Raw genomic sequence first — 56041 nt, 5'->3', positions numbered from 1 at the left:
GGTCGACAATCCGAAAGAAGTAGGCGCGGATCGCATCATCAACACCCTTGCGGCGCACCACTTCTACCAACGTCCCTGCGTAGTGGTCGATTTCGGCTCCTCGACGTGCGTCGACGTGGTCTCGGCCAAGGGCGAGTTTCTCGGCGGCTCCATCGCGCCCGGCGTCGAAGTGTCGGCGGACGCGCAGGCAGCCCACTCCGCGGCACTGCGCAAGGTGGAATTGGTCAAGCCTCGATCGGTGATCGGCAAGAACACCGTCGAATGTTTGCAATCCGGCGCCGTATTCGGGTTCGCAGGCCTTGTCGACGGCCTCGTGCGTCGCGTCCTCGTGGAGATGGCGCCGTTCGCAGGTTCCGACATCGCCGTGATCGCGACCGGCGACAGCGCCCCGTTGATCATCGAAGAGTCCGACACCATCGAGCACCACGAACCCGATCTGACGCTCGAGGGTTTGCGTCTGGTCTTCGAACGCAACCAAAAACGAATCCGGCGAACCTGAGTTTTGCTGCTATGCTCTCTTCCGTGTCTATCCGCATGAGCGCCCAGGAGTGTTGTCGAGGCTGACTGCTGCCTTGACCATCGACACTTCCTGGAGATTCCCTCATGCTCTCCGCAAATTCCACTGCGACACCTCTGTCTTCAGCGCGCGCTCGCCGCGACCAGCGTCTCGCCGACAGGCCGATAGCGTCCGCTCTGCCGACGCGACTTCGTTCCGCTGACCTGCTGAGACTCACCGATCAGGGTGCGGAGGACGTGCTGGCAGGAAAGTACGACCACCTGCTGCCCGAGGGCGGCACCTGGCCCACCGAGAATCGTTGGGCAGTCCGTCTGAGCTCCGACGACGACGTGGACGTCTGGCTCATCAGCTGGGTGCCCGACCAGTCCACCGAGCTGCACGACCACGCCGGCTCGCTGGGTGCGTTGACGGTGCTCAGCGGGGCGTTGTCCGAGTTCCGGTGGACCGGCAGCGAATTGCGGCAACGCACCCTGGAAGCCGGGGATCAGGCATCGTTTCCCATCGGCTGGGTCCACGACGTGATGCGCGCACCCGGACCGTACGGCGCGGTAGGGCCCGACTCGAAACCTGCTCCGTCGGATCCGACGCTCAGCGTGCACGCCTACTCGCCGCCCCTCACAGCGATGTCGTACTACGAAGTCACCGACCACAACACCATTCGCCGCACCCGCAGCCAGCTCACCGATCAGCCCGAAGGGGATCTGAAATGACGACCATCGACCAGATGCTGGAAGCTGCTCGCGCGCAACTGGACCGGATCTACGCATTCCAGCTGCCCGAGGCCGTCGCGCGCGGCGCGATAATCGTCGATATCCGTCCGCAGGCTCAGCGCGCGATCGAGGGAACCCTGCCCGGTGCCATAGCGATCGAACGCAATGTCCTCGAATGGCGTTGCGATCCAAGTAGTTCGGCGCGTATCGCGCTGGCCGTCGATCACGACGTCGAGTGGATCGTCATGTGCTCCGAGGGCTACACGTCCAGCTTGGCGGCCGCGGCGTTGCAGCAGCTGGGCATTCACCGCGCGACCGATCTGGTGGGCGGGTACAAGGCGATTCGGGCGGCCGGGCTGCTCGGCGTCGCAGCGAGCGCTCGGCATTTCAGTCGCGATGCGGAGGCCGTCGCCGCGCACTGATCTGCGTCACGACTAGGCTTCACGGTCGTGGATGAACCTCTCGAGCCCGCCGACGACACTCCTGAGCAGATCAGGATTCGTCGCGACAAGCGCGACCGCCTGCTCACCGAGGGCCGAGACCCGTATCCGGTGTCCGTGCCACGCACACACAGTCTCGGTGAGATCAGAGCGGCGTATCCCGAGCTGGCGCCGGATTCCAGTACCGGCGTGATCGTCGGTGTTGTCGGCCGAGTTATCTTCTTGCGCAACACCGGCAAGCTCTGCTTTGCCACGTTGCAGGAGGGCGACGGCACCCAGTTGCAGGCGATGATCAGCCTGGCCGGAGTCGGCGAAGATGCGCTTGCGCAATGGAAGTCGGATGTAGACCTCGGTGACTTCGTTTTCGTCCACGGCGAAGTGATCAGCTCGCGACGCGGTGAGTTGAGCGTCATGGCCGATTCGTGGTCAGTCGCATCGAAGTCCTTGCGTCCATTGCCCGTTGCGCACAAAGAGCTGAGCGAAGAATCGCGGGTTCGGCAGCGATACGTCGATTTGATCGTTCGGCCGGAGGCGCGCGAAATGGCGCGCAAGCGCGTCGCTGTCGTCCGCGCATTGCGGACTGCGCTGGAAAGACGCGGTTTTCTGGAAGTCGAAACACCGATGCTGCAAACGCTGCATGGTGGTGCTGCCGCACGGCCGTTCGTCACTCATTCCAACGCACTCGACATCGACTTGTACTTGCGAATCGCACCCGAACTTTTCCTCAAGCGGTGCGTGGTCGGCGGAATCGAGAAGGTTTTCGAGATCAATCGAAACTTTCGCAACGAGGGCGCGGACGCCACACATTCGCCGGAATTTGCAATGTTGGAAACGTACGAGGCTTACGGCACGTACGACGATTCCGCAACGATGATGCGGGAATTGGTGCAAGAAGTTGCTCAGGAAGCGCTGGGAACGCTGATCGTGGTGCTCCCGGACGGCACCGAATACGACTTGGGTGGCGAGTGGACCACCGTCGAGATGTATCCGTCTCTTTCGGAATCGATCGGTGTCGAAGTGACGCCCGATACCTCTGTTGCCGAATTACTTGATCTTGCTCAGCGGGTGGGACTGGAGATTCCCGAAGGCAAGGGATACGGCCACGGAAAACTGGTCGAGGAATTGTGGGAGCACGTCTACGGCGACAAGTTGTTCGCACCGACGTTCGTCCGGGATTTCCCGGTGGAGACGTCGCCGCTGACTCGTCAACACCGCAGCAAGCCCGGTGTCACCGAGAAGTGGGACCTTTACGTGCGTGGCTTCGAATTGGCAACGGGCTACTCCGAACTCGTCGATCCGGTGATCCAGCGCGAGCGTTTCGTCGACCAGGCGCGACTGGCGTCGGCGGGCGACGACGAGGCCATGGCGCTCGACGAGGAGTTCCTCGCCGCGATGGAACAGGGCATGCCGCCGACCACAGGAACCGGCATGGGAATTGACAGGTTGTTGATGGCGCTGACCGGGCTGGGAATCAGGGAAACCATCTTGTTCCCAATTGTCCGGCCGATCGGGCGATGACCGACGCAATTCTCATTGCGCAATTTCTCGGACTTGGCAAAATGCAAATCAGGGGTACGCTTACGCTCGAGTAAGTCACTTGTATTGCCATGCCACACCATTGATGGAAGGAAAGTCGCCTCATGGCCAAGAAGGTCACCGTCACCCTGATCGACGATGTGGATGGGGAGGCCGCCGCCGATGAGACTGTCGAGTTCGGTATCGACGGTGCGTCGTACGAGATCGATTTGTCCTCCACCAATGCCGCCAAGCTGCGCAGTCAGCTCGATGTATGGGTGGAATCCGCGCGCAAGGTGAGTGGTCGTCGTCGCACTCGAGCCGCAAATCAGCCTGCAGGCACCAAGAGTCGCGTCTCCGTCGATCGTGAGCAAAGCGCAGCTATTCGTGATTGGGCCCGCCGAAACGGACACAAAGTGTCCGCTCGCGGCCGCATCTCGGCAGAAATCACCGAGGCTTACAACAAAGCCAACTAGCGGCAGAATAGTTATTACTTTGTAGCTTTGTTCGGTTATTTACTTCCTATTCGAAGTCCAATGCTTCGGTAGTGGCAGTGGATTCTGCGTGAGTCGGATGCATAGCTCCATTGATCGCATAGACGGTGTTACCGACGGCGGCGACAGCAAGCCCGTGCCGGGGTGTGGCGAGGCTCGGTAATTCGGTCCAGACCTGCGCCGCGACGTCGTAGGCCTCTGCGGTGCCGAGGACATCGATGGGTTCTTCTCCGCCGACCGCGATGATGCGCCCATCGAGATAGGTCGCGCCCAACCCGCCCCGGGGAGTCGGCATGGCTGGCAACGATGCCCAGGTATTGGCGACAGGGTCGTAGCGCTCGAGCGCCGCCGTGTTCTTGTCCGACGACAGATTGCGGCCACCGACCGCGTAGAGATAGGTGCCGTCCGTGGTGGCGGCAAGATGTTCGCGCGGTGTAGGTGGTCCCGCGGTGACAGTCCAGCCCGCACCGTCGTACACCTCGGTTGTCGTCGCGAGCTGTTTGTCGGGGCCCTGCCCACCGGTGACGATCAACTTGTTGTCGACGACAGCAGCGGCTCCTGCCGCGCGGGGCTGGTGCAGCGGTGGCAGATCGACCCATGCGCCGTTGCGCAGTGCGAGAACTCGCGCCGACGTCTTGGCGGTGAGATTGGGGCCGTCCGGTTCCCAACCGCCGATCACCACCAACTCGTTGTTGTAGTCCGCGGCCGTCGGATGGTTGAGTGCGGCAGGTAGATCCGGGCCGGACTTCCAGGTGGCAATGGCGGGGTCGTAGCCCTGCACCTTGTTGGTGGAGCCTGAGTTGTCGAGGCCACCGAGGACCCAGATGGTGCCGTTGGCGACCGTGGTGGCCGACTGCTGGCGGGCCAGCTTCGCATCGGGGAGAGTTCGCCATGTCGACGCGCTGTTGACCGGTGCAGCTGCGGGCGAGGGAGCCGCAGGCTCCGTGTAGTCGGGCTCGGCGGGGCCTGGAGCAGTGTGAGCGTGCGCAGGCTCCGACGCGGCAACGGGTACCGACGGCGAATCGCTGCCGCGAGTGAGCATGAATCCGCCGATGATCGCCGCGACCAGCAACCCGGTTGCCAGCACAGCGCCTGCAACCAACGGGCCTCGCTTGCGTCGCGCGGGTGCCGGGTCTGGGTGTGCTGGTGGGAGCGGGTGCGGTGTCGGTGCAGCGAGCAGCGGCTGGGGCTGGGGCTGGGGTGACGGGTACCTCGCGGGCGAATTGGGCTGCGGCACGGAGTGCGGCTCGGGCCTGCTGGTGGGGATCTGATGGTAGGCGAGCGTCGGCTCGTCCTCCTCCGGGTCGGCAGGCGGCGGAATGACCATCGCGTCCACTCGCAGACCGTGCCTGCGCTCGGCTTCGCGCAATTCGTCACCCAACTCCTCGACGCTGCCTTGCCGATGTTCGGGCTCTGCGGCCATCGCGCGTTCGATCGCCGCGCAGACATCGTCCGGGACGCCGGTGGGGCGCAGATCGGGCACCGGTTGCGAGCTGATTCGGAGGAACTGCGCGACCAGCTCCTCGCCGGTGCGTCGGTCGTAGGCGGCGTGGCCCGCGATGAGCGAATAGATGGTCGCGCCGAGGCCGTAGACGTCTGCGGACGCCGTCGGGGGCTGTCCTTGGAGAACCTCCGGAGCGGTGTAGGCCAGCGATCCGGTGAAGGCGCCCGTTGCCGTCTCGAATCCGCCGGCGATCCGGGCGATCCCGAAGTCGGTCAGCTGCGGCTCGCCGTAGTCGCTGAGCAGGACATTGGCAGGCTTCACGTCCCTGTGCAGCGTGCCGACGTTGTGGGCGGACTGCAATGCGCCCGCGAGCTTGATTCCGATCCTGATGGCCTCGGTCCACTCCAGGTTGCCGTCGCGCCGGATGCGCGTCGCCAGCGAGTTCTTCGGGTGATACGGCATCACGATGTACGGGCGACCGGTCGACGTGACGCCGACCTGCAGGATATTGACGATGTGCGGATGGCCGGAGAGCCTGCCCATCGCGTAGCCCTCGCGAAGGAATCGCTCGCGGTTCTCGGCATCGAGATCCGACGACAGCAACTTGATCGCCACCGTGCGTCCGAGCGATCGTTGCAGGCATTTGTAGACGACGCCGAATCCGCCCCGACCTACTTCGGTCGCACCGTCGAAACCTGCTGCGGCCAGGTCGGAAACAAGGCTTGGACCGACGGGTCGATCCGAGTTGTGGACGTTCATTTTCGGGCGATGCCTTTCGAACAGCGGGGAGACGGCAGTCCCGGCGGGACGATCGAATCAATTGTCCCTGCCGAACGCCGTTGTAGAGGTGTGGAATTCACCCTCCCTAGGGTGCCTTTCGGGCCTCGCGGTCGCGGCCGAGGATTGGTCCATCACTTCAACCGTGTCCGAAAGCAGGAGTCGCAGAATGACCATCACCGCGCACGCCCCGATCGTTGGAATCACCTCGGAGACTTCCGGATCCGACGAGCTCGACCTGCAGCAGATGCGAGCCGACATCGACTCGCTCGACGCGGAGATCCTCGCGAACGTCCGGCGTCGCGTGGAACTCACCCGGAGTCTGGGTACCTCGCGGGTCCATTCCGGTAGGCCGCGAGTGGCGCAGCACGCCGAGATGGACACCCTCGCGCGCTTCGAGAATCACTTGGGTCGCGACGGAGTCGCGCTGGGAATGCTGCTGATTCGGCTCGGGCGCACCGGACTTCCGGGCCGCGTCCACTAGTCCATGCCTTAGCATTCGCAATACCTTGCCGACAGCGCAGCTGCGCGGCACGATTGACGGATGGATTGGAGTCACCGTGTCGGTGCTTGACGGGCCCTGCCTGCGCTTTGTGGACGAAGACGGACGCCAGCAAGAGTTGGTGCTGTCGACGGACAACCCGCGCGTGACAGTCGGCCGCTCCCCGCAGGCCGATGTGCCCCTCACCTGGGACGACGAGGTGTCGCGACTGCATGCTGCGATCGAATGGATCGGGACGCACTGGACGATCGTCGACGACGGACTCTCCCGCAACGGCACCTACGTCAACGGTGAGCGGCTCGCAGGCCGCCGCCGCCTGCGCGTCGGTGATCGGATCCGCCTCGGCGCGTCCATCCTCACGTTTCACGAGTTCGGCGCAACGGTCGACGACGTCACCCGGGTATCCACCGGGGCCATCCCCACGCTGCGATCGCTCACGGAGACACAGCGTTCGGTGCTGATCGCCCTCTGCCGCCCGTACAAGCACAACGCGACTTTCGCCAGTCCCGCTGCCAATCAGGCGATCGCGAACGAACTGTTCCTCAGCGTCGATGCGATCAAGACGCATCTTCGGGCGCTCTTCTCGAAGTTCGGGGTCGAAGATCTGCCCCAAAATCAGAAGCGAGTTCGGTTGGCCGAGTTGGCAATTCAGAGCGGAATCATTTCCGAACGCGATCTCTGACACAGCGCGCCGGGCTCCGGTTTCGGCGCGCGGGGTTGTTCACGGCACATTGCCGTCGGTCACTCGATATCCTGCGGTGTGCAGCAATTCGTTGGCCGGCGCGGGACCAGACTCGCCATTGCGGGATTGCCGCCGACGGTGTTGCAGCGCGACGTGATGGGACGCACCACGGCCGCGTTCTTTTTCTTCATCGGTCTTGCCGGTGTGGCGTTGGGTGCCGCGATGCCGGTACCGCCGGGCAACCGCGCAATTCTCCTGGCCGGTGCCGTTTTGTCGATCGTCCTCAGCGTGGTGGTCGCAGCGCTGCGCGCGCGACTCTCACCGATAGGACACGTGGCGTCGATAGTCTTTGCCGTCGTCGTACTGACCGCCCTTATCGGCCAGTCTCCCTCTGTCGCAGGCGATGTCGCCATGGCCTCCCTCTACACCTGTGTCGCGTGCCATGCGGCGCTCATGTTCAGCTTGCGCAACTCGGCTCTCATCACGGCTTTGGCGGTGGCGAGTTGCGTAGGTCTTGCGGTGTTCGATCCCGACATGCCGTGGTGGTCGGCGATTCCGATAGCAACTGCGACCGCACTCATCGGGGCCGGTGTGAGCCTGGTGACCGCGGTTGCACGCGCAGCGGTGATCGATCATCAGACCGGGCTGCTGAATCGGCGCGGCTTCGATTTCGCGATCGAGGCCGAGATCAACACCGCGGCTGCGTCGGGTGACGAGCTCGCGCTGATCTTGCTCGATCTCGACGGGTTCAAATCGATCAACGACGATCTCGGTCGCAGCGGCGGTGACCGGCTGATTCGCGATATCGCGACCCGATGGCGCGACGAGGTCGGTCGTGTCGGCATCGTCTCGCGCTACGGCGGAGACGAGTTCGCGGTGCTCGTCAGGGGAACCTCCGAGACCGCGGCTGCGGCTCTGGCCGACCGGCTCCGATCGGCGGTACGGACCGCATGCTCGGTAGGCGTCACCGGCTGGCTGCCGGGCGATACTGTGTCGCTGTTCATCGGTCGCGCCGACGTCGGGCTGTTCCGGGCCAAGCGGGCAGGAGGGGACCGGATCGTCGTCGAGTCGTCGCGGCGGCCAGCCCTCGTCGAGCAGATTCGCGACGCGATACGCGAAGGCGCATTCCACGTCCACTTCCAACCGATCGTCCGGCTGTCCACCGGTAACGGCACGGTAGCGGTGGAAGCGCTTGTGCGCTGGCATTCGCCGCCCTACCCGGATATCTCTCCCGAGGGGATCGTCCAACTCGCGGAAGACAACGGCTTGATCGCCGACTTGGGTCGCCTCGTGCTCGAAGAGGCGTGCACCGAGGCCGAGCGTCTGCGGGGCAACAGATCCGAGATGATCGTCAGCGTCAACGTCTCCGGTGCGGAACTCGGCGACCCCGCCTACTGCGAGTCGGTCCTTGCGACTCTCGCACGCTTGGCCTGGTCACCCGAGCGACTCGTCCTCGAAGTTACCGAGCGCGACATGGCGGCTGATTCGCCCGAAGCGATTCGGCAGCTGACGCGACTGCGGAGTGCGGGAATCCGTATTGCCATAGACGATTTCGGAAGCGGCTATTCGTCGCTCGCCCGGATCGCGGCCCTACCCTGCGACATTCTCAAAATCGATCGGGCCGTCATCGCAGACGTGACGACCGCGCCGCCACTGCTCGATGCGATCACCGCGGTGGCCGCCGCGTTCCAGCTCGCGGTGATCGTCGAAGGGATCGAGACGGCGCAACAGGCGGAACTTCTTGCCGCCCATGGCATCGACTTCGCGCAGGGTTACTATTTCGCCCGCCCGCAACCGGCGGCAGAGCTGTTCGGTTGAGTGCGCTGTTCGGTTGAGTGCGCTGTTCGGTTGAGTGCGCTAAGCACCCATGCGATGTTCGCGGGGACTGATGCCGTGCTCGCGTTTGAACGCCGTGCTCAAGGCAAATGCGCTGCCGTATCCGACCTGTCGTGCGACGGCCTCGACGGTCACGTCGGACTCACGCAGTAGGTCGGCAGCGAGGGACAGGCGCCACTCGGTGAGAAAGGCCATCGGCGGCTCGCCGACCAAATCGGTGAAGCGCCGCGCCAGCGATGCTCGGGATACGCCGACCTCGCCCGCAAGGTTCGCAACGGTCCACTGGTGTTGTGGATTGTTCTGCAACAGCCGCAACGCTTTTCCGACCACCGGATCGCTGTAGGCGTGATACCAGGCAGGCGAATCGTCGCGAGCGAACCAGGTGCGCAGTGCCGCGATCAGCAGCAGGTCGAGCAGGCGGTCCAGCACGACGCCCTGCCCTGGCTCGTCTTTGACGATCTCTTCACCGAGCAACGGCAGCACCGGGCAGTTCATCTCCTGCTCCGGAAGCACGATCACCTGGGGGAGTGCCCGCAACAGCCGATCGCTGACAGCACCGCACATCTCGTAGGTTCCGGTGACCATCATGGTTGCGCCGTCAGGGTTGGTGCCCCAGCTGCGCACGCCGAGATTCAATGTCTCGCAGAGCACTTCGCCGTCCGGCGTGGTGGTGACCTGTCCGGGTTCGATGATGATCTGGGGTTCTGTGTCGGGGCTGTCGGCGACCGTGTACGGCTCGGAGCCTGCAATTATGGCGACGTCGCCCGCGGCGAGTCGAATCGGTTTCGCGTCGTCGGGCACGATCCACGCCTCGCCGCGCATGAATGCGACCAAGGTCAACGGTGCCTCGTCGCGAATACGCAGTGACCACGGGGGATCGAGAATCGAACGCATCAGGAATGCGCCGCGCGCACGCGGCCCCTCCAGCAGGCTGGCCAAGGCGTCCATATCGAAAAGTGTAGACGCATGCGTATGCAATCGAGCGTCTCAGCGATGGATCGTCCAGGGACTCGGCGATTGACTGTTCTCATGACAACGACAACGCAACTCCCCATCCTGGTTCTCGGTGGCACCGGCAAGACCGGACGCCGCGTCGCGGCACAACTCACTCGACGCGGACTGCCGGTTCGGATCGGATCACGCTCGGCAGCAACGCCTTTCGACTGGACCGATCGCTCGACCTGGGCTGGTGCTCTCGACGGCGTCGGCTCGGTCTACCTGTCCTTTCAGCCCGATCTGGCAGTACCCGGGGCGCCGGACGACATTCGGGCATTCGTCAGGGCCGCTGCGGCAGCAGGCGTGCAGCGGCTGGTGCTGCTCTCGGGTCGTGGTGAACCGGAAGCGGAACAGTGTGAGGAGATGGTCCGCCGGTCGGGCATCGCGTGGACCATCGTCCGGTGCGCCTGGTTCGCGCAGAATTTCAGCGAGGACTACCTGGTGGACCCGGTTCGATCGGGTGAGGTGGCACTCCCCACGGGCGACGTTCCGGAGCCGTTCGTCGACGTCGACGACATCGCCGACGTGGCAGTTGCCGCACTGACCGAGGATGGTCACGTTGGCGAGCTGTACGAGTTGACCGGGCCTCGGCTGTTGACCTTTGCCGACGCGGTCGCCGAGATCGGTGCGGCGACCGGCCGCGAGATCGCGTTCGTGCCGGTCGCGGTGGCCGACTACGCGGGTGCACTCGCCGAGTACGACGTGCCTGCCGAAGTGGTCTCGCTGCTCACCTACCTGTTCGGGACGGTGCTCGACGGACGCAATGCCCACGTCAGCGATGGTGTGCGTCGCGCGCTCGGCCGCGAGCCACGGGATTTCGCAGACTTCGCCAAAGCTGCTGCAACGCAGGGGGTCTGGGCATGAGCGCGCTGAAGAACGTAACGCTTATCGGCGGGACGGTCACGATGGGGCTGATGGCCGGTCTCTTCTACGCCTATTCCTGCTCGGTCATGCTGGGTCTCGGCAAGGTCGACGACCGGACGTTCGTCGATGTCATGCAGAAGATCAACGTGGCAATCATCAACCCCGCCTTCATGTTCTGCTTCATGGGCACCGTGGTGATCGTCGGGGCTGCGGCGTTCTTCAATCGCGGATCGGGTGCGCTGAAATGGATCATTGCCGGATTGGTGCTCTACATCGTGGCGTTGATCGTGACGTTCGCCTTCAACATCCCACTCAACGATCAGTTGGCCGCAGCCGGCGATCCCGCCCGCATCTCCGACCTTGCGGCCGTGCGATCGCACTTCGAGTCGGACTGGGTGCGGTGGAATCTGATTCGGGCGGTCCTGCACACCGGCTCCTTCGGCCTGCTCTGCTGGGCCCTTGTCGTCAGTGGCAACACCGCGACCTAGGTGGCAGAACGTGCACCCCCGGGTGCACTCGCACCACCACTCGGGCACCTTATTTCCGGCTCTCCAGCAGCGCAGAGTAATGACATGTTCACCACGCAGACCACCGCCGATACCACCGCCGCGCAGCGGACGGTACGTACAACTGACGGCATCGCCCTCGCCGTCAGCGAGTACGGCAACCCGGCAGGCGCGCTCACCGTGGTGTTCCTGCACGGACATTGCCTGCGCAGCGAATCGTGGAGCTTCGTCCGCGACGAGCTGATCAGCCGCTACGCCGGTGCTCGGATCCTCTGCTTCGACCACCGTGGACACGGCGATTCGGCTGTCGCGGCCGCCGCCACCTACACGATCGAGCAGCTCGCCAACGACCTGCACGACGTGCTCGACGAGGTCGCGGGTCCGATCGTCCTGATCGGCCATTCGATGGGCGGAATGACGGCCCTGACCTACGCGGCCCTCTACCCCCACGAGATCGGCACCCGGATCGTCGGCTTCGGTCTGATCGCCACCGCTGCCAGCGGTTTGGCGGAGGCCGGCTTCGGTCGCTTCCTGCGGAACCCGGCCGTCTCGATGTTCCAGGCAGGCGTGCGCCGCGCGCCCGAGCTGATGCAGAGCGCGAAGAGATTGGCCTGCAAGGTGTTCGCTCCCGTGGTTCGCGCCGCCGAATTCGGTGACCGCACCGTCAGCCCACGCGTCCTGACGCTGGCATACGCCATGCACAACGAGACGCCGATCGTGACGATGGCGTCGTTCCTGAGCTCGTTCATGACCTACGATCGTTCCGCCGTGCTGTCGTCGCTGTCGGCGATCCCGACGCTGGTGCTGTGCGGTTCGGCCGACCTGATGACGCCGCCGAGTCACTCGGTCGCGATGGCCGCGGGCATCGAATACGCCGATTTCGTGATGATCGACGGTGCGGGCCATTCGGTGATCATGGAGCAGCCCGCCGAGGTTGCCGAAGCCGTTACCCGCCTGTTGGATCGCGCTGCGGGTACGCCGTCGATCGTCGACGAGCTGGTCCTGGTCGCCTGACCCGTAATTCCGATGTAACCGTTGTTTACAACGATGGTTGCGCAGGAAAGATGTCGCTGCTTATGATCTTCACCACATCCGAGCGACATCGACGTCAGGACCCTTCGTGCTCCGATCCAGCTCTTTCCGTAGAAGCTTTCGCGACCGCGGCTACGTCATATTGCTACTCACTCTGTTGCTTGCGCTGTCGGGTATCGGCACCGCGAGTGCGGCACCCGGCGGTCCAGCGAAGGGCGCCGAGATCGACGTCAGCAACTGTGCGTGGCCGATCCACACGGACGGTAGGCAGAGCGGCTTCGGATTCAACGATCGGTTCGGCGCATATTCCGGCGTCATGATGTTCACCGACCTTCCCGGTGGCCACTGGCGCTTCAGCGGCGATTATCCGAAGGCTCGCTGGATGGAGTACGAAAGCTACGACCGGCTCGTCGGCAGCCAGGACTCCATCTCCGGCCAGACCATCGACGCCGACGCGGGTTCCAGCAACCCGTTCGCACCCGGTGCTGCGCCCTACAAGCCGGGCAACCATTACAAGGTCGACCTCTACAACGCGCCCCCCGACCAGCGAATCAAGAACGCGCACAACCTTTTCTACGGTGCCTGGAAGAACGATCCGACGTACGGAAAGTACCTGCACTCCGGCATCCAGTCGGTGCTCTACCGCGTGTACGCGGCGCCGGGCGATGTGGACTCGCTCGGCGGTGCCGGACGTCCGCACATGAGTTGGGTCGTCGACGATCCGGCCACCAGCCCCTTCGCCGATTCCGGCCAGGCCTGCGCGTCCCTCGAGCAGGCGCACCAGGCGTACGCCCCGTGGCCGCAGATCGTTACCGGGCTCGAATCGATCAACGACACCGTGATCGCCCCGCAGATCGTGCCGTTTGCCCAGCGCTACCTGCAGTACAGCGTCGATCCGACGAGCCCGCCGGCGATCAACGTCCTGCGTCCGTCGCCGAACGGTTACGGAGCGCCGGAGGGGCTGTGGTTCAACTCGCGCACCCCGTACGTCGGATTGGCTCCCAACAAGCTCGTCGGACCGCTGCTGGTCGTCAGATTCAAGGCACCCACCTTCCCCCGAATCGACGAAGGCAAACCGGCGACCGGCAACGAGCAGACCCAGTATTGGGATTGGTGCTCGACTCAGTTCCTGACGCCCCTCAACTACACCATCGCCTGCCGCCACGACAGCCAGTTCACGCTGGACAAGGATGGCTGGGCCACGCTGGTGATCTCCACCGACGACGAGCGTCCGGTGATCGACGGCCAGCCGTACAAGGACTGGATCCCGATGGCGGGCAACGTGGGACTGTCCGTGATGCGTCAGCTCGATCCGAATCGGCAGACCTTCCCGCAGTCGCCCTACTTCATGCCGCCCGTCAAGATCGGAGATACCAATCTCCCGATCGACATCGTCCCGGGACAGCTCCAGCAGCGCGACATCAAGAATCACATGGGTGAGTATTTTCCGATCGCGAAGTACTGCACCAGAGCAGAATTCGAGAAGGATCGCTGCGCGACAGCCGCGCCACGCCTCACCGATGGCATCACAGCGTTGCTGCCGCAGTCCAAGTAATCGTCTGATCCGATAGAGGAGTTGCCGGATGCGTCGGATGATCGGTGCACTCGCGATCGCGTGTGCGATTGCGCTTACGACAGCGGGTACGGCGAGTGCGCAGGACGCGCCGCTGCCGGTCAACTTCGACTTGACGACGGGAATCTCGGATGCGCTGATCCACCCAGGTGGATTTCCGCCGGGAACCAACGATTGGAACTGCCGGCCGAGTGCTGCGCATCCGAGACCCGTCGTGCTGGTGCACGGCACCGGTACCAATGCGCAATCGAACTGGGGCGTCTACGGTCCGCTGCTGAAGAACGAGGGTTACTGCGTCTACGCCCTGACGTACGGCGCGCACAAGGACGCGCCTGGAGAGTTGTCGACGATCGGCGGAATGCGATCGATGGCGGACAGCGCGGTGGAGTTCGCGGCATTCGCCGACCGGGTTTTGAAGGCGACCGGTGCCTCGAAAATCGATGTCGTCGGCCACTCGCAGGGCACGATCGTGCCGACCTATTATGCGAAGCGGCTGGGGGGTGCGGACAAGATCGACAAATATGTGTCCCTCTCACCGATCTGGCGAGGTACCGATATCGCTTACGCACAACAATTGTCGGCCTTCGGCGATGCGATCGGAGCCACCCCCGTCCTCGACGCAACGATCTATGCGGAATGCGCTGCGTGCAAGCAACTGGTGCAGGGTTCGCCGTTCTTGACATCGCTCGAAGCCGACGGTGTCTACCTGCCGGGCATCACGTACACGAACATCGCGACCACGGGTGACGACGTAGTGGTGCCGTACACCAACGGAGTCGTCCCGGGACCCAACGTAACCAACATCGTCCTGCAGGACACGTGTCGGCTGGACTTCGCCAATCACGTCGGTACGGCGGCCGATGAACGCGCCGCGATGTTCGTGCTCGACGCGCTCGATCCGGCACATCCGCACCCGGTGCCGTGCAAGTTCGTCCTTCCCTACACCGGGTGACCCGGCGGGCCCTGACACAATCATCGCCATGTCTGGCAACGGCAATGGCGCGGTACTGATTCCGGGTGACACCTGCTGGCGGATCGAACGCGCCGACCGACTCACGATCCTGATCGATGCCGAGGACTACTTTCGCGCGGCGAAGGCGTCGATGCTGCAGGCGCGCAAGCGCATCATGCTGATCGGTTGGGACTTCGACACCCGCATCGACCTGGAGCCGCACAAGCGGACGCTACCCGGCCCCAACCAGGTCGGCAGGTTTCTGCGCTGGCTCACGCACGAACGCCCTGAGCTGGAGATCTACCTGCTGAAATGGGATCTTGGGACGCTCAGCGATGCCATTCCGCGTGGGATGCCGCCGGTGTTCCTGCTCAATTGGATCACCGGTAAGCGACTGCACCTGCAGGCCGACAGCGTGCACCCACCCGGCGCTGCGCATCACCAGAAGATCGTGGTGATCGACGATGCGATCGCATTCTGCGGCGGTATCGACATGACGGTGAACCGGTGGGACTCGCGAGCACATCTCGACGACGACACACGTCGCACCAACCCCAACGGGGAGCAGCACGATCCGTGGCACGACGCAACAATCGCCGTCGACGGTGCCGCCGCCCGCGCGTTGGGTGACCTCGCACGCGAGCGGTGGCACACCGCATCCGGGGAGGAGCTCGCACCGATCGAGGATGCCGCGGACTATTCGACCGACTGGCCACAGTCGTTGGAGCCGACCATCCGCGACGTCGACGTCGCGATAACCCGCACACTGCCCGAGCTGGAGGATCGCACCGAAATCCGTGAGGTGGAGGCGCTGTTCCTCGCGGCCGTCGCGGCTGCGGAAACCACGCTGTACATCGAGAACCAATATCTGGCGTCGCGCACCATCGCCGAAGCCGTCGCGAGCCGGTTGGCGCAGCCGAACTGTCCCGAGATCGTGCTGGTGATCGCTCGCAACGCGACCGGCTGGCTGGAGCAGAAGACGATGGACGGCGCCAGGCACCGGCTGCTGCGCCTGTTGTGGAAAGCCGACCGAAACGATCGGCTTTCCGTCTATTACCCGGTGACGGCGGCGGGCGAGCCGATCTACGTCCACGCGAAGGTTTTGGTGCTCGACGATCGGATGCTGCGGGTTGGCTCGGCCAACCTCAACAACCGCTCGATGGGGTTCGACACCGAATGCGATCTCGCGCTCGAGGCCGTCGGCGACGACGCGCAGCGAATCACCGACACCGTCCTCCGTTTCCGTGACGACTTGATCGCCGAACACCTCGACACCACCGTCGAGGCTGTCAGGGCTGCGATCGCGAAGGCCGACGGATCGGTGCAGGGCGCGATCGAGTCGCTGCGGACCGAGCCCGGCGCGGGCCGAACGTTGGTGCCGTTCGATCGAGAGACGGTCGAAGGCGAGGACAGCGCTCTCGCCGAGAACGAATTGATGGACCCCGAGACCGCCGCGGTGCGTTTTCCCGACCTGATCAGGCGGGTCTGGAACCGTTTCGGCTAGCAATGCGACATTTCGCTGTCGGCGTACACGGACAGGGAAACGAAAGGTGACGCCGGTGCGTTATTCAACTGAGCAAGCACGGACGGTCTACCAAACGGGTGGACGCGCAGCATGCCGATTCCTCGCCAACTAGAGTAGTGGTGGGTAACTGGAACCTTGACCGGTTCCGCGACGATCGGTGCAGTGCCGGGCTTGACGAGAGCAGAGCAAAACAGGCGGCGAAGACGAGTCGGAGTCATCGGACCCGAGCTCGGAAACGTCACCAGAAGTGAGGGAGAGCGATGTTCGAGAGGTTTACTGACCGCGCGAGGCGCGTCGTAGTCCTGGCCCAAGAAGAGGCCCGGATGCTCAACCACAACTACATCGGCACCGAGCACATCCTTCTCGGCCTCATTCACGAGGGCGAGGGCGTTGCGGCGAAGTCGCTGGAGTCGTTGGGGATCTCCCTCGAAGGCGTGCGCAGCCAGGTCGAGGAGATCATCGGCCAGGGCCAGCAGGCCCCGTCCGGACACATCCCCTTCACTCCGCGCGCCAAGAAGGTGCTGGAGCTGAGCCTGCGCGAGGCGCTGCAGCTCGGCCACAACTACATCGGTACCGAGCACATCCTGCTCGGCCTGATCCGTGAGGGCGAGGGCGTCGCAGCCCAGGTGCTGGTGAAGCTCGGCGCCGACCTGAACCGGGTCCGCCAGCAGGTCATCCAGCTGCTGTCCGGCTACCAGGGCAAGGAGCCGTCCGAATCCGGTAGCGGCCGCGGCGGCGAGGCGGGCACCCCGTCGACGTCGTTGGTGCTCGACCAGTTCGGTCGTAACCTCACCCAGGCAGCACTCGAAGGCAAGCTGGACCCGGTCATCGGTCGTGCCAAGGAAATCGAGCGCGTGATGCAGGTGCTGTCGCGTCGCACCAAGAACAACCCTGTGTTGATCGGTGAGCCCGGCGTCGGTAAGACCGCCGTCGTGGAAGGCCTTGCCCAAGCGATCGTCAACGGCGAAGTGCCGGAGACCCTCAAGGACAAGCAGCTCTACACCCTCGACCTCGGTTCGCTGGTCGCTGGCAGCCGCTACCGCGGTGACTTCGAGGAGCGACTGAAGAAGGTGCTCAAGGAGATCAACACCCGCGGCGACATCATCCTGTTCATCGACGAGCTGCACACGCTCGTCGGCGCGGGTGCTGCCGAAGGTGCCATCGACGCGGCCTCGATCTTGAAGCCGAAGTTGGCGCGCGGTGAGCTGCAGACCATCGGTGCCACCACCCTCGACGAGTACCGCAAGTACATCGAGAAGGACGCCGCACTCGAGCGTCGCTTCCAGCCGGTGCAGGTCGGCGAGCCCACCGTCGAGCACACCATCGACATCCTCAAGGGTCTGCGCGACCGGTACGAGGCGCACCACCGGGTGTCGATCACCGACAGCGCACTCGTGGCCGCGGCCACCCTGGCCGACCGCTACATCAACGACCGGTTCCTGCCGGACAAGGCGATCGACCTGATCGACGAGGCAGGCGCCCGGATGCGCATCCGCCGGATGACCGCACCGCCGGACCTGCGCGAATTCGACGACAAGATCGCCGACGCCCGCCGTGAGAAGGAATCTGCGATCGACGCGCAGGACTTCGAGAAGGCAGCCAACCTGCGGGACAAGGAGAAAACCCTTGTCGCCCAGCGTGCCGAGCGCGAAAAGCAGTGGCGTTCCGGTGATCTCGACGTCATCGCCGAGGTGGACGACGAGCAGATCGCCGAAGTGCTCGCCAACTGGACCGGTATCCCCGTCTTCAAGCTCACAGAGGAGGAGACCACCCGTCTGCTCCGCATGGAAGACGAGCTGCACAAGCGGATCATCGGCCAGGAAGAGGCGGTCAAGGCTGTCGCGAAGGCGATCCGCCGGACCCGTGCAGGCCTGAAAGATCCGAAGCGCCCGTCCGGCTCGTTCATCTTCGCAGGCCCGTCCGGTGTCGGTAAGACCGAGCTGTCCAAGGCGCTGGCGAACTTCCTGTTCGGCGACGACGACGCGTTGATCCAGATCGACATGGGCGAGTTCCACGACCGCTTCACCGCGTCGCGGCTCTTCGGTGCTCCTCCCGGATACGTCGGCTACGAAGAGGGCGGCCAGCTCACCGAGAAGGTGCGTCGCAAGCCGTTCAGCGTCGTGCTGTTCGACGAGATCGAGAAGGCACACCAGGAGATCTACAACACGCTCCTGCAGGTGCTGGAGGACGGCCGTCTCACCGACGGTCAGGGTCGTACGGTCGACTTCAAGAACACCGTGCTGATCTTCACGTCCAACTTGGGCACCTCGGACATCAGCAAGGCGGTCGGCTTGGGCTTCGCGCAGTCGAACGTCGAAGGCTCGAACTACGAGCGCATGAAGATGAAGGTCAACGACGAGCTGAAGAAGCACTTCCGCCCGGAGTTCCTGAACCGTATCGACGACATCGTCGTCTTCCACCAGCTGACGACCGATCAGATCGTCCAGATGGTGGACCTGATGATCGCCCGCGTCGGCCGCCAGTTGGCCGCCAAGGACATGGTGATGGAGCTGACCGACAAGGCGAAGTCCTTGCTGGCCAAGCGCGGATTCGATCCGGTTCTGGGTGCGCGACCGCTACGTCGCACCATCCAGCGCGAGATCGAGGATCAGCTGTCGGAGAAGATCCTGTTCAACGAGCTGACCCCCGGCCAGATCGTGTTCGTCGACGTCGACAACTGGGACGGCGAAGGACAGGGCGAGGACGCCAAGTTCACCTTCCGCGGTGAGCAGAAGCCAGTACACGTCCCGGATTCGCCCGAGGGTGTTCTTGCCGGAGCCAGCGAATCGGGCTCGTCCTCCGAGTCCATCGGCGAGTAGTGCGCTGACGCGCAGGTGAGCGTTTTGTTGGTCCAGGGGCCAACTAACCGCTCACCTGCGGCGTAGCCGCTCCAGAATTGGCGCGAATGCTTCGGCGAGGTCGGCGGGGACCAGCAATTCGTCGATTCCTAACCGCTCCTTGCGCTCTCGGATCTCGTCGGCTGCCTTGCTCGGATCGGCGTCGAGTACTGCGACGGCGCCAGCCCCGTGGAAGTCGTCGGCGCTCATGCCGCTCTTCTTGGCGACCCAGAACTGCAGTTGCGCACCGACTCCCGCGACCTGGTAGCTGATCGGGACCGCACGTACCGCGTGAAGGGTCTCGATCATCGGCATCAGGTCGGCCTCGCTTGCCTGTGGTTGCGCCGCCAACCCGATCCGGTCGGCGAAGCCTGCCGCTGCGGCCAGTGCCTTCGGCCCCGACGCGGCCACGATCACCGGTGGTGCGGGATCGACGGATTCCCTTACCACCCTCACGGTTTCGGCAACCTGCTCACGACGAACCGTTGCCGAACCCCACGGCATGCCGAGCTTGTCTGCTTCGCTCGCCGCGTCCGGTCGTCCTGCGCCGATGCCGAGTTCGAACCTGCCGCCCGAAAGCAGTTGCAGCGCCGAGCATTCCCGGGCGGTGGCCGCCGGATGTCGCATCGGGGCCGCCAGCACCCAGGGACGCAACTTGATGGTCGTGGTTACCGCCGCTGCCGCGGCGAGGGCGGGAATGGGCGACGTCGTGAACAGGGTGTCGGGCAACAGGACTGACGTGTAGCCGAGTTCTTCGGCGCGTCGAACCTCGGTGATCCAGCCGACGCCGCTCTGCGGTGTTGCGATGTATCCGAACGAGAATGTCATGTCGTTCAACGGCTTTCGTTGTCGGTGTGGGAGAGCAGGGTTGCCGCAATGGCGAGTATCCAGATCATCGACGGGAAGCGGACGATCGGTAGCAGGAACTGAAGCGGGCTGATCGCGAAGGACAGCGACGACAGCGCCGCCACGCCGGCGAGAACAAGACCGAGAATGCTGATCCATCGCGGCACCAGACCGGCGATCAACGTGGGGACACTGATACCTGCTAGCAGCAGTCCGAGGAACACCACGTGTGCCGGACCACCAGTCGCGAAGGCAAGCAGGCTTGTTGCCTTGGCCGCATCCGTTGCGCCGATCTGTGCGAGTTCGACTGTGCACCATCCGCATACCGCGGACATCGCGAGCAGGATGGACGCGCCGTAGCCGCCGAGGCGGGCGATCTGAAGCCCCGCGACGTCGATGCCGCGGGCGGCAACTGCGCTCGTCGTCGTTGCTGTGAAGACCCCCAATGCCACGGCCGCGCCGAGCTGGATCACCGACACGAACTGCGCAGCGCCCGGATGATCGAGAGCGTGCGCGACCACGTCGGCTGCGCTGGTGGTCGGGGTGCTGAACGCGCCGACCGCTCCGCCCAGTGCGAGCGATGCGACGAACAACGCGACGTAGCTGGTTGCGGGGAGCAGTAGCGGTGGACCGATGTAGCGGCGGGCGGTCGTGGTCATCGGCGGGTCTCCTTCAAAACAGCGAGACGCGTGCGGTATTCGGTCTCGTCGATCTCGCCGCGAGCGAAACTGTCGCGGAGAGTTCCGACGCCGGTATGCCCGCGGAATCTGCGCCGGGTGACGATCACGACAGCGATGACGGTGACCCAAATTGCGATCGGGATCAGAAAGAAGAACGGCGGCGGGCCACCCCACCCGTCGTGACCGTAATAGTGGTCGGCGAGGACGCTCGTCGTTTCGGTGGACAGGGTCTGGGGTACTTCGGAGAGGATCATGCTTCGAGCCTGCCGTCGGCGGACCTGTCGAACATCGGCCTCGAAGCGCCGTTTCGCCTACGTCTCCACGCGTAGCGCGCTCGATGTGCGAGGTACCGGTGAACTTTCCGCTCGAAGACGAACCCACGGTCGGCAACACCGAGGAGTTGACCGAGCAGGAGCACACCTACAAAGCTGCACAAGAGAACGCCGACGAATCCGACAACTCCGCTCTCGGTGGCACCGAGGGGACGGTGGACGGCCAGTAGCAGGCTATTCCTGCCAGCCAGGCCGAACCATGCCCGATTCGTAGGCCATCACGACCAGCTGGGTGCGGTCACGAGCGCCCAGCTTCAGCAGGATTCGACTGACATGCGTGCGCGCCGTCGCCGGGCTCATGAACAGCCGTTCGCCGATCTCCGCGTTGGTGAGGCCCTCTGCTACCAGGCCCATCACCTCACGCTCGCGATCGGTGAGCTCGGTCAGTGCAGCGGTCTGCGGTGGCCGCTTGGCATGTGCGGCGAACTCGGCGACCAACCGGCGCGTGACGCCCGGTGACAGCAGCGCTTCGCCGTCGGCGACGACGCGGATAGCGCGGACCAGGTCGGCAGGTTCGGTGTGTTTGACCAGAAAGCCGGTAGCACCGGATCGCATGGCTTCGAAGACGTATTCATCGAGCTCGAACGTCGTCAGCACAACCACTTTCACTGCCGCCAACTGCGATTCCGCAGCGATCATGCGGGTGGCGCCGAGGCCGTCGAGGATCGGCATCCGGATGTCCATCAGCACCACATCGGGAACCAGTTCGCGGGTGAGCCGAACCGCCTGTTCGCCGTTCTCGGCCTCGCCGACCACCTCGATGCCGTCCTGCGCGTCGAGAAGGGCGACGAAGCCTGCCCGCACCAACGACTGGTCGTCTGCGACCACCACTCGAACGCTCACGATTCCTCCACCGGGCTCTCCGTGATCGGTATTCGAGCCGAAACTCGAAATCCGCCGCCGGGTCGACGGCCGGCAGACAGCTCGCCACCCAACGCCCGTGCACGCTCGATCATCCCGGTAATCCCGTTGCCACCCGACCCGATCGGTGTCGGCGTGTCCGCTCCGCCGTCGTTGTCCACCTGAATACGCAGGTCGTTCTCCTTGTAGCGGACGGCGACCGTGGCTTCGGCACCCGCGGCGTGGCGGGCGACGTTGGTCAGCGACTCCTGCACGATTCGGGCTGCTGCCACATCGACGACGGCCGGTAGCTTGCGCACGTGACCGTCCACCTGGGTGGCGACGGTCATGCCGGCCGAACGGGCGCGTTCGACCACGGTGTCGATGTCGGCGATGCTCGGCGTCGGTGCGGTGGGTGCCTGGTCAGCCCCGCTGCGAATCGATGTCAGCAGGGCGTGGACCTCGCCGAGAGCGTCTTTGCTCGCACCCTTGATCGCGGCCAGCGCTTCCCGTGCCTGCCGCGGTTTGGCGTCGAAGAGTTCCAACGCCACCGACGACTGGACGTTGATCAGCGACAGACTGTGCGCCAACACGTCGTGCAGCTCGCGTGCGATGGCCAGCCGTTCGTCGCTGGCGCGTCGTAACCGCTCCTCGGCCTCGGCTTCCTTGGCGGCCGCCGCCCGTTGCCGGCGCGCCTCGAGTGTGGCTCGCCGTTGCCGGATACCTTCAGCGATCGATATCAAGACGGCAAGCCAGGCCGCGATTCCGATCACCTGCCACCACGACGACGGGCTGTTACCGAACGCGATGGGCAGCGGCCACACAAAGCAGAGGTAGCCGAGGGGGATCAACGAATACGTCGGCCACCGCGATCCCACCGTCGCCGCGGTCAAGAACGCGATCACGAGGGACAGGAAAATCGGGCCGAAGCCATACCCGCCGAGCACATACGCGGCGGTGCACAGCAGCGTGACGTAGAAAGCAGCCAACCGGAATCGATGACGGGCCAGCAACGCGATCGGTCCGATGATCAGGATGGCGTAGACGAACGCGTTCAGTGGATGGTCCGGCGCTTGGGCGTGGTTGGCGCCCCGACTGCCCATCACCTGGACGACGGCCACGGCAACCGTGATCGCCACGTCCCGAGGACGCAGTTTCCAGTCCCGCAACCATGTGGGCATGCATTCTCCTGTTCGGATACTTCGCAACGTAGTACGTCGGTGGGACTGTCCGCGTCGTCCTGCGCGCGTATTTCGGAAGACGCCGCGCGACGGATGTGGCAGGTCGGGCGGTCGGCGAATGCTCGGTGCCATGACAAACGCAATCGTGGTCACCGAGGGGTTGACCAAACGCTATGGCGAGCACACCGCGGTGAACGGTGTGAGTCTGACCGTGCGGGCGGGGGAGATCTACGGATTTCTCGGCCCCAACGGAGCAGGCAAGACGACGACGCTACGCATGCTGGTCGGGCTGATTCGGCCGACCAGCGGCGTGGCAACCGTACTCGGCGGCGTGCCGGGCGATGCGATAGTCGCAGCGCGGATCGGTGTGCTGATCGAGGGCCCCGGCTTCTATCCGTACCTGTCCGGTCGCGACAACCTATCCGTGATGGCGCGCTATCGCGGTCTGTCGGACAGCCAGGTCGACGACGCGCTCGAACGTGTGCGACTCAGCGACCGCGCCGACGACAAGTTTCGCACCTACTCGCTGGGTATGAAGCAACGGCTCGGCGTCGGGTCTGCGCTACTCGGCGAGCCCGACCTGCTGATCCTCGACGAACCGACCAACGGCCTGGACCCGGCAGGCATGGCCGAGATGCGTTCTCTGATCATCGATCTGGCTGCGTCGGGACATTCTGTGTTGCTGTCGAGCCACATGCTCAGCGAGGTCCAGGAGATCTGCGATCGTGTCGGGGTGATTTCCGGCGGCACGTTGCTTGCGGAGTCGACGGTTGCCGAGTTGCGCGGCGCGACAACGATGTTGCTTCGTGCGGAGCCCGCAGCTGTCGCGTTTCCGTTCGTCCAACGGGCGGCGGGTTCGCAGCGAACGATGCTGACCGACAAAGGAATTCGGGTCGAGGTCGGGGCTGATCAAGCTCCCGCGCTGGCGCGGGCCGTCGTCGAATCCGGCGCCGACCTGCTCGAGTTGCGGCCCGACGAACGCTCCCTGGAAGACGTGTTCTTCGAGATGACCACACGACGTGAACTGGAGGCTGCGAAATGAATGCGTTGTTGAGATGTGCCCGCGCCGAAGCGGTGCGATTGCGTAAGTGGCCGGCTTTCTGGGTGCTGCTGGGTACCTGGGTGGTGCTGAACCTGACATTCGTATACGTGTTCAACTACATCGCCTACAAATCCGGGGATGCGAGCACTATGTCGAACGGGCTGCCCCGCGATCTGCTCTTGCGCCAGATGCTGCCCGCAGCCGTTCCCGAAGTGTTCACACAAGGCATGGCGATGTTCGGCGGTGCACTGATGCTGATCCTGGGCGCGCTGACGGTCGGCAGTGGATACGGTTGGGGCACATGGAAAACGGTGTTCACACAAGGCCCGTCGCGAACGTCCGCGCTCGGCGGAACGCTGGTGGCGCTGGCGGTGACGACGGTGTCGTTGGTGATGGCCGCGTTCGTCGTCGACGTCGGTGTTGCGGCAGTGATCGCATCGAGCGAGTCGCAGGCGATCGTGTTGCCGTCAGTGAGCCAGTCGTTGCTCGGGCTCGGTTCGGGGGTGCTGATCCTGGGGATGTGGACGATGTTCGGCGTGCTGATCGGGGCGATCGCACGCGGGCCTGCGCTCGCTGTCGGGCTGGGTCTGGTGTGGGTGTTGGTGGTGGAGAACCTGTTGCGCGGCGTCGCATCGCTGCTGGGGCCGGTCAAGGCGATCACCGACTATCTGCCGGGCACCGCTGCGGGGTCGCTGGCGGGGACGTTGCGCAGCGTCAAGGGCGACCCGGTGCCTGGCGTGCTCGATATCTTGTCGAGGCCGGAATCCATTGCAGCGCTGGCAATTTACCTGTCGTTATTCGCCGCCGGCACCATGTGGTTGATTCGCCGCCGCGATCTGGTCTGACGGCGCCAGCGTCACCGGAAGGCTGTCGTAGCCGCGCAAGGTCACCAGGGCGCGCCTTTTCGGTTGTCCGTCGAGTCGCAAGTCCGGGAAACGATCGAACAGGGCCTGCAACGCGATGGCACCTTCCATACGCGCGAGGCTTGCGCCCAAGCAGCTGTGTATCCCGCTACCGAACGAAAGATGTTCCTTGGCATTGCTTCTGGAGATGTCGAAGATGTCGGGGTCGGCGAATACGCCGGGATCGCGGTTCGCGCCGCCGATCAGCGGAACGATCATCGCACCTTCCGGAATGCGTTTGCCTGCGAGCTCGATGTCGCAACCGGCGGTGCGCGCAGTCATCTGCACCGGGCTGTCGAAGCGAAGGATTTCGTCGACCGCGGCAGGCCACCTGGTTGGATCGGCGCGCAGCATCGCCAACTGGTCGGGATGCGCAGCGAGCAGCACGAACCCGGCGCCGATCAGATTCACCGTGGTCTCGAACCCGGCCCCGATCAACAGCGATGCGGTCGACATCAGCTCTCGCTTGGACAGTTCGTCGTTGGCAACCAGCTCGCTGAGCAGGTTGTCGCCGGGTGCGGCGCGGAGGCGCTCGATGTGTGCGCTCAGATAGTCGTCGGCGGAGCGCAACCCCGCCATCGCGCGCTGGAATGTCCTCCAGGACAACCCGAGATCCAGCAGGGGTGCGCCGCTCTCGCCCCATTCCAGCATCTGCGGTCGATGTTCCTCGGGCATACCGAGGATCTCGCTGATGACCGCCGCGGGGAGTTGGAGGGCGAAATCGCGGATCAGGTCCGGGCGCTGTTTGGCAGCCAATTCGTCGAGTAGCTGATCGGTCAGCTGCTCGACTCGCCCGTGTAGCTGCCCGATCGCGCGAGGGGTGAAGGTCCGCGCAACGGCGTGCCGGTGCCTGGTGTGCTCCGGCGGGTCGATCATCAACATCGACGGCGGCTCGACCGGGTTCGTGATCTTGGGATCGGTCTTGCTCAACACCCATGGCAGCGGCCGCGGCAAGTCCAGTTCCTCCGGCGGACTGGCAATGAACCTGTTGTCGCGCAGAATGGTTCGACAGATCTCGTGATCTGCGGTGACCCACGCGAACGGCGTGTGGACCACGCGCCCGCGACCCCTGATGCGTTCGATCGCCGGGTACGGTTCGATGCCTCGTCGTGGGCCGACCAGCAACTGGGCAAACGGGTCGCGGCGCTTGGCCTGAATGCTGAGGAAGGCTCGCGGACCGTAGTGCATGGTGGCCCAGCGGATCCAGAGTTGTGTTTGCATTCGGTTCCCCCGTTCGACTGTGGATCAACGCTATCGCCGATGATCGAGATTGCGCATCACCCGAAGGTCGGACAAGCACCTCGTACCGCGGGTGGAGCCGGAGTACGTTCGGAGACGACCCACTCCGATCGAAAGGAATTGCTATGCCAACTCGCACCGCACGCACTGCTTGGACCGGTGGACTGGAGGACGGATCCGGCACGGTGGAGCTGGCAAGCTCGGGCGCGGGCACGTTCGACGTCTCGTTTCCGAAGCGCGCGGCAGACGACGCGGACGGCACCACCAGCCCCGAAGAATTGATCGCAGCGGCGCATTCGGCCTGCTACTCGATGGCGCTGTCGGGTGGGATCGCGGCTGCAGGCGGTACCCCGCAGAGCTTGGACGTGTCCGCAGATGTCTCCCTCGGACCCGATTCCGCCGGTGGTTTCAAACTGACCGGCATCAAGTTGACGGTGCGCGGCAAGGTCGAGGGCCTCGACGCTGCCGGATTCGAGCAGGCCGCTCAGGAAGCCAAGGCGGGTTGCCCGGTCAGCAAGGCGCTGACCGGCGTGGACATCACGCTGGATGCGGCGCTGGACGCCTGAAGTACACCCGTGCATCGCGGCGGTACATCGACACCAGCGCGACGATCACCGCGATCACATGTACCGATCGCGCTGTTCCGATCGCAACCGCGTCCAGGGTGACCGGCCCGACCGGATTGGCAGACAACAGCGCTGCCAACGGCTCCACCAACAGCGATACCAACCCGACGGTGCCCAGGCCGACGGTGAGTGCAGTCCGCGCCCACCGTCGGCCCGCTCGCATTCGAAGCATCACCGCGGCGACGACCAGGTAGATCAGTACTCGAATGGCAAGACCTGTTGCCAACGAACCGATGTCGACACCCTGCTCTTCGAGCTGGGCCGCGGTCCGAAGAACCGCCTCGGTGACTCCTGCGAGCAGCGCGATGCCCAGCGCGATGTAGGCGCGATCGACCGATGGGGGTGCCGGCGCGAGTGTGGTCGTCATGGAACACACTCTCTGTCACCTAGTCAGCACTGCGCATCACTCGGCAGTAGCAGGCCGGGCGCATACCTCGGTATCAAGCGAGTTCCGCGATCCGGGTCGCTAATGCCGTGCGCACCGATGGAATGCGCATCGCGGTAGCGACAACCGTATTGCGCACGACCCGCGGAGCCGCCCCGCGGACAGTTGCTGCGCGAGTCATCCGGTCCGTCATTGCGACCACCTTGATAGCAACCGGGCGCCGACGCGTCTGGTACTCGTCCAACGTCGATTCCGGCCTCTGTTGCGTGAGAACGCCGTTGAGTGTGTCTCCGAGATCGACCGCGTCCTGAATTCCGGTATTCATGCCCTGCCCGCCTGCCGGGCTGTGCACGTGAGCCGCATCGCCGGCCAGAAGAATCGAGCCGCTGCGGTAGGTCGACGCGATCCGATGCTGAACGCGAAAGCGTGAACTCCACACGACGTCGTCGATGTGCGTTCCGGCGGGCGCCCGCTCGTCCATCAAGGCCGCAACATCTGCAACAGAAGGGTTTTGGGGTGCATCGTCCATCGTTGCGACAATGCGATGGCGACCTCCGGGTAGTGGCGCAACCACGACAAGCCCCGCAGGCGCAAAGAACAGTTGCACTTCGTTTCGACTCAACGGCCATGTCATCCGAACGTCGGCAAGGACGAACGACTGCTCGTAGGCGCCGCCGACGAAATCGATGCCGACCGCATCGCGGACGACGCTGTGCATGCCGTCGGATCCCACGACGTATCGAGCCGTAACAGACTGTCCGTCAGCGGTTTGCACCGTTGCCCCCGTCGCGCTCGCAACGACGTCACGGACGGCGACGGATCGGTGAACGTAACCGCCGAGTTCGCCGAGGCGCGCTTCGAGAATTTCTTCGGTTCGTGATTGCGGCAGCATCAACGCGTACGGGTAAGCGGTGTCGAGAGCGCCGAAATCCAGTCGCGCCAACGTCTTCGACCGCTCGCGGACGGTGAAGATCGGCACCGGCACACCCTCGTCGACCAATCGTCGGGATACGTCGATGGACTCCAGGACTTCGAGCGTTCGCGCGTGGATCACGGCAGCGCGCGACTGTGTGGTCACTCGGTCGGCGGCGTCGAGCACCAGCACATCTACGCCCGCGCCCCGCAAGGTGCATGCGGTGGTCAGACCCGCCGGGCCTGCTCCGACGACGACAACCTCAGCCTTCTCGGGAAGATTCATCTTCACCTCTCCGGTCAACGTTTGTTGGCCAACATCTGTTGACTGTAGATGGAGATGCGATGCTCAGTCAACATTTGTTGGCTAAAATGCGAGACATGGCGGACGGGATTCCCAGAGCAGAGCAGGCCGACCGCGCGCGGGCAGCGATTCTCGACGCAGCGCAGCGCCGATTCGCGCTGTCCGGCTACAGCGGCACCACCATCAGGGCTGTCGCATCCGACGCGGCCATCGACGCATCGATGGTGATGCGCTATTTCGGCAACAAGGAAGGGTTGTTCGCGGCAGCGACTGCGGTCGACCTGGCGATGCCGGACTGGTCAGTGGTGCCGGTGGCGGAACTCGGCAGAAGCCTCGCGAGGCATTTCGTCGATACCTGGGAACACGGCGAAAGTTCAGCGGCGCTACATGTTCTCCTGTCCGCGCGAGCCGAAAGCGCGGCGGCCGACCGGATGGGCGAGATCTTTCGTCTTCAGGTTCTGCCCGCCGTCATGGCAGCAGGCAAAAAGGAACCCGAGGACGCCGCTCGACGATCCGGTCTGATCGCCACACAGGTCCTCGGGTTCGCGCTGTGCCGCTATATTCTGCGCCTACCGCCGGTCATGGCTCTCGACACCGACTCGGCTGTCGAATCGCTCGCGCCGGTGATCCAGCACTACCTGCTCGGCTAGCCGATCGGCTCGAACTCCCGCGGCTTGACGCTTGCACGATCAGTGAGGAAGGCGAACGCAAGCCCGAGCGAGAGCCACAGCGTCGCCTGAGTTGCCAGCGACGACAATCTGAACTGCCACAGCAGCGTTGCCGGGAAGGCGTCGCCGACCTCGTTGATGCCGGGCAGCAACACGTAGCCGAGCGCGACGATCACAACGAATATCGCCAGCGGCGCGGCAATCCGAATGCTCAGCTGCTGTGCTGCAACTCTTTTCGCGATGTACGCGGCGGCGGCAACGGCAACCAACCCGAGTATCACTGCGACCAGCCACAGCCAAGTGCGTTGGTTGATGGTCTCCGGATCGCCGATGGCGGGTGGATTCGCCGGGTACTTGAAAAACGGGACCGCCTCGATCGCCAGCCAACCACCGGCCGCAAGCGCGATAGCGAGAACGGAACCGGATAGGGACGTGACGCGTCGGGCGAAGTGGGCCACCGCCGCCAAGATGGCGCCGAGTGCCAGACCCGCCAGCGCGGTGGCCAGGAAAAGCCCACCCCGCTGGCCATCACGACTCACCAGCGGCGCGTCCTCGTCGCCGTGCGAATGACCGGACGTCACTCCGGTTTCATGGTGGGCGTCCGACGCCGACTCCTCGATTGCGATGGCCGCGTCGATATGCGGCTCGCCGATCAGAAACGCGACTCCACCAGCGAGCAACCCGGCAACGAGTCCCGCAAGCAACCCGCGGAGCAGAAGATCCTTCAGCGACATCGTCAGTGGCACGGAAGCCCCAGTAGATGGCGACCGTCGTGCATCAGTTCGTGCAGGTACATCCCGCTTCGAGAGATCACGCCCTGGTCGAATCCGACCAGGTACAGCGCGAGCAGCGCGAACAATACGACGCCGACCGCGACCACTGCGGCTGCCAGTGAGTCGGTTGCTCGAGTTGGCGAGTGAACGAGTGCCATCAGTCCTCCTGGGATCCCGATCGGATCCTTTACCGTCTCTTTGTCTTCGGCACTTTCGCACCAAATCGATAGCGGTGTCAATCGGACAAAGCGCACACCCACCTGATCCGTTGCGCGTACTCCCGGATACCGGGAGCCAGCGCAACGAATCCGAGCTACGAGTTGACCTCGGCACGTTGCACGGAGCCTGCGCGTTCGCCGAGCAGGCGGGCCGCAAGTGGCGCGAACGTGAGCCCGATCGCCGTCCACAGGATCGCTTGAGCGGCAAGCGAGTACAGGCGGAACGCGTACAGGTCGTCAGCCGAGAATCCGGGGTAGACGATCTTGCCGCTGCTGTCTCGCAACGGTTGTGGCGTCTCGGATGCGAAGTCGCCGTAGCTCGCATTCGCCGACAGATGACCCAACGACGGTAGAAGCAGCATGACTATGCCGATTGCGACGGCAAAGGCAGCCGCCGCCAGTAGCGTCGCCGTCCAGTTTCCGAACCGTGCAGCAAGGCGCCGGCCGAGCCAGACCGCGCCGAGCAGGAAGGCGATCGAGCACACCACCATCACCAGATACAGCCCGGTTCGCGCCTTGATCGTTTCGCCGTGCCCGATGGACGGGGGATTGGCCGGGTACTTCAGGAACGGCACCAGATACATGGTCGAGAACATCGCGCCCGCGATCAGGAGCGCCAGGTTGCGGGGCGAGACTTTGCCGACGCGGCCGACTGACACGCTGTAGACGACGGCGAAGAGCGCACCCATCGCGATCCCGAACAGCAGCATCCCGAATCCGATGCCGATGTTCGACTGCAATGTTCGAGTGAATACTTCGGGACCCATGTCTTCGACCGGCAGGCCCGCTGCCTTGTCGAGCACCGCTTGCGCGGCGTCGCGGCCGCTTTCGTAATCGATGGCTCGGCCGATGACCGGTTCACCGAAGATGCGACCGAACACGAACGCCAAAAGCCCGCCGAGTGCGCCCACCAGGACGCCACGGACAATTATCTGCTTTTCCATTGTTTTCTTGATTCCTCGGGTTCGAGACTCAGTGGCAGGGGAATCCGAGGAAATGCCGCGCATCGTGCACGAATTCGTGCACGTGATTGTCGGTGCCGAATATCGATACTGCGCCTTGATCGATTCCGATGAAGTAATAGACAAGCAGCGCCAAGAGGGTGGTTCCGATCAGCAGAAGAGCTGTCGTCGGAACTGCGAGCGTGACGGGTCGGGCCGAAACGCCTGGCTGCGGTGCGTATGTCGCCATGTGATCACTCCTTTTCGAGGATTTCGCGTCCTCGGTAGTCCGGATAGCCGCAAGGATCGAGTGTCTGACTCACCCGTCGGAGCAGAGTGCATGCTCAGGCAAGTTCACAGTGGCGCGACCGTTCTGGAATTGCACCAGATTCCTCGATCCATCGCGTGCGGAAAACCCTACGAGGCGCTGATCACAGCGTCAATCGCGACCGATTCGTATCCGTCATATCGGACTAATCGCCCAGAAAATACGGGCAAATCGGGTCAGTTGGACGTCGGCGCGGGAACGTCGAGGACTACCTCGAACTCCAGGAGCGACGCACCCGACGACACCGGCTTAGCTCGCTCGCCCGCATGCGCGTCCTTGGCCGGTCCCTCGCGCCAGGCCTGGAAGGACTCCTCCGAATCCCATTGCGTGACCACGAAGTAGCGGTTCTCACCCTTGGTCGGACGCAGCAGCTGAAAACCCAGAAAACCTGGAGAGCCGTCGACTGCGTGTGCCCGGTGGGCGAACCGCTTCTCCAATTCGGGGCCTGCGCCCTCGGGAACCTCGATCGCGTTGATCTTTACCACTGCCGTTCGAACGTCTGCCATGTCGGCGACATTACCTCGCGTAGCGTCGGCGCAATGGTCGTGGAAGAAGGCAGGCTGCACGACGAGGGCGGGTCAGGCTCCCCGATCCTGTTGCTGCACGGCTTGATGGGCCGGGGCCAGACGTGGCGGCGGCAGGTGCCGTGGCTTCGCGAGCACGGCCACGTCTACACGTTCGACGCGGCGGGTCACGGACGTCCGGCGCCCGATCCGCTCACCACCGAAGCATTCGTCGCCGACTTGGCTGCGGCACTCGAAACGATCACCGATCCGATGGTGGTGATCGGTCATTCCATGGGCGGCCTGCACGGCTGGTGCTTCGCCGCGGAGTTCCCGGCCAGGGTGCGTGGACTGGTCGTCGAGGATATTGCGCCGGATTTTCGTGGCCGCACCGCCGCGGACTGGGCGGAGCTGATTCGTTCCTGGCCGCAGCCGTTCGAGACAGCGGAGGCGGTGCTCGAATTCTTCGGCCCCGTCGCGGGACGCTATTTCCTGGACTCGTTCGATCAGCGCGACGACGGCTGGTATCTGCATGGCGACGTCGAGACGTTCCGTGCGATATCCGAGGAGTGGGGGACCAGGCACTTCTGGGATCAGTGGGAGAAGGTCCGTGCGCCGGTCCTGCTGATCGAAGGTGAGCACACCATCACGCCTACCGGTCAAATGGTGAAAATGGCTGAGCTACACGATGACTCGGCGTATATCCGGATCGCTGACGCCGGTCACCTGGTTCACGACGATCAGCCGGAGCGATACCGCGTTGCTGTCGAAGAATTTCTGACGTCGCTCGGGTGACTACTCGTTGGTCGTGTAGATATCCATGGCCGCGCGCTGGACATCGATATCGGAGTGTGCGCGGGCCTTCTGCAGCAGGGTTCGCCAATCGTCGGTCCAGCCGAAGGTGTCACCGCCGTGGCCGATCAGTTCGACGGCAGACAAGCCGGCCGATACGCCGTCTGCGTCGCTCAGCGCCTGTGCGATGGGCAGCAGCCGCTCGGTGGTGGTTGCCGGTGTTTCTGCTGGCAATCTCGCATTGAGAACTTGTGCGGGGTAGCCGACCAAACCGGTGCCGTCGGCGAGCGCAGCAGCGCGAACGATGCTCTGTGCGGCGTGCTCGGGCTCGTCCCAGCGAATGGTGCTGAGGTAGAGATCGATTGCGTACCAATGCCACAGGGGTTCCTGCGCCAGCCGATCGGCAAGTGCCGCGGCGGCCTTGCGGATCGGATGGCTCTGCGCAGCCGATCCGGCGACCTCGAGACAGAGTGTCCCCAGCCGTTGCCGTCCAGGGACATCACGGTTTGCTATCTCCGTGTCCTGGAGGTGAAGAAGCCCATCTGCCAACGTAAGTAGTGGGGCAACCTCGGATGTGGTCGAAGTCCCGGCGACCAAACTGGTGATCGCGACGCGCCACAGGCTCGTCTGCTCCAGATTTGTAGCGGTTTCGATCAGCATTTCCACCGAGTCCGCGGAGTCCCACAGACTCCATCGACCGAGAGCCGCCATGCCATTTCTGGCGATCTCTTGGTTCGGTGAGGCTGCGGCAGCCGCGACGAGCTTCGCGAACTGGGGGCGCAATTGCGGCGCGAGGGTCTCAGGATCGACGCCGAGCATCACGTTCGCTGTGTCGTGATCGGTTGATGCGGACTCGTAGAGCGCCCAAGCTTTCTCGTCCGGAACGAGCCACCGGCAACTTGCGACCGCTGCGCGGCGGATGGCCGGATGCTCATTCGGGATATGCCACATCCATCCGGCGGCATCGGCTGCGTCGGGCGCACGAAGTCGCGCCAGAACGTGCAGCGCGCGGTTCGTCGGCGCGACTCGGTTCGAATTGAGCAGCGGAAGAAGCTCATTGGAAAGCATTGTGGGACTGACGCTTTCCGCGCATCGTCCGACGCTCTCGAGCGCGGTCGGCGAGCTTTCCGACATCGCGTACTTGGTCAGTGTCCGAAGTGCAGCGAGAGGCTGATCTGTGGTTGCCAGCGCGGTAAGGGCGGCGTCGCGAATTTCGGGTTCCGGATCGTTCAGAAACTCGGTGGTGACTCGGCGTGTGCCTGGCAACTTGCCCAGCTGTCGAATCGAGCTCGCTCTTTCCGCGACTGGGGCGTGTGAGTTCTTGGCCGTATGGACGACGAGGTTGGCGTAGGTTTCGAGCTGTCGAGGAGTCCAGCGCCGGAAGCCGTCTGCGAAATACGGAATCAACGGTTCGTCCGTCGTGCGGAACCGACCGGAAGGCGGAGATTCGAGCACTTTGTCGACGAGATCCGTGCGCACGGTCGAGACCCACGCGTGCATCTCGGCTATCGCGATGGTGGAGGGGTCCCTTCGTAGAATTGCTTCGCCATTCCGATCGCGTGATGCACGGTTTGCCAACGTCAGGGCGATTGCCCGTCGCGCGACGTCGTTGTCGTGTGCATTGCACGCGTTGAGTACGGCCAGTTCGAGGCTCGGAATGTTCCAAGCACGCTTTCCGAGCCCTTCCGACAAGGAGAGCGCTGTGTTGTACTCCTCATGTCGGCCTTCTTGTGCGATGCGAGTGGCGAGCGCCTCGAACACGGACTGCTCTGCATCTTTCGGAAGATTCCGATCGAAGTCGTCGAAATCGATCTCGTCCGCAGAATGACTGAGTGCGCGCAGGCAATTGATCGCTGCGTCGATGTGGCCGCTTTGGCCGGATTGATCGCCCCAGACGAGTAGTCGCGAGGCGAGGCGCGTGGCCTCGCGTCGACTCTGTGTCGAGCAGTCTCGAGCGCCGACCGCTCCGCGCACGATTTCGACGAGATGTGAAAGCGAACCCAACGAATAGAGATGCGGGGAGATATCGGCAAGGGATCGCAATGCTTCCCGGCGGGTGGAGTCCCGTTCGGATTTCAATCGAGCCAGGTGACCGAGCATCTCGTAGACGACGTCGGGTTTGCGCGTGGCGGCGGCGATCGTGATGTAGACGGGGTATGCGAAACCCCGTGATTCAGGGTCGTGAAGGTACGTTGCCTCGAGCAGGGTCGGCCCGGCTTCTTTCCAGGGGAGGCGTGCTGCAAGTGCGAACTGGATATCTGGAGATTCTGAAATATTCTCTCTTGCAAGATATTTGCGCGCATGCGTTATTCGCTCGGCAGGCGGAAGAACATCGAGTACCGAGACTTGCGTACTGTCCGCGGGCCAATTGGGATCGGAGTGGATCGCGTCGAAGACGGCGTTGCGAGGAGTTGGTGGGAGCGACGCGAGGAAGGCGCGCTTGTACTGCGTTGGATACGCGCGCGACACCGAAGCAAGACGGTCGTCGGGTAGTGGCCGAAGAGCCTTCCACAGCTGACGACCGACCAGGCCGGTGCCATGGCCGGATGGATCGACGACGACGTCGGCGACACCGTCGGGGTTGAATCGTGCAAGATGAGCGGCGACTGCTCGCATCTGGGTCACCGGGGTATAGACAACGGCCTGCCGCATCAGATGCAAGACCCGATCAGGAAACTCGAGAGACGCCCAGCGGAGGGCGGGCGCAACCCGTGCCCACAGCCGAGCCCAATCCGACTCGAGGGTGGTTTTTGCCAGTACATCGACGTGGTCGAGAAATACCTCGGTGTGGCGTCGACTTATCGTCGTCCAACTACCGATGGCGTAGTCGAGGGTCGGAAGTTCGGTTGCGACGATCTCCGACGAGCAGGCCGGCAGCACCCGGGCCGCTTCGGTGTCGCCGAATTGCTTGCGAACTTCGGGCAGCAGCAGATCAGCTGCGGCCTGGCGGTTGCCGTGGCGAAGCGAGCGATAAAGGGTGTTGCGGGTTCGATACGAAAGTCGAGGAAGCCGGTCGAGGATGGCTTGCGGTTCCAGATCCAAATGCAACCAAGCCGCGATACTGCGAGCAAGAACCTCTTGATCGTGCGAATCGAGCATTGCTCTCAAGTACTCGGCTGTACCTGCGACCCGCGCCATTCCGATCGCGATGTTGACCTCGTACCTGCCGCGCGAAGACAGTTCGGACAGCAATGCGTCCAACTCCGGTGTCCCCGCCGCCGAGTGTGCGGTGAGGGCCAGTTCGCGTTCCCGTGCGGGTGCAGAGATGCGCTCGACATGCGAGAGAAGTGCTGTTGCGGCCGATTCCATGAACGGATGCTACCGGGAATCCGCCGAAACCTCGCCCGCCAGCGCAAATAGTCCATTTTCGGTCTGCTCGACCAACCCGTCGACGAGCAGCGAATCGAGCGCTCGGTCGCGCTGCGCGGGGTCCTGCAACCACACGACGTCGAGACGCGCTCGCTCCACCGGCGAACTGCTTTCTCGCAGTACATCCATCAGCCGGCCGCGAACCTGCCTGTCCGTTCCGGCGAACTTCTGGACCGTTCGCGCAGGGCCGTCGTATGCGGGTCGGCCTGCCGCCACCCACGCGCAGGTCGTCAACGGGCAGATCGAACATTTTGGGTTACGCGCCGTGCACACGGTGGCGCCGAGTTCCATCAGGGCAGCCGAATATTGCGCGGCACGTGCTCGATCGCGCGGCAGCAACGCCGCTACATCGGCCAGATCGCGAGTCGTCGACGGATTGCCCGCCTCCGCGCTGCCGTGCACAGCGCGCGCAACCACTCGACGAACGTTCGTGTCCACAACGGGAACTCGCTGACCGTAGGCGAAGCACGCCACCGCACGCGCGGTGTAGGCGCCGATTCCGGGTAGTCCGAGCAGCACCTCGACGTCGGTGGGCACCACATCGCCGTGCTCGGCAGCCAATACGCCTGCGCACTCGTGTAGTCGCAGCGCTCGCCGCGGATACCCCAACTTCCCCCACGCGCGCAGCACCTCCGCCTGCGACGACGCCGCCATCGCGGACGGAACGGGCCATCGCTGGACCCACAGCTCCCAGATGGGTGCCACTCGAGACACCGGGGTCTGCTGCAGCATGATCTCGCTCATCAGCACCTGCCAGGCGCTTACTCCTTCGCGACGCCACGGCAGGTCGCGGGCGTTCTCGCGGTACCAGGCCGACAGGGTGGAGACAGATACCGTCACGCGCTCACACCCTCTCCGACCTGCAATTTCGTCCGCGCGCCGGAAGCCGACTCGCTGGTAACCTCGTCCATTGTGCAAAATGGCAGCATGCCGAATTCGAATCCGATCAGCGCTTGGAAGTCCCTGCGAGATGGCAACGATCGGTTCGTGTCCGGCTCGCAGCAGCATCCTAGCCAGGGCGTCGCGCGGCGAGCAGAGCTCGTCGGCGGCCAGCATCCGACTGCGATCGTCTTCGGCTGCGGCGACTCCCGCGTCGCCGCGGAGATCATCTTCGATCAAGGCCTCGGCGACATGTTCGTTGTCCGTACCGCGGGCAACGTGATCGACGAATCGGTGCTCGGCTCCATCGAATACGGCGTGGCCGTGCTCGACATCCCGTTGATCGTGGTGCTCGGCCACGACAGCTGCGGAGCGGTCAAGGCCAGCATCGATGCGCTCGACACCGGCAACGTGCCCGGCGGCTTCATCCGCAGCATCGTCGAGCGCGTGACGCCCTCGATTCTCGCCGGCCGCCGCGAAGGCCTGTCGTCGGTGGACGATCTGGAAGGCAGGCACGTCGCCGAGACGGTGAATCTGCTGGCTCAGCGTTCGCAGATCGTTGCCGAACGAGTCGCGGCGCACTCGCTGGCGATCGTGGGCGCGACCTACAAGCTCGCAGACGGGCGAGTCCAGCTGAACGGATCACTTGGCGACATCGGGGAATTCGTCAGCTGAGGTGTGACGCGGTTCCCCGCCGACACGCCGACGCTGGTCAGCCACCGGTAGCGCGCGTACACATACCGTGGATGCGTGCTGGAACCGAACGGACCGCTGCCTCCGGAAATCTATTGGCGTCGTCGAGCGCTGGCCATCGGTGTCGGCTTGGTCGCCCTGCTGGTGTTGATCTGGATCGTCACATCACTGCGCGGCGGCGGCGACTCGTCGGACACCACCGCTGCAGCGTCGAGTTCCTCGCTCTCCGCGACCTCCACGGCGGCGGCATCGGGCAGTTCCAAGGCAAGTTCGACGAGCGAACCCAGCGGCTCCAGTGCGGCTGAATCGACCAGCGGCGATTCCACGTCGGCGACCGAAAGCGGCTCGGGCGCACCGACGACACCGGCTTCCGGAGCTCCCGCTGTCCCGCCCGGCCAGTGTCCCGATCAGTCGTTGGCCCTGAAGGCCACCGTCGAGCAGCCCACGTATCAGGCGGGTCAGGAACCGGTCTTCGGCATCGTCATCACCAACATCTCCACCGCGGCGTGCGCCCGTGACCTCGGCGCAGGTCTGCAGCAGGCGCTGGTGTACTCGCTGGACGGCTCGCAGCGGCTGTGGTCCAACGCGGACTGCTACCCGAACGCCACCCCCGACATGAGGACGCTTGCCCCTGGCCAGCAGGCCGCGTTCACGGTCAAATGGTCCGGCACCAATTCGGCGCCCGATTGCGCGGGCGAGCGCACACCGGTGCCGCCCGGCGCCTACACCGTGGTTGCCCAGCTCGGCGCGCTTCGCAGCGCACCCGAACCGTTCAACATCGCCTAGTGTCCGCAGTTCTCTTCGACTTCTCCGGGACTCTGTTCCGGCTGGAAGAGAACGAAACCTGGCTCGACGGGCTGACCGACGACGCCGGTTGTCCGCTCGACTTCCATCAGCTTGCCGAGCTGCTGAGAAGGATGACGGCACCGACTGGGCAGTCCGTGGAACTCGATCCGGACAGCCAATATGCCTGGGACAACCGAGATCTCGACCCAGCGCTGCATCGTCGTGCATATCTGGAGATGCTGAGCCGGTCCGGTGTCTCCAGTGTCGCGCAAGCCGAGGGTCTCTATCGACGACTGTCCGATCCGGGGGAGTGGTCGCCCTACCCGGACACGGGTGAGGTACTGAAAACGCTTGCGGGCGAGGGTATTCGAATTGCGGTGGTCAGCAACATCGCGTTCGATATCCGCCCGGCGTTCCGCGATCGAGGGTGGGACGGCTACGTCGACGAGTTCGTGTTGTCCTTCGAAGTCGGCGCGGTCAAGCCGGACCCGCAGATCTTTCGCATCGCACTCGACCGGCTCGGTGTGCTGGCCGCGGACGCATTGATGGTCGGCGACAGCGCCGAGGCCGACGGTGGTGCAACAGCGGTCGGCTGCGACTTCGCGCTGGTGCAGCCGTTGCCGATCGCGGAACGGCCGAACGCATTGCTCGCCGCGGTGGCGCGCTAGTCGAACGGTCCCGTGATACTCGCTTCTGCCAAGCGGGACAGGCCTTCTCGGATGTGGCGCGCCCAGGTGTCGCCGATACCGTCCACGATCTGCAGGTCGGCCGATGTTGCGGCTAGCAAACCCTGCAGGGTCCCGAACGAGTCCACCAGGTTGTCGATCTGCTGCGGCTGCAGGCGGGGAATCCTGGCGAGCACCCGGTAGCCGCGCGGGCTCATCGGGGTATCCATCGCTTCGATCGTCGGCGGATACCCCAGCACGTCGGCGAGCGTGGTCAAGTCGAGGAGGTCGGCGCCGGACAGTTCGTCGACCAACTCCAGTGCGCGGTCCACGGTCTCGGCGCTAGGCGCGGCCGAGCCTTCCAGGTAGTCGCGCACCAGCAGCCTGCGGGCGCCGTCGTTGTCGCCGACCAGTTCCTCCAGTTGCAGCACCAACTGACGACCGTCCGTTCCCAACTCCAGTACGTCCTGCTCGATCTCGGTCGAGATGCGCCGCACCATTTCCAGCCGCTGAACCGCAGTCAACGCCTCTCGCAGCGTGACCGTGTCTTCGATCTCCACCACAGAGAGCTGCCGGGTGACGTCGTCGAGGCGGGCTTTGTAGCGTTCCAGGGTCGCCACCGCCTGGTTGGCGCGCGACAGAATGGTCGGCGAGCTCGCGATGACATGGCGCAAACCGGCGACATACACGCTGACGATGCTCATCGACTGGCTCACGGACACGACGGGGAAACCGGTCTGCACGGCAGTGCGTTCGGCGGCGCGGTGGCGGGTTCCGGATTCGACGGTGGGGATGGTCGGATCTGCCACCAGCTGCACGTTGGCGCGCAAGATTCGCTTGCCGTCGGTCGAAAGCACAACGGCGCCATCCATTTTCGACAACTCGCGGAGGCGGGTCGGTGCATAGGCCACATCGAGTTCGAAGCCGCCGTCGCAGATCGCCTCGACGGTGTCGTCGTAACCGAGCACGATCAGTCCGCCGGTGCGACCGCGCAGAATTCGTTCGAGTCCCTCGCGCAGCTCGGTCCCCGGTGCCAGGCGGGCAATGGCATCGCGGAGCGCGCCGGGTGGATCGTAATCGGGGTCGGAATGATCCAGCGCGACAGCGTCGTCCATCCCACCCTCATCTCTCGCCGATTCCGCGTTTGCGGTATCAGGTTACCCACCGATGCCGACACCGGCTGCAATCGGACAATTCTGGCGTCAGCGCACGATCGCAGGCCGGGCCATCGCCCGCAAGGCATCGCTCACGTTGGACACCTCGGTCACCTTGATCCCCGGCGGAGGAGTTCCCGACTTCGGTGGAACGACAGCACGGGTGAAGCCGAGTCGCTGTGCCTCGGCAAGCCTGCGGGTGATGCCGCCGACGCGTCGAACCTCGCCTGCCAACCCCACCTCGCCGATTGCGACCATGCCGGTGGGCAACGCCCGATCGTCGCGTGCCGAGGCGATGGCGATGGCCAGAGCCAGGTCGGCGGACGGGTCGGTCATGCGCATCCCGCCGACCGTTGCGGCATAGACCTCGAACTTGCCTACCGTGATACCGCAGCGACTTTCGAGGACGGCGAGGACCATGGCAACGCGGTTGTAGTCGAGCCCGCTGACGGCACGTCGCGGTGTCGGCATGTGAGACACGGTGAGCAGTGCCTGCACTTCACCGAGCAGCGGTCGCTTGCCATCCATCGTGACGGTGACCGCCGTGCCGGGAACCGACTCGTAACGATGCTGCAGAAACAGCCCGGACGGATCCGCTATCCCTTCGATGCCGTCTTCTTGCAGCTCGAAACAGCCGACCTCGTCGGATGCGCCGAATCGGTTCTTCACGCCGCGCACCATTCGCAGGGTGCTGTGCCGGTCGCCTTCGAAATGCAGAACGACATCCACCAGATGTTCCAGTGTCCGCGGACCCGCGACGGCACCCTCCTTCGTGACGTGCCCGACCAGCAGAACCGCGATGCCGCTGGCCTTGGCCAGCGACGTCAGCGCGGTCGTGATCGCACGGACCTGCGTGACACCGCCGACCACACCGTCGACGTCGGTTGCGGACATGGTTTGGACGGAGTCGACGACAAGCAAGGTCGGCCGCACCTGTTCGACGTGCCCCAGCACCGTCGCGAGGTCGGATTCGGCAGCCAGGTACACGCGTTCGTGCACGGCACCGGTGCGATCGGCGCGCAGCCGAACCTGGCCCGCCGATTCCTCACCGGTGACGTAGAGCGAACGATCGGATTCCGAACGGCGAGCCCACTGATGCACTACCTCCAGCAACAGCGTCGACTTGCCGACGCCCGGCTCGCCTGCGAGCAGCACCACCGATCCCGGCACCAATCCGCCGCCGAGCACACGGTCGAGTTCGGGAACACCGGTGGGGTTGGCATGCGTGGCATGTCCGTCGACCTGAGTGATCGGAGTGGCCGGTGTCGACGGGAGCATCGCCGCCCGCTGCCCACCGCCCTTGACCTGCGCGGCTGCCAACATGGGAGCCTCGTCCACCGATCCCCATGCGCCGCAATCGGGACACTTCCCAACCCACTTCGCCATCTCGTGATGACACGACGAGCAGCGATAGCTCGACTTCAGTTTGACCACACCAGCACCCTATTCGCAGGCTACGACAAACTCGGCGCGTCAGGCTCCGACGTACGCCGCAAGATGCTTGCCGGTGAGGGTCTTCTTGTTGGCGATCAGTTCGGCAGGCGTGCCTTCGAAAACCACCTTGCCGCCATCGTGCCCGGCGCCCGGTCCGAGATCGATGATCCAGTCGGCATGGGCCATGACCGCCTGGTGATGCTCGATGACGATCACCGACTTTCCACGATCGACCAACCGATCGAGCAGGCCGAGCAGGTTCTCCACGTCCGCGAGATGCAGGCCGGTTGTCGGCTCGTCGAGAACGTAGATGTTGCCCTTGTCGCCCATCTGATTCGCCAGCTTGATTCGCTGCCGTTCACCGCCGGACAGTGTGGTCAGCGGCTGGCCGAGGCTCAGATAGCCGAGCCCGACGTCGGAGAGGCGCTCCAGAATCTTGTGCGCCGCAGGAATTTTCGCGTCATTGAGGAAAAACTGCTCCGCCTGTGCCATCGACATCGCGAGCACTTCAGCGATGTTCTTTCCGGCCAGCTTGTACTCCAGGACGGCCGCCTGGAATCGCTTGCCTTCGCATTCCTCGCACGGTGATTCGACGGTCGCCATGACGCCGAGTTCGGTGTAGATGACGCCGGCACCCTTGCAACTGGGGCAGGCACCTTCGGAGTTGGAACTGAACAGAGCCGGCTTGACCCCGTTTTCCTTCGCGAAAGCCTTGCGGATCGGCTCGAGCAGGCCGGTGTAGGTGGCGGGGTTACTGCGCCGCGAGCCGCGGATCGCGCCCTGGTCGATCGTGACGACGTCGTCGAGCGGTGACACCGAACCGTGGATCAGCGAGCTCTTGCCGGAACCTGCGACTCCCGTGACGACGCACAGCACGCCGAGCGGGATGTCGACGTCGACCTTCTGCAGATTGTGATCGGTTGCGCCGCGGATCTCGAGTACCTCTGTCGCGGTGCGTACCTCGTCCTTGACCGTGGTGCGGTCGTCGAGGTGGCGTCCGGTGAGGGTCTTGCTCTTGCGCAACTCGGCGACCGTGCCCTCGAATACGATCTCGCCACCTTCGGTGCCTGCGCCGGGACCGAGGTCGACGACGTGGTCCGCGATGGCTATCGCTTCCGGCTTGTGCTCGACGACCAACACCGTGTTGCCCTTGTCGCGCAGTTGGAGCAGCAACTCGTTCATCCGTGCGATGTCGTGCGGGTGCAGTCCGATGGTCGGCTCGTCGAACACGTAGGTCACATCGGTCAGCGACGAACCTAGGTGCCGAATCATCTTGGTGCGCTGCGCTTCACCGCCGGACAAGGTGCCCGCAGGGCGGTCCAGCGAGAGGTAGCCGAGGCCGATGTCGGCGAACGAGTCGAGCAGGTGCTGCAAGCCCTTGACCAACGGAGCCACGGAGGGTTCTTTCAAAGCCCGCACCCAATCAGCAAGATCGCTGATCTGCATCGCACAGAGGTCGGCGATGTTGCGGCCCTTGATCTTCGACGCCAGCGCGTGCTCGGCGAGCCGCGTGCCCTTGCACTCGGGGCAGGTCTGGAAGGTGATGACCCGTTCCACGAAGGCCCGGATGTGCGGCTGCATCGCCTCGACATCCTTGGACAGCATCGACTTCTGGATCTTCGGGATCACGCCCTCGTAGGTGAGGTTGATGCCCTCGACCTTGATCTTGGTCGGCTCCTTGTAGAGCAGATCGTTGAGCTCTTTCTTGGTGTACTTCTTGATCGGCTTGTCCATGTCGAAGCCGAAACCGGAGAAGATGCGGCCGTACCAGCCGTCCATGCTGTAGCCGGGGACCGTCAGCGCGCCCTCGCTGAGCGATTTCTCCTCGTCGTACAACGCCGTCAGATCGAAGTCGCTGACCGCGCCGGTGCCTTCGCAGCGCGGGCACATGCCGCCGAGATAGACCGTGTTGCGCACGACGTTCTTCTCGGTCCTGCCGGACCGCTCGCGGCTCGCTACCCCGCTCGCGGTGATGGTCGGTACGTTGAACGAGAACGCCTGGGGGGACCCGATGTGCGGTGTGCCGATCCGGCTGAAGAGGATCCGAAGCATCGCATTCGCGTCGGTTGCCGTGCCGACGGTGGAGCGCGGATTCGAACCCATTCGTTCCTGGTCGACGATGATCGCCGTTGTCAGGCCGTCCAGATAGTCGACTTCCGGGCGGGCAAGGTTCGGCATGAAGCCCTGCAGAAAGGCGCTGTACGTCTCGTTGATCATGCGCTGCGATTCTGCGGCGATGGTCGCGAACACCAAGGAGCTCTTGCCTGATCCCGACACGCCCGTGAAGGCGGTCAGGCGACGCTTCGGGATCTCGACGCTGACGTCTTTGAGGTTGTTCTCGCGTGCGCCCTGCACCCGGATCAGATCGTGAGTATCGGCGATGTGCGGGTCGGACGCCTGAGTGGTCTTCTTCGTGGCCATGCGCTTACATGCCTCCATCTTTGCCATGGGCCGAGCGTGAATTCACGCTAGCCGCGCCTGCGGTGTAGGCGCTTCTCGATTCCTGATCGATCCGATGTGCGGAGAAACGACTGTGCCCGCAGCAGATGGAGATGCTGCGGGCACGGGGTCGAGCAAGTGTTCGTCGAGCGGTCAGTTGCCGCCTTCCGGCGTGCTTTCGCCGCCTGGCGTGTTTCCGGCCTCGGTGTAGCCGCCATGGGTCGGTGCGGCCTCGGAGTCGGACTTCGACTTGTCCGACGAATGGCGCGCGGCGTCACCCGCGTCGACCGGCACCGAAACCGTGACGTCGCCGGCCCGCTTGAACGAGAAGGTGATCGGCACGGTGAGCCCCGGGCTCACGTCCTGCTTCAGGTCGGTCAGTTCCACCAAGACGGGATCGGCCTCGGGGTCGTCGGCGGACTGCAGTTGGTCGGTCGGAGCGTCGGATTTGTTGGTGTTCGCGACCAGTACGCCGCCGCCAGGAACCTCGGTGCGGTTCTGGGGGGTGATGGTCACCGTCGCGTTGTCCGTGGTGATCTTCAGGATCTGATCCGGCAGGGAGGCGCTGTTGTTGGCAGCGACGAACGCGAGTGCTGCCTTGCCACCCTTCTTGTTCGTGTATTCCTGCGAATCGGGGTACAGCACATGCACATTGCGCAGCGCGATCGACCCGACGTTTGCCTGATTGCCATTGACGGCCGGCACCTGCAGCGCCGTCTGCGAGATCTGTCCTGCGCCGCAGCCGGCCAGTGCCAGCGCTGCGCCGGCGGCAAGCGCTACAGCGACGACGACTCGACGATCTGTCGCTCCAAAAACAGTCACGGGTTCCTCCATCGAGTCTTCAGCGATAGATGACAGCACTCTCAACTAGGCAGAGTAGTAGTCACGCGTGAAGCGTAAGCGCCTGGGTTCACGGAACAGGTACGAATGCGGCCAACAAGACGTGTCGCGGAACACGTTTCGGCCCAGCTCGATGCATGTATCTTGCGTCCTGTCAACCCCTTGAATCAGGCGGCAATGCCCCTGACCTGCACCGTTGATCGCGGCCCGGTTCCGGCGCGTGTTAAACTGGCTACATCGAAAGGGGCACCGAACACATGATTTTCAAAGTCGGAGACACCGTCGTTTACCCCCATCACGGAGCGGCGTTGATCGAGGCAATCGAAACTCGCACCATCAAAGGTGAACCCAAGGAGTATTTGGTTCTCAAGGTCGCCCAGGGCGATCTGACAGTTCGCGTCCCAGCCGACAACGCCGAATACGTAGGTGTTCGCGATGTCGTCGGTCAAGAGGGACTGGACAAGGTCTTCCAGGTTCTGCGCGCACCGCACACCGAAGAGCCCACCAACTGGTCGCGTCGTTACAAGGCCAACTTGGAGAAGCTGGCTTCGGGCGATGTGAACAAGGTTGCCGAGGTCGTTCGCGATCTGTGGCGTCGTGAGCAGGATCGTGGGCTGTCCGCAGGCGAGAAGCGCATGCTGGCGAAGGCTCGGCAGATTCTTGTCGGCGAGCTGGCTCTTGCCGAGGGCACCGACGAGGCCAAGGCTGACACCATTCTCGACGAGGTTCTCGCCGCCGCTTCCTAGTCCCCGCAGGGCTGGTACGGACAGGTTCATGTCGTGAGCAGCGCAGCAACCGAATTTGTTGTTGCGCTGGTTCCGGCTGCCGGTAGGGGCGTCCGCCTGGGTGAATCGACCCCCAAGGCGTTCGTTCCTGTAGCGGGCATTCCCATGATTCGCCGAGCGGTCGACGGTTTGCTCGCATCGGGTGCCGTCCACCGCGTCGTCGTCGTTGTGCCGGCGGAGTTGGTCGAGTTGGCCGCGACGCTGTTGCCCGACGGAGTTCAGGTGATCGTCGGTGGTGCCGAGCGTCTCGATTCGGTGCGAGCCGGTATCGACGCGGCTCCCGATGCTGATCTCTACCTCGTCCACGATGCGGCGCGTGCCCTGACGCCGCCCGCCTTGATCGCTCGCGTCGTCTCCGAACTACGCAATGGTCGATCGGGCGTCGTCCCCGCGCTGCCTGTCACCGACACCATCAAGTCGGTCGATTCTGCGGGTCGGGTCACCGGGACTCCCGCACGTGCCGATCTGCGTGCCATCCAGACGCCACAGGGCTTTGCCGCAGACGTGCTGCGACGCGCCTACGACGGCGTCGTCGAAGGCGATCTTGCTACCGATGACGCGGGACTTGTCGAGCGACTCGGCGAGCAGGTAGCCACTATCGTCGGCGACCCGCTGGCATTCAAGATCACCACCCCACTGGATCTCACGCTGGCGAACGCGCTGGCACGCGAGGAAGGCTGACATGCGCGTCGGAATCGGCAGCGACGTCCATCCGATCGAGGTCGGCAGGCCGTGCTGGATCGCCGGGCTGTTGTTCGAGGACGCCGACGGCTGCGAGGGGCACTCCGACGGTGATGTGGCCGTTCATGCGCTGTGCGACGCGCTGCTGTCCGCTGCCGGACTCGGCGACCTTGGTTCGGTGTTCGGGACCGGACGACCGGAATGGGACGGCGTGAGCGGCGCGGCGATGCTGACCGAGGTGCGCCGCCTGCTCGACGAGAACGGGTTTGCAGTCGGCAACGCCGCGGTGCAGGTGATCGGCAACAGGCCGAAGATCGGACCGCGACGAGCCGAGTCGCAGGACGTGCTGTCCGGTTTGGTGGGTGCACCGGTATCGGTGTCGGCCACCACCACCGATGGACTCGGGCTCACCGGCCGCGGCGAAGGGATCGCCGCGATCGCCACCGCTTTGGTCAGCTCGTCGGAAACGTCCAGGTAGGATCGCACGTCGTGACCCTGCGCCTTTTCGACACCGAGACGCGGACCCTGCGTGACTTCACGCCGCTGGTCCCCGGCCATGCTTCGGTGTATCTGTGTGGGGCAACGGTTCAGGGCGAACCGCATATCGGCCATGTGCGCAGCGGCATCGCATTCGATGTGCTGCGCCGGTGGCTGCTCGCCCACGATTACGACGTTGCGTTCGTTCGCAATGTCACCGACATCGAAGACAAGATTCTGACCAAGGCCGCCGAGGCGGGCAGGCCCTGGTGGGAGTGGGCGACCACGTACGAGCGTGCCTTCGACCGCGCGTACTGCCAACTCGGTGTGCTGCCGCCGTCGGTGGAGCCGCGGGCAACCGGCCACATCACGCAGATGATCGCGATGATGAACCGGCTGATCGACAACGGTCACGCGTACGCGTCCGAGGGCAACGTCTACTTCGATGTGCTGAGCTATGCGGACTACGGACATCTGTCCGGGCACCGGCTCGACGACGTGCACCAAGGCGAGAGTGCGGGCGAAGGGAAGCGGGACGCCCGCGACTTCACCCTGTGGAAAGCGGCCAAGCCAGGCGAGCCGTTCTGGCCGACGCCGTGGGGACCTGGCCGACCGGGTTGGCACCTCGAGTGCTCCGCGATGGCCGAGACCTATCTGGGACCCGAGTTCGACATCCATTGCGGTGGTTTGGATCTGGTGTTCCCGCACCACGAGAACGAAATCGCGCAGGCCAAGTGCTCGGGCGATCCGTTCGCGCGCTACTGGCTGCACAACGGCTGGGTGACCATGGGCGGCGAGAAGATGTCCAAGTCGCTCGGTAACGTTCTCTCGATTCCGAACGTCCTGAAAAATGTTCGGGCACAGGAACTTCGCTATTACCTGGGTAGCGCGCACTACCGGTCGATGCTCGAGTATTCGGACAACGCTTTGGAAGTCGCAGCGAAGTCGTATCGCAGCATCGAAGCGTTCGTGCTCAAGACCCGCGATCGCGCCGGTGACGTTCCTGTCGGGAAATGGTCGGACGAATTCGCGCAGGCACTCGACGACGATCTGGCAGTTCCCAAGGCGCTTGCGGCAATTCACGGTGCGGTCACCGAGGGCAACAAGGCGCTCGATGCGGGTGACGTGGCGGCGGCGGCCGAAATCGCGGGCAGCGTGCGCGCGATGCTGGGAATCCTCGGCGTCGATCCGCTGGATCCCCAGTGGGAGTCGAAACAGGATTCGACCGACGCCAACGCTGCACTCGATGTGCTGGTGAAGGCAGAACTGCAGCGGCGGCAGCAGGCGCGCGCGGACAAGAACTGGGCTGTAGCCGATGAGGTTCGGGATCGCTTGGCAGAGGCGGGTGTCGAGATTACGGACACAGCAAACGGACCTGAGTGGTCTCTGAAGACAGGGAACTGATGGCAGGCAATTCGAGTCGGCGCGGAGCAATTCGTAAGGGCGGCAGCAAGAAGGGGCAGGTCGTCGGGTCCGGCGGCCAACGTCGCCGCGGTCTCGAGCCTCGTGGTGCAACCCCGGCCGCCAAGGATCGCAGCTACCACCCTGCCGCGAAGCGGGCCCGTGCTGAAGCGAAAGCCAAGACGACGGGTGGCCAGCGCGGTGGGCGTCCGGCAGGTCGCAAGAACGACGACGGGCCGGAGAACGTGCTCGGCCGCAATCCTGTCGTCGAGTGCTTGCGTGCGGGTGTGCCCGCGACGGCGCTCTACGTCGCGGTCGGCACCGAGAGCGACGAGCGGCTGACGGAAAGCATTCAGCGCGCAGCAGATTCGGGTATCGCCATCCTCGAGGTGCCGCGCACCGACCTCGACCGGATGAGCGCCAACGGGTTGCATCAGGGTGTGGCGCTGCAGGTCCCGCCGTACCGCTATGCCCATCCCGACGACCTGCTCTCCGGAGCGCGGACCGCCGCGGAACCGGCACTGCTGGTCGCGCTGGACAACATCACCGATCCGCGCAACCTCGGTGCCGTCGTCCGTTCGGTCGCCGCGTTCGGTGGCCACGGTGTGGTGATTCCTCAGCGTCGCAGCGCGAGCGTTACGGCTGTCGCTTGGCGGACCAGTGCGGGTGCAGCGGCTCGACTGCCCGTCGCGCGTGCCACCAACCTGACTCGAACGCTGAAGGATTGGGCCGACAAGGGAGTACAGATCATCGGCCTCGATGCCGACGGTGACACCACCCTCGACGATTACGACGGTAGCGGTCCCGTGTGCGTGGTCGTCGGGTCCGAAGGCAAGGGCCTGTCCCGCCTGGTGCGCGAGACGTGCGACAGCATCGTGAGCGTTCCGATGGCAGGCTCGGTGGAGTCGCTCAATGCCTCCGTTGCTGCCGGCGTCGTGCTCGCGGACATCGCTCGCCAGCGCCGTCGGCTGTAATCAGGTCAGCGGCAACGACATCAGCGCAGCGAGCCGATCGGCTGCCATTGCTGTGGCGTCGTTGGCGCGCAGGCGATTTCCCAGCACGATCGCGCGCTCGCGGTAGCTCGACGTACCGAGAAGCTGGGTCAGCGCAGTCCGGATCGCCTCGGGGGTCGACTTCTTCGGTAGCGTGATGCCTGCGCCCGCAGCCGCGATCGTCTTGCCCACCATGGGCTGATCGAGCATCGGGTGCATGGGCAGCACCAGCATCGGCAGGCCATGTCCGAGTGCGCGGAACGTGGTTGCGTGCCCGCCGTGACCGATGACGGCGGAGCAGGTCGGCATCAACTCGTTGTGCGGAACGTACTGTTGCACAGTCGCGTTCGATGGTGCGACGAACTTCGACGGATCGGCCGCCGGGCCTGTGGTCATCGTCAGATCGAGGTCCATTCCGTCGACTGCGTCCAGAATGTTCTGCAGCACCGCGTCTTGGCCCGGAAAGTTGGTGGTACTGAGGCTCGCGAGCACCCTGGGCCGTTCCGGTGCGATGGCCGATTGCGTGGCATCCTGAATTGCGCCGGTCCACGCCAGATAGTCGACGCCCGTGCGGTTCCTCGCCGGATCCAGTTCGCGCTCCGAGCAGACGAGGGCCAGGTCGGCTTGTCTCCAGAGTCGTTGGGCGCCCATGCCTTTCATCCTGCCGACAATGCCGATCGGACCGTGGCGCCACGAGCCGTCGAAGTACGCGTAGAAGGTGTGAAACAGTGCGGCGTGGCGTAGTCCGGCTCGGCTCGCGGCATCGAGCGCGTTGAGCAGCATGCAGTCGATGACGACGATGACGACGATGTCGGCGCGCTCGGCTCGGACGGCATCGAGCAGGTCGGCACCGATCCCTCTGTCCGTCATGACGCCGATCAGCCGGCGTAGACCGGTCGCTGTGGTCTTCTGAGCAGTCGGATCCCACGGCGGCGAGTGTCGATACGGAATGAACTGCAGCCCAGCGGCTTCGACCGCGCGGCGTTGCGGCTCGTGACCGAGCATCCGGACCCGGTGGCCGCGTCGTAGGAGTTCGGATCCGATGCTCAGCGCCGGCGGTAGGTTACCCCCGGCATCCAGCGTGACGAACAGAACGTCGGACATGTCGATCACCCTTTCAATAGCGATGTGACCAGCTGCTGCATGCGGCGCTGGGTGGCCGCTCGACTCAGCCCGCGGTCGCGACGCAGCAGTTTCCACGTGTAGACGTCGGTGGCAACGACCAGGAGATCGATGACTTCGGACGTGTCCGATCGACCTTGGTTCTCGATCAGTGATTCGAATACACCGGACACCCACCTGCGGTGGAGATCGCGGCCGGCATCGGTGATCGCGCGAACCCGCTCGTCCCAGCTCTCTTGGCAGAGCAACCGAATCACTGCGTCGCCGCGCTTTTCGTAATGATCGAGAAGAACCTTCAGCGCGGCTTCGGGGTCGCCCGGGGTGGTGGCACGTTCGTCGTCGACCTGGGCCACCGCATATTCCACGGTTGCATCCAACAATCCGTCTCGACTGCCGAACTGTCGCAGGATGGTCTGGACGCTCACACCTGCCAGTTCGGCAACGTCGAGGAGAACGATCGCCGCGATGGGCTTGGTTTCGGAGGCTGCGTAGGTCGCCTGCAGGATCCGCTCGCGAGTCTGATTCGTCGCGTCTGCGCGAGCACGCATGGTGTACTGCCGGGTCGTTTTCATGACAACGACAGTTAACACCGAATCAGTTATTCGTGTCAATGAGCGTTAACTCTAAATTCAGGAAGCTTCGATCGCCGCCTTGATCCGCTGGCCGAACTCGGGTGCGTCCTTGCGTGCTGCCCGTAGCGCAAGCGGTGCGATCAGCTTGCCGAAGCCGTGGCCTTCGAGCTCGTTGAAGATCGTGACGCGGGTCTTGCCGCCGAGGTCTTCGAGGTCGTATCCGCCGGTGGCTGCGGTAACGATGTTCTTGGAGCGCTCCGACCACCGAATCATGGTCGGCGCCGAGAATTCGGTGTACTCGAACTCGCGCTGCGTGGTCATCCCGGCATCCTTGACGGTGCTGGCGAAAACGGTGCCGACGCCGGTCGGTCCCGCCGTCGTCTTGCGGATCTCCTGAACACGCGGGCTGAACTTCTGATCGTTCACACCGGCCGCCAGAAACTCGAAAACCTGCTCTATAGGTCGATCGATGGTCACGGTCGCGTCGAATCGTCCTGCCATGGCGGCCTCCGGGTTGTGATGGATCGCGTGGGCTGAAGATACCCCCACATCGAGTGCATGGAAACGGTCGCAAATGTCGCTCCTCGAGCGACCATATGTATGCACTCGATGCGAAGGAGTCGTCATGTTCGAGCCCGCAGCGCTGATGGGATTCGTCGGGGTCTCGGACTTGGCTCGTGCCAACGAGTTCTACGGCGCGGTACTGGGTCTCGACCTGCGCGACGAGAGTCCGTTCGCGTTGGTCGCCGAGATAGGTGGAGCCATGCTGCGCATCACTGCCGTCGAGACGCCGGCCGCCGCGCCGTACACGGTATTGGGGTGGCGCGTCGACGACATCGAAGCCGCCATCGACGATCTGGTGACACGCGGCGTCGAATTCTCGCGCTACGACGGGATGGTGCAGGACGAGCGCGGCATCTGGACCACACCCGACGGCACGAAGGTGGCGTGGTTCCTCGACCCCGATCGCAACAATCTGTCGTTGACCCAGTTTCCCTGATCAGGCGGGAACGGGGACCTTGCGGCCGGACGTTCGGCCACGACGTGAACCGACGAATCGGCAGATCAGATAGATCAGGAACGAGATCGTGGTGACGAAGCTGGACACCGGCACACCGGGAGCCAGCGACAGCAGGATCCCGCCGACGGCCGCGAGTTCCGCGAACAGAATTGCCAGCACGGTTGCCTTGAGCGGACTTGCCGTCACCCGAGCAGCGGCGGCCGCGGGTGTGATCAGGAGCGACAGCACCAGCAGTGCCCCGACGATCTGCACGCCGAGTGCAGCTGCCACGCCTACCAGTACCGCGAAGACGATGGACAACGCCCGCACCGGAACGCCACGAGCAAGGGCAACCTCGGGGTCCGTGCTTGCGAACAGCAGCGGCCGGTAGACCGCTGCCAGCACCGCGAGCACCACCACCGCGCAGCCGATCAGCAGGTTCAGTCCGCTGTTGCCGACCCCCACGATCTGCCCGACCAGCAACGAGAAGCTGGTTCCGGTACGCCCCGGATAGAGCCAGATGAACAAGACGGACAAGCCGAGGCCGAACGACATGATGACGCCGATGACCGAATCACGTTCGCGCGCTTTGGCTCCGAGCAGGCCGAACAGGACAGCGGCGACAACGGATCCGAGGATTGCGCCGACGCCGACGCTGATTCCGGCGAGCAGTGCTGCGGATGCGCCGGTCAGCGAGAGTTCGCTGGTGCCGTGCACCGCGAAGGACATCTGTCTGCTGATGATGAGCGGTCCGATGGCGCCCGAGAGCAGACCGAGAATCGCGGCAGCCAGCAAAGCCTGCTGGACGAAGTCGTACCCGAGCAGGTGTGCGGTGGTGTCGAAGTCGAACATCTTGGTGAAGACGCCGGACAGTTTGTCGTTCACGGCCGGTCCTCCTGGTGGTGATGGCCACCCGCCGAACCCAATGCGTCGACGGCGTCGCCGGTACCGACCACCACCAGCCTGCCGCGTACCTTCAGAACGTCGACATCGGTTTGGTACAGCTCCGAGAGCACTGCCGAGGTCATCACCTCGTCCGGTGGGCCGATCCGGAACTGGCCGTCCACCAGATACAGCACCCGATCCACCAGCGGGAGAATCGGATTGATCTCGTGGGTGACGAAAAGTACTGCGGTGTCGCTGATTCGGCGTCGCCGGTCGATCAGCTCCGATACGCGCTGCTGATTGGCCAGGTCCAAGCTGAGCAGCGGCTCGTCGCAGAGCAGCACATTGGGGTTGCCGACCAGTGCCTGGGCAACTCGAAGACGTTGTTGCTCACCACCGGACATGGTGCCCAGCGGTGCATCGGCGAACGCTTGTGCGCCGACTTCGTCGATTGCGGCATCGACGATCGCGCGCCGTTTCGTTCGGCCGCGGAATCCGGTTCCCCATCGGTGGCCGTCGACGCCGAGGCCGACGAGGTCGCGTCCGCGCAGCGGTAGGCCGTCGTCGATCGACTTCTGTTGCGGGATGTAGCCGACATCGGAATTACCGGCGCGGGCAGGATGCCCCGCGATCTCGGCGGTACCGGATCCAAGGGCGAGCTGACCGAGCAGCACCTTCAACAGTGACGTCTTGCCGGACCCGTTCGGTCCGAGCACGGCGATGAATTCACCGGGCAGCACGTCGAGATCGAGGCCGTCCCACAGTGTGCGGTCACCGAACGACAACCGTGCGCCCGCGAGATGGACAGCGGGAGCACGGTTGTCGGGTTGCGGCTCGGTCACAGCTCCCTCGTCCATGCGGCCTGCGTCGGGAGCCGACGTGCTCGGTGAGATCGTCACTCGAGCGCCGCAGCCAACGCCTGGGCATTTTGTGTCTGCCACGCAATGTAGTCGAGACCGTCGGGCAGCGTCTCCGTGACCTGCACGATTCGAACTCCCGCGGACTCGGCTGTCGACTTGATGTCCTGGGTCACCTTGTCCTCGGTCTGCGAGTTGTAGACGAGGGCGCGGACCTTCTTCGTCGACAGCAGATCGCGAGTTGTCGCAACGGCATTCGGCGACGGATCGGTGCCCTCCTCGATCGCGTCCTCGAATTCGGGAGGCGTCAGGTCGTCGACGTCGGCAGCGGTCAGCATGTAGTGCGCAATCGGCTCGGTCTGGGCGACCGGAGCTTTGGGATGGTTCTTGGCGATGGTTGCGGTGATGTCCGAAATCGCCCGTAACTTCGATTCGAATGCGGCGGCCCGATCTGCGTAGCCCTTGGCGTTGCCCGGATCGAGCTCGGAAAGCTGGTCGGCGATCTTGTGCGCGACGGCATCGACCGTCGTCACGTCGTAGAAGACGTGCTCGTTCTTGTCGGTGCGGTTGCCTGCAATATCGAAGGCGTCGACGGTCCGCTTGTCCTTGGTGCTGTCGAGGACCTTCGGAACGAACTGGTCGTAGCCGCCGCCGTTGTAGACGACCAGGTCGGCATCGCTGAGTGCCGCCGCGTCCGACGGGCTCGACTCGTAGGAATGCGGGTCTGCGCTGGGGTCCTTGATGATCGACTCCACGCTCGCGCTGTCGCCGGCAACCGCGGTGGCAACCGATCCCCATACGTTGGTCGAGGCGACCACGGTGGGCTTGCCGTCGGCCGAGCTGTCGGAGTTTCCGCAGGCAGTCAGCGTCACCGCGGTTGCGCAGGCGAGTCCGAGTGCAGCGATGGCAGTGCGCGATGCGAGGGGTGCAGGCACGGTGACTCCCGAGTTGTTGTTAATGGAAATCGTTACCGTTATAACTTTAGCGACAGGTTTCCGGGAATGCGAATCGGGCAGCAATGCAGAATTGCTGGATGGTCGAGGACTGGTTCGTGGTCGAGACGCTGGCGGACGAGGGGCCGCACACCGTTGTCGCGGATGGCGGCCGGCGAAAATCGTGGGCAAGCCTTGCGCGAATACGGTCTACCAACGGTTCAGCTGTCAGTAGCCGGATCCCATCTCTGGTTGATCGGTGCATTAAGTCAGCTTCACCTTGTACCCGAACAGTGCCGGCCTCTCGTAGCGCCACATCAATCGATCTGGTGGCTGACCCAGTCTTCGATGCCTATGGCCTAGTCCGAGCCGTGCAGGTGTGGTGCGGCCCGACAGGCTCGACTACGTCGGTCAAGAGAGTTGTTGGCGCCTTCGAATGGAATTGGAACACCAAGACCGCGCACTGTGGGCCTGGTGTCGAGACACTTCTACTCGGAATGCGCTCACAGCGATCGATACGATCTGCGCCTGACATCTTCAGTCGTGTTGTCAGATTCGACGACCGGTTGTCCTTCCTCGACCTGCTCGCGAATTTCGAACTCGGGAAGTCTTGGGAGGGTTGCGTAACGATCGCGCATGAAGGCCAACGCATGAAACGCGTGCAGTTGGTTGCGCGGACACATGCGATGGAGGAACAACGGCGGGCGCGTTGCATATTGCACGACATCACGGATATCGATCCGCCGGCGCCGCTGTTGGATGCGGCAGCCCTCCGTTTGGTCGCAGGTGCGTCGGGGACGGGAGTCGGCCTTGTTGGCCTGGATTGGGGAGTCATCTACGAATGGCTATCGGCACCCGCCGCGCCCCTGGACAGGTGGGTGGAAGAACGCCCTGAGATCCACCCCGAGGATTTGTCGACATTCGAGGCAGCATGTCGTCGTATGTGTATTGACTCCGATCAAGAAAGCGTTGAGATGCGGGTGCGATTCGAGGGTGACCAATGGGTTGACACAATCGTCGAACTCGAACTCGCCACCCGGAGTACACCGCCGCAAGGAATCATTCGGGTGACCCCGATCGGGCGGTGAAGTCGCTCAGGCAGTCTCGGGCGACAGCAACGTCGCGCACCGCAGCAAGCCGAGATGGCTGTACGCCTGCGGATGATTGCCGAGCGAGCGTTCGGCGACAGGATCGTATTCCTCGCTCAGCAAGCCGGTCGGGCCTGCCGCACTGACGAGCTGCGCGAACAAGGCTTCGGCATCCGACTTCTTGCCGATCAGGAGGTACGCCTCGACCAGCCATGCTGCGCACAGGTGGAACCCACCCTCGCCGCCGGGCAACCCGTCGTCGTGGTGGTAGCGATA

The 56041-nt window shown here is 64.2% G+C and carries 57 protein-coding genes, 2 pseudogenes and 1 riboswitch (2 of these 60 only partly in view); of the genes and pseudogenes, 31 read left to right on the top strand and 28 right to left on the bottom strand.

The window, feature by feature from the left end; genetic code table 11:
• From FOY51_RS16950 to FOY51_RS16930, 5 genes are all read left to right on the top strand, one after another.
• Window positions 1-499 carry the 3' portion of a type III pantothenate kinase gene (locus tag FOY51_RS16950; RefSeq protein ID WP_149431422.1) on the top strand. Its footprint begins 305 nt before the window's first position, so the window shows 499 of its 804 coding nt (coding positions 306-804); its start codon lies off the left edge, out of view; it ends in the stop codon at window positions 497-499.
• Between the two features lie 104 nt (window positions 500-603).
• Complete coding sequence (locus tag FOY51_RS16945; RefSeq protein ID WP_149431421.1) at window positions 604-1227, top strand: cysteine dioxygenase; 624 nt, start codon at window positions 604-606, stop codon at window positions 1225-1227.
• Entirely contained in the window at window positions 1224-1649 is a 426-nt protein-coding gene (locus tag FOY51_RS16940) for a rhodanese-like domain-containing protein (RefSeq protein ID WP_149431420.1), read from the top strand. Before FOY51_RS16945 ends, FOY51_RS16940 begins: the two co-directional genes overlap by 4 nt.
• Window positions 1650-1676: 27 nt before the next feature.
• Entirely contained in the window at window positions 1677-3185 is a 1509-nt protein-coding gene (gene lysS, locus FOY51_RS16935; RefSeq protein WP_149431419.1) for a lysine--tRNA ligase, read from the top strand.
• 122 nt (window positions 3186-3307) lie between these two features.
• Window positions 3308-3658 (top strand): histone-like nucleoid-structuring protein Lsr2, encoded by a 351-nt coding sequence (locus FOY51_RS16930; RefSeq protein WP_149431418.1) that lies wholly within the window; start codon window positions 3308-3310, stop codon window positions 3656-3658.
• Window positions 3659-3716: 58 nt separating this feature from the next.
• Here the strand turns inward: FOY51_RS16930 and FOY51_RS16925 are convergent.
• Window positions 3717-5879: pseudogene (locus FOY51_RS16925) on the bottom strand (protein kinase domain-containing protein); the annotation flags it as partial.
• Window positions 5880-6066: 187 nt separating this feature from the next.
• On the opposite strand from FOY51_RS16925, the gene FOY51_RS16920 reads away from it, so the two are divergent.
• The 3 genes from FOY51_RS16920 to FOY51_RS16910 all read left to right on the top strand — a co-directional run bounded on the left by FOY51_RS16920 (window position 6067) and on the right by FOY51_RS16910 (window position 8899).
• Window positions 6067-6381, top strand: a complete 315-nt coding sequence (locus tag FOY51_RS16920) for a chorismate mutase (protein WP_149431416.1) — start codon at window positions 6067-6069, stop codon at window positions 6379-6381.
• Window positions 6382-6457: 76 nt separating this feature from the next.
• Window positions 6458-7081, top strand: a complete 624-nt coding sequence (locus FOY51_RS16915; RefSeq protein ID WP_149431415.1) for an FHA domain-containing protein — start codon at window positions 6458-6460, stop codon at window positions 7079-7081.
• 78 nt (window positions 7082-7159) lie between these two features.
• Window positions 7160-8899: a putative bifunctional diguanylate cyclase/phosphodiesterase gene (locus tag FOY51_RS16910; RefSeq protein ID WP_149431414.1), complete on the top strand. Its 1740-nt coding sequence runs from the start codon at window positions 7160-7162 to the stop codon at window positions 8897-8899.
• 39 nt (window positions 8900-8938) lie between these two features.
• Here the strand turns inward: FOY51_RS16910 and FOY51_RS16905 are convergent, their stop codons facing one another.
• Window positions 8939-9865 carry an AraC family transcriptional regulator gene (locus FOY51_RS16905; protein WP_149431413.1) on the bottom strand — a complete coding sequence of 309 codons (927 nt, stop codon included), beginning with the start codon at window positions 9863-9865 and terminating at the stop codon, window positions 8939-8941.
• Window positions 9866-9946: 81 nt separating this feature from the next.
• Here FOY51_RS16905 and FOY51_RS16900 point away from each other — a divergent pair, with 81 nt between their 5' ends.
• The 7 genes from FOY51_RS16900 to FOY51_RS16870 all read left to right on the top strand — a co-directional run bounded on the left by FOY51_RS16900 (window position 9947) and on the right by FOY51_RS16870 (window position 19184).
• Complete coding sequence (locus FOY51_RS16900; RefSeq protein ID WP_149431412.1) at window positions 9947-10777, top strand: NAD(P)H-binding protein; 831 nt, start codon at window positions 9947-9949, stop codon at window positions 10775-10777.
• On the top strand, window positions 10774-11265 hold the full coding sequence (locus FOY51_RS16895) for an anthrone oxygenase family protein (RefSeq protein ID WP_149431411.1): 492 nt from the start codon (window positions 10774-10776) through the stop codon (window positions 11263-11265). The genes FOY51_RS16900 and FOY51_RS16895 overlap by 4 nt, the downstream gene beginning before the upstream one ends.
• An 84-nt stretch (window positions 11266-11349) precedes the next feature.
• On the top strand, window positions 11350-12297 hold the full coding sequence (locus FOY51_RS16890) for an alpha/beta fold hydrolase (RefSeq protein ID WP_149431410.1): 948 nt from the start codon (window positions 11350-11352) through the stop codon (window positions 12295-12297).
• A gap of 106 nt (window positions 12298-12403) precedes the next feature.
• Complete coding sequence (locus FOY51_RS16885; protein WP_149431409.1) at window positions 12404-13870, top strand: hypothetical protein; 1467 nt, start codon at window positions 12404-12406, stop codon at window positions 13868-13870.
• A 28-nt stretch (window positions 13871-13898) separates the two neighbouring features.
• Entirely contained in the window at window positions 13899-14840 is a 942-nt protein-coding gene (locus FOY51_RS16880; protein WP_149431408.1) for an esterase/lipase family protein, read from the top strand.
• A gap of 28 nt (window positions 14841-14868) precedes the next feature.
• Window positions 14869-16344 carry a phospholipase D-like domain-containing protein gene (locus FOY51_RS16875; protein WP_149431407.1) on the top strand — a complete coding sequence of 492 codons (1476 nt, stop codon included), beginning with the start codon at window positions 14869-14871 and terminating at the stop codon, window positions 16342-16344.
• A 281-nt stretch (window positions 16345-16625) separates the two neighbouring features.
• Window positions 16626-19184, top strand: coding sequence for an ATP-dependent Clp protease ATP-binding subunit (locus tag FOY51_RS16870; protein WP_149431406.1), 2559 nt, complete (start codon window positions 16626-16628; stop codon window positions 19182-19184).
• A 51-nt stretch (window positions 19185-19235) separates the two neighbouring features.
• Here the strand turns inward: FOY51_RS16870 and FOY51_RS16865 are convergent, their stop codons facing one another.
• The 3 genes from FOY51_RS16865 to FOY51_RS16855 are packed head-to-tail and all read right to left on the bottom strand — an operon-like array spanning window position 19236 to window position 20982.
• Window positions 19236-20030, bottom strand: coding sequence for an LLM class flavin-dependent oxidoreductase (locus FOY51_RS16865; protein WP_149431464.1), 795 nt, complete (start codon window positions 20028-20030; stop codon window positions 19236-19238).
• A gap of 5 nt (window positions 20031-20035) precedes the next feature.
• Entirely contained in the window at window positions 20036-20707 is a 672-nt protein-coding gene (locus FOY51_RS16860; RefSeq protein ID WP_149431405.1) for a hypothetical protein, read from the bottom strand.
• The gene (locus FOY51_RS16855) at window positions 20704-20982 is read right to left on the bottom strand and encodes an SHOCT domain-containing protein (protein ID WP_149431404.1); all 279 of its coding nucleotides are present in this window, start codon (window positions 20980-20982) and stop codon (window positions 20704-20706) included. The genes FOY51_RS16860 and FOY51_RS16855 overlap by 4 nt, the downstream gene beginning before the upstream one ends.
• Before the next feature lie 98 nt (window positions 20983-21080).
• On the opposite strand from FOY51_RS16855, the gene FOY51_RS27260 reads away from it, so the two are divergent.
• Window positions 21081-21230, top strand: a complete 150-nt coding sequence (locus FOY51_RS27260) for a hypothetical protein (protein ID WP_187776361.1) — start codon at window positions 21081-21083, stop codon at window positions 21228-21230.
• 4 nt (window positions 21231-21234) lie between these two features.
• Here the strand turns inward: FOY51_RS27260 and FOY51_RS16850 are convergent, their stop codons facing one another.
• Window positions 21235-21903, bottom strand: coding sequence for a response regulator (locus tag FOY51_RS16850; RefSeq protein ID WP_149431403.1), 669 nt, complete (start codon window positions 21901-21903; stop codon window positions 21235-21237).
• A complete protein-coding gene (locus tag FOY51_RS16845; RefSeq protein ID WP_149431402.1) occupies window positions 21900-23081 on the bottom strand; it encodes a sensor histidine kinase in 1182 nt (393 codons plus the stop codon). Before FOY51_RS16845 ends, FOY51_RS16850 begins: the two co-directional genes overlap by 4 nt.
• A 130-nt stretch (window positions 23082-23211) precedes the next feature.
• On the opposite strand from FOY51_RS16845, the gene FOY51_RS16840 reads away from it, so the two are divergent.
• Both FOY51_RS16840 and FOY51_RS16835 read left to right on the top strand, forming a co-directional pair.
• Entirely contained in the window at window positions 23212-24123 is a 912-nt protein-coding gene (locus tag FOY51_RS16840; protein ID WP_149431401.1) for an ABC transporter ATP-binding protein, read from the top strand.
• Window positions 24120-24968, top strand: coding sequence for a DUF2705 family protein (locus tag FOY51_RS16835; protein WP_149431400.1), 849 nt, complete (start codon window positions 24120-24122; stop codon window positions 24966-24968). Before FOY51_RS16840 ends, FOY51_RS16835 begins: the two co-directional genes overlap by 4 nt.
• On the opposite strand, the gene FOY51_RS16830 is transcribed toward FOY51_RS16835, so the two are convergent.
• Window positions 24918-26246, bottom strand: a complete 1329-nt coding sequence (locus FOY51_RS16830; RefSeq protein WP_187776360.1) for a cytochrome P450 — start codon at window positions 26244-26246, stop codon at window positions 24918-24920. The two genes, FOY51_RS16835 and FOY51_RS16830, sit on opposite strands and share 51 nt — an antisense overlap.
• A 143-nt stretch (window positions 26247-26389) precedes the next feature.
• Between FOY51_RS16830 and FOY51_RS16825 the strand changes: the two genes are divergently transcribed.
• Window positions 26390-26830, top strand: coding sequence for an OsmC family peroxiredoxin (locus FOY51_RS16825; protein WP_149431399.1), 441 nt, complete (start codon window positions 26390-26392; stop codon window positions 26828-26830).
• Here FOY51_RS16825 and FOY51_RS16820 read toward each other — a convergent pair.
• The gene (locus FOY51_RS16820; RefSeq protein ID WP_149431398.1) at window positions 26802-27257 is read right to left on the bottom strand and encodes a hypothetical protein; all 456 of its coding nucleotides are present in this window, start codon (window positions 27255-27257) and stop codon (window positions 26802-26804) included. The genes FOY51_RS16825 and FOY51_RS16820 overlap by 29 nt on opposite strands.
• Window positions 27258-27330: 73 nt before the next feature.
• Window positions 27331-28512 (bottom strand): annotated as a pseudogene (locus FOY51_RS16815) (FAD-dependent oxidoreductase); the annotation flags it as partial.
• Window positions 28513-28568: 56 nt separating this feature from the next.
• Between FOY51_RS16815 and FOY51_RS16810 the strand changes: the two are divergent.
• Window positions 28569-29141 carry a TetR/AcrR family transcriptional regulator gene (locus FOY51_RS16810; protein WP_149431396.1) on the top strand — a complete coding sequence of 191 codons (573 nt, stop codon included), beginning with the start codon at window positions 28569-28571 and terminating at the stop codon, window positions 29139-29141.
• Here the strand turns inward: FOY51_RS16810 and FOY51_RS16805 are convergent.
• The 5 genes from FOY51_RS16805 to mhuD all read right to left on the bottom strand — a co-directional run bounded on the left by FOY51_RS16805 (window position 29138) and on the right by mhuD (window position 31925).
• Window positions 29138-29905, bottom strand: coding sequence for a CbtA family protein (locus FOY51_RS16805; protein ID WP_187776359.1), 768 nt, complete (start codon window positions 29903-29905; stop codon window positions 29138-29140). The genes FOY51_RS16810 and FOY51_RS16805 overlap by 4 nt on opposite strands.
• A complete protein-coding gene (locus FOY51_RS16800; RefSeq protein WP_149431395.1) occupies window positions 29896-30090 on the bottom strand; it encodes a CbtB domain-containing protein in 195 nt (64 codons plus the stop codon). Before FOY51_RS16800 ends, FOY51_RS16805 begins: the two co-directional genes overlap by 10 nt.
• Window positions 30091-30245: 155 nt before the next feature.
• Window positions 30246-31094, bottom strand: a complete 849-nt coding sequence (locus FOY51_RS16795) for a CbtA family protein (protein WP_149431394.1) — start codon at window positions 31092-31094, stop codon at window positions 30246-30248.
• Between the two features lie 28 nt (window positions 31095-31122).
• Entirely contained in the window at window positions 31123-31341 is a 219-nt protein-coding gene (locus FOY51_RS16790; protein WP_149431393.1) for a CbtB domain-containing protein, read from the bottom strand.
• Window positions 31342-31379: 38 nt separating this feature from the next.
• Window positions 31380-31525, bottom strand: a riboswitch (cobalamin riboswitch).
• Window positions 31526-31595: 70 nt separating this feature from the next.
• Window positions 31596-31925, bottom strand: coding sequence for a mycobilin-forming heme oxygenase MhuD (gene mhuD / locus FOY51_RS16785; protein ID WP_149431392.1), 330 nt, complete (start codon window positions 31923-31925; stop codon window positions 31596-31598).
• A 33-nt stretch (window positions 31926-31958) separates the two neighbouring features.
• On the opposite strand from mhuD, the gene FOY51_RS16780 reads away from it, so the two are divergent.
• Complete coding sequence (locus tag FOY51_RS16780; protein ID WP_149431391.1) at window positions 31959-32717, top strand: alpha/beta fold hydrolase; 759 nt, start codon at window positions 31959-31961, stop codon at window positions 32715-32717.
• Here the strand turns inward: FOY51_RS16780 and FOY51_RS16775 are convergent, their stop codons facing one another.
• Together FOY51_RS16775 and FOY51_RS16770 are read right to left on the bottom strand one after the other, a co-directional pair.
• Window positions 32718-36023 carry a hypothetical protein gene (locus FOY51_RS16775; protein WP_149431390.1) on the bottom strand — a complete coding sequence of 1102 codons (3306 nt, stop codon included), beginning with the start codon at window positions 36021-36023 and terminating at the stop codon, window positions 32718-32720. It abuts the gene before it with no gap.
• A gap of 9 nt (window positions 36024-36032) precedes the next feature.
• A complete protein-coding gene (locus FOY51_RS16770) occupies window positions 36033-36923 on the bottom strand; it encodes an iron-sulfur binding domain-containing protein (protein WP_187776358.1) in 891 nt (296 codons plus the stop codon).
• An 87-nt stretch (window positions 36924-37010) separates the two neighbouring features.
• Between FOY51_RS16770 and FOY51_RS16765 the strand changes: the two genes are divergently transcribed.
• The 3 genes from FOY51_RS16765 (at window position 37011) to FOY51_RS16755 (ending at window position 39109) form a co-directional block, all read left to right on the top strand.
• Entirely contained in the window at window positions 37011-37637 is a 627-nt protein-coding gene (locus tag FOY51_RS16765) for a carbonic anhydrase (RefSeq protein WP_149431389.1), read from the top strand.
• A 75-nt stretch (window positions 37638-37712) separates the two neighbouring features.
• On the top strand, window positions 37713-38441 hold the full coding sequence (locus FOY51_RS16760; protein ID WP_149431388.1) for a hypothetical protein: 729 nt from the start codon (window positions 37713-37715) through the stop codon (window positions 38439-38441).
• A complete protein-coding gene (locus tag FOY51_RS16755) occupies window positions 38441-39109 on the top strand; it encodes an HAD family hydrolase (protein WP_149431387.1) in 669 nt (222 codons plus the stop codon). Before FOY51_RS16760 ends, FOY51_RS16755 begins: the two co-directional genes overlap by 1 nt.
• Here FOY51_RS16755 and disA read toward each other — a convergent pair.
• From disA to FOY51_RS16735, 4 genes are all read right to left on the bottom strand, one after another.
• The gene (disA, locus tag FOY51_RS16750) at window positions 39106-40221 is read right to left on the bottom strand and encodes a DNA integrity scanning diadenylate cyclase DisA (RefSeq protein WP_149431386.1); all 1116 of its coding nucleotides are present in this window, start codon (window positions 40219-40221) and stop codon (window positions 39106-39108) included. The genes FOY51_RS16755 and disA overlap by 4 nt on opposite strands.
• Window positions 40222-40308: 87 nt before the next feature.
• Window positions 40309-41694 carry a DNA repair protein RadA gene (gene radA, locus FOY51_RS16745; protein ID WP_149431385.1) on the bottom strand — a complete coding sequence of 462 codons (1386 nt, stop codon included), beginning with the start codon at window positions 41692-41694 and terminating at the stop codon, window positions 40309-40311.
• A 39-nt stretch (window positions 41695-41733) separates the two neighbouring features.
• Window positions 41734-44115, bottom strand: a complete 2382-nt coding sequence (locus FOY51_RS16740; protein WP_149431460.1) for an ATP-binding cassette domain-containing protein — start codon at window positions 44113-44115, stop codon at window positions 41734-41736.
• A gap of 171 nt (window positions 44116-44286) precedes the next feature.
• A complete protein-coding gene (locus tag FOY51_RS16735; protein WP_235916410.1) occupies window positions 44287-44955 on the bottom strand; it encodes a copper chaperone PCu(A)C domain-containing protein in 669 nt (222 codons plus the stop codon).
• A gap of 275 nt (window positions 44956-45230) precedes the next feature.
• Here FOY51_RS16735 and carD point away from each other — a divergent pair, with 275 nt between their 5' ends.
• Genes carD through rlmB form a run of 5 tightly spaced genes read left to right on the top strand, consistent with a single transcriptional unit; the run spans window position 45231 to window position 49291 of the window.
• Window positions 45231-45719 carry an RNA polymerase-binding transcription factor CarD gene (gene carD, locus FOY51_RS16730; protein WP_068423143.1) on the top strand — a complete coding sequence of 163 codons (489 nt, stop codon included), beginning with the start codon at window positions 45231-45233 and terminating at the stop codon, window positions 45717-45719.
• Window positions 45720-45752: 33 nt separating this feature from the next.
• Window positions 45753-46439, top strand: coding sequence for a 2-C-methyl-D-erythritol 4-phosphate cytidylyltransferase (ispD, locus tag FOY51_RS16725; protein WP_149431384.1), 687 nt, complete (start codon window positions 45753-45755; stop codon window positions 46437-46439).
• Window position 46440: 1 nt separating this feature from the next.
• Window positions 46441-46917: a 2-C-methyl-D-erythritol 2,4-cyclodiphosphate synthase gene (gene ispF / locus FOY51_RS16720; protein WP_149431383.1), complete on the top strand. Its 477-nt coding sequence runs from the start codon at window positions 46441-46443 to the stop codon at window positions 46915-46917.
• An 11-nt stretch (window positions 46918-46928) separates the two neighbouring features.
• Complete coding sequence (cysS, locus tag FOY51_RS16715) at window positions 46929-48320, top strand: cysteine--tRNA ligase (RefSeq protein ID WP_149431382.1); 1392 nt, start codon at window positions 46929-46931, stop codon at window positions 48318-48320.
• The gene (gene rlmB, locus FOY51_RS16710; RefSeq protein WP_149431381.1) at window positions 48320-49291 is read left to right on the top strand and encodes a 23S rRNA (guanosine(2251)-2'-O)-methyltransferase RlmB; all 972 of its coding nucleotides are present in this window, start codon (window positions 48320-48322) and stop codon (window positions 49289-49291) included. The genes cysS and rlmB overlap by 1 nt, the downstream gene beginning before the upstream one ends.
• On the opposite strand, the gene FOY51_RS16705 is transcribed toward rlmB, so the two are convergent.
• Genes FOY51_RS16705 through FOY51_RS16695 form a run of 3 tightly spaced genes read right to left on the bottom strand, consistent with a single transcriptional unit; the run spans window position 49292 to window position 51504 of the window.
• On the bottom strand, window positions 49292-50413 hold the full coding sequence (locus FOY51_RS16705) for a glycosyltransferase (RefSeq protein WP_149431380.1): 1122 nt from the start codon (window positions 50411-50413) through the stop codon (window positions 49292-49294). It lies immediately after the preceding gene.
• A gap of 5 nt (window positions 50414-50418) precedes the next feature.
• Entirely contained in the window at window positions 50419-51003 is a 585-nt protein-coding gene (locus FOY51_RS16700; protein ID WP_149431379.1) for a TetR/AcrR family transcriptional regulator, read from the bottom strand.
• 57 nt (window positions 51004-51060) lie between these two features.
• Entirely contained in the window at window positions 51061-51504 is a 444-nt protein-coding gene (locus FOY51_RS16695) for an SRPBCC family protein (protein ID WP_149431378.1), read from the bottom strand.
• A gap of 124 nt (window positions 51505-51628) precedes the next feature.
• Here FOY51_RS16695 and FOY51_RS16690 point away from each other — a divergent pair, with 124 nt between their 5' ends.
• Window positions 51629-52003, top strand: coding sequence for a VOC family protein (locus tag FOY51_RS16690; protein ID WP_149431377.1), 375 nt, complete (start codon window positions 51629-51631; stop codon window positions 52001-52003).
• Here the strand turns inward: FOY51_RS16690 and FOY51_RS16685 are convergent, their stop codons facing one another.
• From FOY51_RS16685 to FOY51_RS16675, 3 genes are read right to left on the bottom strand one after another with little or no spacing between them, the layout of a single operon-like run.
• Window positions 52004-52855, bottom strand: coding sequence for a metal ABC transporter permease (locus tag FOY51_RS16685; protein WP_371830456.1), 852 nt, complete (start codon window positions 52853-52855; stop codon window positions 52004-52006).
• Window positions 52856-52884: 29 nt separating this feature from the next.
• A complete protein-coding gene (locus FOY51_RS16680; RefSeq protein WP_149431459.1) occupies window positions 52885-53745 on the bottom strand; it encodes a metal ABC transporter ATP-binding protein in 861 nt (286 codons plus the stop codon).
• Between the two features lie 38 nt (window positions 53746-53783).
• Entirely contained in the window at window positions 53784-54680 is an 897-nt protein-coding gene (locus FOY51_RS16675; RefSeq protein ID WP_149431375.1) for a metal ABC transporter solute-binding protein, Zn/Mn family, read from the bottom strand.
• 98 nt (window positions 54681-54778) lie between these two features.
• On the opposite strand from FOY51_RS16675, the gene FOY51_RS16670 reads away from it, so the two are divergent.
• Window positions 54779-55765, top strand: coding sequence for a GAF domain-containing protein (locus tag FOY51_RS16670; RefSeq protein ID WP_149431374.1), 987 nt, complete (start codon window positions 54779-54781; stop codon window positions 55763-55765).
• 6 nt (window positions 55766-55771) lie between these two features.
• On the opposite strand, the gene otsB is transcribed toward FOY51_RS16670, so the two are convergent.
• Window positions 55772-56041: the 3' end of a trehalose-phosphatase gene (gene otsB / locus FOY51_RS16665; protein WP_149431373.1), read on the bottom strand. 2292 nt of this gene lie beyond the right edge of the window; the window shows 270 of its 2562 coding nt (coding positions 2293-2562); its start codon lies off the right edge, out of view; its stop codon occupies window positions 55772-55774.

Origin of the sequence: Antrihabitans cavernicola, from assembly GCF_008297975.1 — a bacterium.
GTDB lineage: Bacteria > Actinomycetota > Actinomycetes > Mycobacteriales > Mycobacteriaceae > Antrihabitans > Antrihabitans cavernicola.
This window is presented reverse-complemented; position numbering and strand designations above follow the sequence as displayed.

Coding starts and splice junctions, on each gene's coding strand:
- FOY51_RS16905 (WP_149431413.1), bottom strand. CDS start 9,865: ATGGACGCCTTGGCCAGCCTGCTGGAGGGGCCGCGTGCGCGCGGCGCA.
- FOY51_RS16840 (WP_149431401.1), top strand. CDS start 23,212: ATGACAAACGCAATCGTGGTCACCGAGGGGTTGACCAAACGCTATGGC.
- FOY51_RS16930 (WP_149431418.1), top strand. CDS start 3,308: ATGGCCAAGAAGGTCACCGTCACCCTGATCGACGATGTGGATGGGGAG.
- FOY51_RS16780 (WP_149431391.1), top strand. CDS start 31,959: ATGGTCGTGGAAGAAGGCAGGCTGCACGACGAGGGCGGGTCAGGCTCC.
- FOY51_RS16800 (WP_149431395.1), bottom strand. CDS start 30,090: ATGGCACTCGTTCACTCGCCAACTCGAGCAACCGACTCACTGGCAGCC.
- FOY51_RS16680 (WP_149431459.1), bottom strand. CDS start 53,745: ATGGACGAGGGAGCTGTGACCGAGCCGCAACCCGACAACCGTGCTCCC.
- FOY51_RS16810 (WP_149431396.1), top strand. CDS start 28,569: ATGGCGGACGGGATTCCCAGAGCAGAGCAGGCCGACCGCGCGCGGGCA.
- rlmB (WP_149431381.1), top strand. CDS start 48,320: ATGGCAGGCAATTCGAGTCGGCGCGGAGCAATTCGTAAGGGCGGCAGC.
- FOY51_RS16900 (WP_149431412.1), top strand. CDS start 9,947: ATGACAACGACAACGCAACTCCCCATCCTGGTTCTCGGTGGCACCGGC.
- FOY51_RS16830 (WP_187776360.1), bottom strand. CDS start 26,246: ATGCAAACACAACTCTGGATCCGCTGGGCCACCATGCACTACGGTCCG.
- FOY51_RS16945 (WP_149431421.1), top strand. CDS start 604: ATGCTCTCCGCAAATTCCACTGCGACACCTCTGTCTTCAGCGCGCGCT.
- FOY51_RS16880 (WP_149431408.1), top strand. CDS start 13,899: ATGCGTCGGATGATCGGTGCACTCGCGATCGCGTGTGCGATTGCGCTT.
- FOY51_RS16825 (WP_149431399.1), top strand. CDS start 26,390: ATGCCAACTCGCACCGCACGCACTGCTTGGACCGGTGGACTGGAGGAC.
- FOY51_RS16670 (WP_149431374.1), top strand. CDS start 54,779: ATGGTCGAGGACTGGTTCGTGGTCGAGACGCTGGCGGACGAGGGGCCG.
- FOY51_RS16940 (WP_149431420.1), top strand. CDS start 1,224: ATGACGACCATCGACCAGATGCTGGAAGCTGCTCGCGCGCAACTGGAC.
- FOY51_RS16855 (WP_149431404.1), bottom strand. CDS start 20,982: ATGATCCTCTCCGAAGTACCCCAGACCCTGTCCACCGAAACGACGAGC.
- FOY51_RS16895 (WP_149431411.1), top strand. CDS start 10,774: ATGAGCGCGCTGAAGAACGTAACGCTTATCGGCGGGACGGTCACGATG.
- ispF (WP_149431383.1), top strand. CDS start 46,441: ATGCGCGTCGGAATCGGCAGCGACGTCCATCCGATCGAGGTCGGCAGG.
- FOY51_RS16820 (WP_149431398.1), bottom strand. CDS start 27,257: ATGACGACCACACTCGCGCCGGCACCCCCATCGGTCGATCGCGCCTAC.
- FOY51_RS16740 (WP_149431460.1), bottom strand. CDS start 44,115: ATGGCCACGAAGAAGACCACTCAGGCGTCCGACCCGCACATCGCCGAT.
- FOY51_RS16835 (WP_149431400.1), top strand. CDS start 24,120: ATGAATGCGTTGTTGAGATGTGCCCGCGCCGAAGCGGTGCGATTGCGT.
- FOY51_RS16845 (WP_149431402.1), bottom strand. CDS start 23,081: ATGCCCACATGGTTGCGGGACTGGAAACTGCGTCCTCGGGACGTGGCG.
- FOY51_RS16765 (WP_149431389.1), top strand. CDS start 37,011: ATGCCGAATTCGAATCCGATCAGCGCTTGGAAGTCCCTGCGAGATGGC.
- FOY51_RS16695 (WP_149431378.1), bottom strand. CDS start 51,504: ATGGCAGGACGATTCGACGCGACCGTGACCATCGATCGACCTATAGAG.
- FOY51_RS16700 (WP_149431379.1), bottom strand. CDS start 51,003: ATGAAAACGACCCGGCAGTACACCATGCGTGCTCGCGCAGACGCGACG.
- FOY51_RS16690 (WP_149431377.1), top strand. CDS start 51,629: ATGTTCGAGCCCGCAGCGCTGATGGGATTCGTCGGGGTCTCGGACTTG.
- FOY51_RS16860 (WP_149431405.1), bottom strand. CDS start 20,707: ATGACCACGACCGCCCGCCGCTACATCGGTCCACCGCTACTGCTCCCC.
- FOY51_RS16795 (WP_149431394.1), bottom strand. CDS start 31,094: ATGGAAAAGCAGATAATTGTCCGTGGCGTCCTGGTGGGCGCACTCGGC.
- FOY51_RS16920 (WP_149431416.1), top strand. CDS start 6,067: ATGACCATCACCGCGCACGCCCCGATCGTTGGAATCACCTCGGAGACT.
- FOY51_RS16865 (WP_149431464.1), bottom strand. CDS start 20,030: ATGACATTCTCGTTCGGATACATCGCAACACCGCAGAGCGGCGTCGGC.
- disA (WP_149431386.1), bottom strand. CDS start 40,221: ATGGACGACGCTGTCGCGCTGGATCATTCCGACCCCGATTACGATCCA.
- carD (WP_068423143.1), top strand. CDS start 45,231: ATGATTTTCAAAGTCGGAGACACCGTCGTTTACCCCCATCACGGAGCG.
- FOY51_RS16790 (WP_149431393.1), bottom strand. CDS start 31,341: ATGGCGACATACGCACCGCAGCCAGGCGTTTCGGCCCGACCCGTCACG.
- FOY51_RS16775 (WP_149431390.1), bottom strand. CDS start 36,023: ATGGAATCGGCCGCAACAGCACTTCTCTCGCATGTCGAGCGCATCTCT.
- FOY51_RS16870 (WP_149431406.1), top strand. CDS start 16,626: ATGTTCGAGAGGTTTACTGACCGCGCGAGGCGCGTCGTAGTCCTGGCC.
- mhuD (WP_149431392.1), bottom strand. CDS start 31,925: ATGGCAGACGTTCGAACGGCAGTGGTAAAGATCAACGCGATCGAGGTT.
- FOY51_RS16705 (WP_149431380.1), bottom strand. CDS start 50,413: ATGTCCGACGTTCTGTTCGTCACGCTGGATGCCGGGGGTAACCTACCG.
- FOY51_RS16685 (WP_371830456.1), bottom strand. CDS start 52,855: ATGTTCGACTTCGACACCACCGCACACCTGCTCGGGTACGACTTCGTC.
- FOY51_RS16875 (WP_149431407.1), top strand. CDS start 14,869: ATGTCTGGCAACGGCAATGGCGCGGTACTGATTCCGGGTGACACCTGC.
- FOY51_RS16890 (WP_149431410.1), top strand. CDS start 11,350: ATGTTCACCACGCAGACCACCGCCGATACCACCGCCGCGCAGCGGACG.